Raw genomic sequence first — 57,671 nt, 5'->3', positions numbered from 1 at the left:
ACTCTTCTTTGCCGCTGTCTATGGTCAGGAACAGACACCGCTTCAGATCAGCTCAGACCATATTTCAGCTGACTCTCATAAAAACTCCATTAATATTACCAAGGTCCCATCGACAAATGCTTCCGGTCCAGCATATCAGCGTATGTCTGTCAGTCAGAAACTGATTCAGCAAAGAGCGTTTTTGCAGGCACAGCAGCGAATGCATCGAATCAGCGCCCGTAAAGCAATGGGAATCACACCTGGCAGACCAACTGTATATGTGAATGTCAGTCCGTTGCCAAATTACTATCAAATCATGCAACAGTCAGGATGGTTCTCTTACAATCCGTATTACTACGATGGCTACTGGTACGGCCCCATGTACTGATATTTGATCGATTGAGTTCGGATCAGTCCTTAGGCGGAAGCGACTGTGCAAACTTCACTGCCTGATTGATCCAGTATTTGAGATCTTCCGTACTTTCATAACCAGCCTGCTCCACATAGATCATGCTTTTGAGCGGCTTGCCTGTGAAATCCATTTCTTTTGTATCTGGTTCTTGCAGTGCTTTCTGAGCATTTTTCTCTCCCAGTCTCAACATCAGTCTGTCCCGGGTTACGCCGCAGCACATATTACCGTGCAGCATAAAGCAAATTCCGCCAAACATTTTCCGTTCAGAAAAGCCTTTGCGGCGTTTCATCAGCAGGCGAACTCTTTGTGCCAGATCTTCATTGAATGCCATTCGAATCTCCAAACCGAATTTTTCTCTCAGCGACTTTCTTTTTTGTAATAAACTGAACAAACTGGAAGTGGTCAGGATTCTGATATATGAAAGTGTATCTGTTTCTGCAGAGAAAGTGAAAGTAAGGGGACGGGAATGTTATTATTTCGATTTCTGGTATTGGTCTGTCTGGTGGGTACTGGATTTCTCATTGAATCAGTTGTTGCGCAGCAGGAGAGTGTTAAAACGGTAGAAACACAGCAGTCAACCAAACCGACTCCGTTTCATTCCCTGAGCCGCCCCGGTCTGGAAAATGTTTTTCAGCTAGATCAACAGTTTTATTCAGGTAGCGGGCCCCATGGGGAATTGAGTTTCAAGACTCTCAAAAAGATGGGGATCAAAACCATCGTCAGTGTAGATGGAACGGCACCCGATCTGGAACATGCCAGAAAAGCTGGTATGAAATATATTCATATCCCAATTGGCTATGATGGTGTTTCCGAAGACGCTGGTCTGGCATTTGCGCGTGTCGCGCGGGATCTGAAGGGGCCGGTTTATATCCACTGTCATCATGGAAAACATCGCGGGCCCACCGCAGCAGCTGTTGTCGGAATTTGTCGAGGCAGTCTGGATCAGAAAAGTGCCCAGCAGTTTCTAGCACAGGCAGGGACGAGCAAAGATTATTCCGGGCTCTGGAGAGATGTGAAAAACTTTAAGGTACCGGGTTCGAATGTCATTCTACCCGAACTGGTGGAATCAGCAAAAGTCCCCCCGATGGTATCCGCGATGGTTCACATCAGCCAGGAGTTCGAATTGTCAGATCAGTTACAGCAGAACAAGCCCGGGGATCGTAAGGAGAGACTACGGGTATTAGTCCTGCTCCGCGAGGAGTTACACGAAACAGCACGCAAGTATTCTAATGATTATGATGAGATGTTTAAACAATGGCTGACAGAATCGGAGCAACAGGTGAAGAAACTGGAAGTGGCAGTTCAACAGGGAGATCAACGGGCATTCACAACGGGCATGAAAAACTTAAAGACTCAATGCAAACGCTGCCACAAAACTTATCGAGACTGACCTTGCTTTCCCTGCCGGTCAATCGATTTCTTTCCAGATGAGCTCTACTTTCAGGCCTTTGTTGTTTCCTGCAGGTTCAGTCGAAAGCTTCATTTCAAAGTCATTTTCGTCTTGACCCACATGTGCCAAAGCACGGGGAGCAAACTGAAAACGTAGTTCTGTATCTATCTGTTTTGTGAGAGTAGCCGGGTCGGTCTGGTTCGGACTTTCCAGTCTTATGTAGTAGTGGTAGACAGCCGTTGGTTGCTTCCGAATCCATTCATTCAGGGAGATACGCATTCGGTTCTTTTTGACCTCGCCCTGCAGTGGAGTCCAGGACTGCTGGTTATACGAAATGGAAATGCGTGGCAGTATCTCTGTCGAAGTTAATTCGAGGTCGATCTCCCCTGCCAGTAACACGTAAGGCCAGTTCAACAGCCATTCTCGCTGGTTGGTTGCAGTCTGTTTGAGTTCACGCAGGTCCCGAATCTTTCGCTTGAGAACACCATGCCCTGCCCGGGGAGGTTGACGGGAGATGGATTTGGCTTTCTGATGGACACGGTCGGGGTTTGAGTAGCGGAATTCAACATAATCCAGTGGTTCCAGTATCGGTAAAGCGCTGGTATCTTTAATCCGCGGTTGTCGTTCATTTACCCGGTTATCTGAAGTGGAAGTATACAATTTCGCAACCAGTTCAGAAGGGCTGCCTAGCGGGTCCGTGGGCGTTTTGGTGATGATCTGAGGCTGTTCTGCCAGTTCTTCGACCCCCGCGATTTCGCCCCGTCGATTACGATAAAAGACCTGGTGATCCGGGTCGAACATATGCCAGCGACCGTCATAAAATGTTTCAGCAACAACATGCCCTGACAGGCCCCAGACGCGACTCTGCAAACCGGCTTTTCTGGCGAGAACCATGAAGTTGGTCGCACAATCATCACAAAATCCATAGCCATATACATTCAGGAATTTGACGGGATCATGCAGTTCATCTCCCTGCTCTGCCGGATCGAAATGATAGCGCCAGTCGACGAGGAACTTCCAGATGGCGATCGATTTCTCTTCTGCGTTCATCTCAGGCTTAAGAATACTGGCCAGCATTGCTGACTGACTGGAAAGGTCAGGAGCTCCTTTACGTTTCCAGGCAGGCGTGATTCGGGATTTTGAATCAAGGTTCTGCCAGATCATTTTGAGTGGTTGAGATTCTTTGTGAGGATTGACCGGGACCGTGATTTCCGAGATTGATTCTGTCAAAACGAATGAGGTTGATTTTTGCAGATATGATTCGGTACTGACCAGTTCATATTTTCTTCCGTTGGTTCTGGGGTCAGATGAATCGCTGGTTGAGAAATAGAGTGTACCGGGAGTCCAATGGCTATAGTGCCCTCCGCCCTGCTCTCTGATCCGGCTGTGAAGGGCATGAGGGAATGGAAGAGGTTTTCCGTTTTCCAGAAGTACACAACGGGATTCAGAATTTTTGTCAGCGTCTCTAGGGATCGATAGGCGTGTACTATAGGCGACTCCCTGTTCATGCGTGATGTCGTTCGGGTGGATCAGTTCTGTAACCACATTTGATTTCTGCTCTGACTCGGCCTGGAGGATGCGCTGCTCAGCCTGTATCTGTACAGGCTGGATAACAGTTCCACACAAGAGTAAAAGGTAATTCAACCTCAACGAAAACTTTAAACTTTGCATGATGATACCAGGTCAGAAGTCTAAAAGAATTAAGCAGAGAAAATCAGCAGAAAAAGGTATTAAGTTGTTGAGAATCATAGCAGGGCTGGGTGATAATGCACTCTCATTATCACTTAATTTCAGGTAGGTCTATGCGAATTATTTCCACATCATTATGGCTCTGTCTTATGATGGCAGTCTGCCCTGTCTGCAGAATCCAGGCGGAAGACGATGTCACTCGAAAGCGTTCAGAGCCAGCGAGTATTAACTCTTCCTGGGACGATCTGCTTGACGGGATTGACACTCCCGAGGATTGGGTTGAACATAAAAAGGTGCTCAAAAAACGTTATCTGAACCTGATTCGTGATCAGTTCAAGCCCGAAAAACCAGATCTGCAAATTCAGTTTCATGATACGGTGATCGTGGATGGTGTCTATCGCCGACAATTGATCAGCTATCAGGTGGAAGAGGATGAACGGGCTCATGCCTACCTGGGGGTCCCTTTGTACTTAAGAGGTCCTGCTCCGGCGATCGTTGCTTTGCATGGGACTTATAAACAGGGAAAAGCACGGGCGGCGGGCCTGATCGAGAATCCGGATAAAGCTTATCTGGATCATTTATGTCGACGCGGGTATGTGGTGATTGCTCCTGATCATTTTGTCGCCGGCCACCGCATTCCTGAAGCGGGACCTTACGACACCGAAGCATTTTACAAAAAGCATCCCGAGTGGACTGCTGTGGGGAAATTTACCTACGAGCATTCAATTGCCATCGATGTACTACAGACGCTAAAAGAAGTGAAACCCGATAAAATTGGTGTATTGGGACATTCTCTGGGCGGGCATGGATCGATGTTTCTCGCTGCTTATGATGATCGTGTTCAGGCCGCAGCTGGAAACTGCAGTGCTTCTTTTTTCCGCCAGAATGCCAGAGTGGAGGCCTGGTCCCGCGATCACTGGTATATTTATTTTAAACACATTCGTCCTGACCTGTTGAAGGGTGATCTACCTCCGATAGACTTCCATGAGATCATGGCTTTGACTGCACCAAGAGCTTTTCTGGACCTGTCCGGACTGAATGATGGAGATCCTCTGACCCAACGCCAGCGGGTGCTGATGTTACTCAAGGTAATGGATGTGTATGAGTTGGAAAAAGCTCCGCAGAACTTCGCTTTTTATGTGCATGGAAAAGGTCACTCTGTCGCGCATGAATCGCGGGAGCTGATGTATGGCTGGATGGATACGCATCTGAAGCCACCCGCAACGACAAAAACAAAACTGGTGACCCCCTGAAAGAGATGGAAAGCGGAATTAGATGGAGCTGATTATTATCAGGCATGGAAAAGCGGAGCATGCTGGCGTTGTACCCGGAGGTGATTCTGCCAGACGGTTGACCGAACATGGCAGTTATCAGTTTCGAAAGGTGGCGCAATGGATGGTCGAGCATCAGAGTTGCCCTGACTTGATTCTGCACAGTCCGCTGGTAAGAACCACTCAAACCGCACAGATCCTGCAGGAAGTCGCGGAGTTGGATGACGACTTCTGCCATCCTCAGGACTGGCTTGGTTTCGGATTGAATCTGGAGAAACTGATTTCGTTCGTCAGTAAAAAAACGTATGAACGGGTCGCCGTCGTTGCGCACATGCCTGATGTCGCGCGGTGTACTTCGGAACTGATAGGTGGTGGCTACATCACATTCAAGCCTGGTAACACTGCGTGCATACAATTTGATTCAGTCATCAGATCAGGCCAGGGAAGTTTGAAATGGCATCTGAGTGCGCCCCTGTTTTAAAACTTCACTTAATTCGAATCTTGCTTGCCTGATCATACGGAAGCAAGAGTTGTTCGATTCACGGCTAAACAAATAAAGAATTTTACTGTGAGAACAGTTCCAGCACCCGTGCATCAGTCAGACTGTCAGCTATGATCTGAGCCGAACTGAAATCACCGTAGTTACTGTATTCGTGTGGAATCGAGACCACATACGCGCCTGCCCCGACTCCCGACTTTGTACCTGTTTCACTGTCCTCAAGAACGAGCATCCGCTCTGGAGTGACCCCCATTTTTTGGGCGGCTGTCAGATAGATTTCCGGATGAGGCTTGCCGTGTGTCACATCTTCCGCGGTCAGGCTGATAGGAAATCGATGAGTGAGGTCGAACTGGACAAGCAGAGTTTCCAGATAAGGCCGGGGAGAAGACGTCGCGACACACTTGGGGATGTCCAGCTCTTCCAGATAATCCAGCAGTTCAAATAAGCCTTTCATGGGCTTTAGATGTTCCTGGAGTAACGAACGGAAGATTTCCTGACTTTCCAGCCAGAGTTCATGTGGATCTTCTGGTTTTTCCAGATGGCTGGAGAGATGTTCGAAACCCTCCAGAGCCCGGCGGCCCATCATGCCCCGCAGTATATCAGGAGTCATGGTTTTTCCACGTCGTTGCAGGAGGGCGTCACCGGATAGAAAAAACACGTGCTCGGTGTTAAACATTAGTCCATCCAGGTCAAAGGCGACCGCCTGAATGGGAAGGTTATCTGACATGAGTAAACTCTTTATCATAAAACTGTAACTGGTTAAGCGACTCTGTGGTGTAGGTTAGTCGTTCTGCCCAGTGGGTTCAATCGAACGGCTCAGACTGTGTCCCGTTTTACTGTAGCATCTGCAAGGCTGTTTAGCCCGAGTATATTAGATTGAGAGACGCGATACTTAAATGTGATGCGTTCTAGAATGCCGGTTTCTGCCCGCGATAGCTGAGGTCCAGCAGTTCCATGGGATGCGCGACCCAGAGTGGTTGATGGGACTGACGGAGTTTGGAATCAATCTGCAGTGTGCAGCCGACATTTCCGCTGATGACAATTTCTGCTCCTGTCTCCAGAATGTTGTTCAGCTTGCGTTTGCCCAGTTGGTCTGCCATTTCCGGTTGTGTCAGGTTATAGCTGCCTGCAGCGCCACAGCAAATGGTGGATTCTTTGAGGGGGATCAGATTGAGTCCCGGAATCAATTCGAGGAGTTTCCGAGGCTGATTTTGAACTTTCTGAGCATGAACCAGATGGCAGGCATCATGGTAAGTCGCGCGAAAGGGGATTTCTCCCTGGGGGGCAATCGGACCCAGTTCAAACAGAAACTCGGAGACATCCTTGAATTTTGATGCCAGTTGTTTCAACTGTTCTTTGTGTTCAGCGGAAACTCCTTCAATTTCTTCTGCGATATGGCCGTAATCTTTCAGCATGGCACCACAGCCGGCGACATTGACGATAATGGCGTCGATGTCATCCAGTTCAAATGCAGACAGATTTTGAAATGCGAACTCCAAAGCAGCCTGATCTGCTCCACTGTGATAGTGGATCGCTCCGCAGCAGGCCTGTGTTTTGGGGATCACAACTTCGCAGCCATTGGCCTGCAGGACGCGAACCGTGGCCCGATTCACATGGCTGTACATCGCTTCTGAGACACAGCCAGTAAAAAATGCAACCCGGGCCCGCTGGGTTCCCTGGGCTGGCAGAACTTCCGGCAGATCCGGTTCAGCCGGCTTAAGGCGTGGCAGCAGATCATTCATGCGCTTCAGTTTGTCCGGAAGTAGGCTGGTGAGTTTCAGCGCATTCATCAGTTTGTCGATTCGTAGAGCCTGCATGACGCGTGCCGGCAATAACGTCATACGAATCCGATTGGGGTAAGGAAACAGCCGATAGAGAATCCAGCGGTGGAACCAGTCGTGTTGAGCCCCTTTACCCTTTCGAGCATCCATTTTCTGAATGTCGACGCGAAAGGGCTCGATCAGGCGACCGTACTGCACTCCGGACGGGCAGGCAGTTTCACAACTGCGACAGTCCAGGCAGAGATCCAGGTGACCGCGCACTGCGTCAGACAGTTCAACCCGCTGGTCGACAACCGCCCGCATCAGGTAAATACGTCCACGCGGGCTGTCGTTCTCATTTCCCGTTTCCAGGTAGGTGGGACAGGCTGCGGTACACAAACCACAGTGAATACAGTCCAGAAATTTCTCGTAAGGGATTTCAGAACCGGGAATTTCTGTCGGATCTTGAGGGGCGTCGACGGGTTGAGAAAAAGAACTTCCAGGTTTCATATGTTAACTCGTATGCGAGATGCTGTTAGTCAAAGTAGATTACGTATTATTCAATTCTAATTTTCAACCAGTTCATAAAACCGTTGAGAATTCAGCACATGTTCGGGATCTAAGGCGTTTTTAAATTGTTGCATCAGATCCCAGCCTGCGGGAGGGGAACAGAACAGGGGCAGTGACTGGGACCATTCTGACTCACACTGGTAGATATTCAAATAACCTGTTTTCGGATCAATGGTTGTTTTCAACTGATTGAATATCTGCTGGACGTCATCCAGGGAACTGGCGGAGTCGGGTAAATGCCCGAAGACGATTCCATCTGCAGCATGCGCCTGTACCGCAATATTCAGTTGAGTCGCCATTTCAATAAATTTCATCATCTGCGAAGGCAGCAGAATTGCTTTAAGGGTCACAGGATCATCAGACGACGTCTGATATTCAGTGAATGCATTATAGAGCCGTGTGGCTTCTTCGGCCTCCACGGTCTGGACACCGAGCGGGGAGTACTGATTCCATTCAGAGACAATGTGGTTTGCTTGCCAGGTAACCTCATTTTCAGGCCCTTCATAACAGACACACAAAATATGATGATCTGCTGGCAGTTCCAGGCGGGCTTCCGCCGCAATTTGCCTCGCTGCTTTGGCGTTACAATATTCCACGGCGATCGGACGTGTGCCCGATGTCACGATTGCTTCCAGCGCCTGATCAACCGTCTGACAGGAATCAAACTGAAACCAGACCATGGACATCGTCTGTGGCTTGGGTCTCAGGTTGAGTGAAACCTGGCTGATGACAGCGAGTGTGCCCAGTGATCCGACCAGCATTTTTCCCAGATCGTATCCAGCGACGTTTTTCACCACGCGACCCCCCGATTTGAACAGGTTTCCCCTGCCATCTATTGCAGAAATCCCGATGACATAATCTCGAATCGTTCCATAAGAAAACCGTTTGGGACCACTGGTGTTTGTGGCAATCACTCCACCGATTGTCGCCCGGTTGGACTGCGGGATATCGAGGGGAAGTCGTTGCCCTTCCGCTGAAATTATTTTATTCAGATCATCAACTCGCATTCCAGCTTCGACAGTAATCGTTAAATCTTTAACAGGATAATCGACCACTCGATTGAGCTGTGAGGTACAGAGCTGGATACCAGTCTGGCTGGCGGGACAGCAGACAGCCAGCGAAGTTCGTCCACCGACAGGAAACAGCTGCCTGTGGTTGACAGCAGCATTTTCAGTCATGAAACGGCTTAATTCCGTTTGAGAAGCGGGAACAAATTCTTCCTGCGAGCCGGCTTGGAGCGGAGACATAGTTTTACTTTCAGGAGCCTTATTGAATAAAGATGGATTGCAGATGAGTCATGTGATCGGTCTGTGATGCATCAGTGTGGTGCGCGTCTGGCCGGATGCGCCTGGGCCACTTTTGGTGAATTATCTGAAGCGTGTGGAGGGAGCACCTTATCTCGACTGCAGATCTGTCGCGGGTTAAAAATATTTCTGACTTTTTCCATTGTGGCCAGATCGACTTCGTTGAAAATGCGGCTCATGAAATTAATTTTTTCCACACCAATGCCATGTTCGCCGGTGACGCTACCACCCAGTTCAAGACACTTTTCCAGAATTTCTTCGCTGGCTTCAAGCACCAGTTGGATCTGTTTCTGATCGCGTTCATCAAACAGCAGGATCGGATGCACGTTTCCATCTCCGGCGTGAAAGACATTGACAATTCTTAAACCATATTTTTCACTGGTCTGTTCTATAAATTCCAGGATTTCCGGGAGACGTGTCCGGGGGACAACACCATCCTGGGTACAGTAGCTCGGGCTGAGTCGACCGATGGCTCCAAAGGCCTGTTTGCGGCTTTTCCAGATCAGCATGCGTTCTTCCGGAGTGTCAGCACGCTGAATCTCGCGGACGTTATTCTTATTGCAGATTTCCAGGATTTTTGAGACTTCTGCATCTAAAGCGACTTCCAGCCCATCGACTTCTATCAGTAACACTGCGCCCGCATCCAGTGGGAAACCGAAATGAAAGGCTTCTTCCACCGCCTGAATAATGCCGTGGTCCATCATTTCCAGAGCGGAGGGAATAATTCCATCTGCGATCATTTCAGAGATCGCCCGGGTGGCATCTCCGATCGTCTGAAAGACAGCCAGCATCGTACGATGGGCTTCCGGGTCGCGTGTCAGTCGGACAATCGCTTTGGTACAAATTCCGAAGGTACCTTCGTTGCCGACATACACACCATGCAAGTCATAACCGGGAACCTCCGCGGTGGGACCGCCCAGTTCGACAATGGATCCATCAGGCAGGACTGCTTCCAGTCCCAGTACATGATTGGTGGTGACACCGTACTTTAGGGTGTGAGGACCTCCCGAGTTGGTAGCAATGTTTCCGCCAATGGTACAGGAACCCTGGCTGGAAGGGTCAGGCGCATAGTGATAACCGGTTCCCTTCAGGGCATTGGTCAGATGCAGGTTGACCATACCTGGTTCCACGATGGCATATCGGTCTCTGAGGTTCAGTTCCAGGATCTGTTTCATGCGGGTCAGCACGATCATAACGCCTCCCCCGATAGGCAAACAACCGCCTGAGAGGCTGGTTCCGGCACCACGGGCCAGGAAAGGGACGTTGAACTCGTTACAAAGCTTGACGGTTGCTGAAACCTGTTCGGTCGTGGTGGGAAAGACGACAATATCCGGTGCAGATTTATCCACGATGTACCCGTCACATTCGTAAACAAGTAGTTCATCTGCATTATACAGGATACCGTTTTTTCCTACGATTCCGGTTAATTTTTGAATCAGAATTGAGAACGGTCGGCTTCCTGCCTCCAGCTTCTCTAATGCAGGAGCTGACAGGTTGATGGTCTGGCTGGTGTCGTCAACCATTGTCGGGGGTAGCTTTCAATAAGGTTGAAAGGAAATAGTTAAGGTATTTAATAGATCTATTTTAAATCAAAGTCAGCTCAGGAATCAATTCTCTGCCTGCTGCTTCATTCAATTCAAGAGGTTTAAATGCTGTATTCGCGGCCGAAAAAACAAAATCCGTCGATTCCGCAGAAAAAGTCATTTCTGATTGACCCAGATGGGGCTGGACCAGGCCATCTCGCCATTCGACTGAATCACGCGGACATAGTACCAGTCATCCTGGTTGCCATCACTCTGATCTGTGAATTTGAATTCCGTATTCCATTGATTATGGAATACAAGCCGATGCAGCATGGCTGATTCCCAGGGAAATGGTCGGGTAAACAGCATTTCATTGCTCACCACCAGGTCAGAGAATTTCTGCGTCAGCTGACATTTGCTGGGCTGCTCACAGGAAACCGAAATCTGCGTGTCCGCATTTCCCTGAATCCGCATGACGATTGCCTTCTGGGACCAGTCATCGACTTGTTGTTTGAGCGCGGTGAACGACTGGACTTTCAATTGGTGGGCTGTCTGCTCCAGGATGCGATCTCGGCGGAATTCATCCAGTGGTCCGGTGGTAAAACAGGTCTGAATCTGCTGGATCTCACCTCCTTCAACATCGACATTGAAATTCCAGTCAGCCGTGCCCCCCCAACCCAATGCCGGCCAGGGACCCCAGCCATATTCGAAACGCAGGACAATCGGTTTCTTCCAGGGATTGGCTCCATTAGATTGATCAACAGGGAAATCGCGATGAATGACTCGTCCGTTTTTCAGGACTTCCACGCGATCAATTTCATCCCAGCCCTGCACTTTAACTTTCAGTTCCCGTTCATCGGTAAAGGGAAGTTCCTGTCCCATTATCTGGTCATTGAGATAGAAGTCGAGTTCGATACGATCTCCGGATACCGCATAGGTGCGGCGATTGCGTAAACCGTCGAATAACGCATCGCGGGACAGCTCTGTTGCTTTGATGGCAGCAAGACCTTCGCGGTAACCGCCCGGGTATCCCAGGTGATCGTCTGTGCTGGCAACCACACCCAGTCGATAACCTTGATTCAGATAATACTGAAACGTGTGTTTGGTCCAACGTCCACCTTCCGTGTGTCTTTTGTAGGGAAAGGGAGCCCGGTCATGCTCGGCGCAACCCCATTCGGAATGGATTTCCAGGACAGGTGAAACATCGGCTGCCAGTTTGGTTGCGTCAAATCCACGGTGGCCCAGACGATTGGCAGGATGGTGGGGAATCATCAGGCAGCCCCGCTGTCGGGCAAATGCCTGGAGTTCGACGAGGTCTTCGATCAGTTCGTAGTCGCCCTGCAGATCCGGAAACAGAATATGGTAATCCCCTTCTGCGGTGCCGTGTCGTTCATAGCCAAGAATGGTGACGAATTCCCCTGGTGAATCGAAGTCCTTTGCCAGTTGAACCACTTCCGGCCAGCGGGCGCGGGCAATATGAAATCCGTTTTTCCATTTGTGCGTAATTTTACCATCGTAATCGACGATATCCGGCCAGTAGGAATGGGGGGTAAAAGCATAGAAATCGAGATGGTTCCGCGCTATATCGAAAGAGCGGTCGAGTGATCCCAGTGCGTAACCTACGTGGTTGTGATTATGCAAATCGCCGAAGTAATTTTGATAGTCGGTTGTCATTGGATTCTGGCAGTTCTGAAAGAGAGGATTTCTTTGTGGAGCTGCTGTCTTGCCCCTGTGTGTTATCTCTGAACAGACTTTAGATTATCTCAAGCGTTCCTGCCCCTTTCCAGGTAACACCAGAAGTTCGTATTGCGTTCAATTCATTCATTCAGGTCAGCGACTCCAGGAGAGCCATTTATTGAAAATACTTTTAATCAATGGACTGAGCCGCGTGCGATTGTATTGATCGCCAATTTTTCGGATGGCATCTGCCTGCGTGGGATAGGGGTGAATCACGCTGGCCAGTTGCTTTAATCCCATGCCGGATTTCATAGCGACCGAGATTTCTGAAATCAGGTCGCCTGCATGACTGGCCACAATAGTGGCACCCAATATTTTATCAGTTCCCTGTTTTACATGAATTTTCACAAAGCCAGCTGTTTCACCATCCAGAAGGGCGCGGTCGACGTCTTTCAATTCCTGAACGAAAGTTTGTATGCGAATGTTTTTTTTGCCCGCGTCATGTTCATACAGCCCGACGTGTGCAATTTCAGGATCCGTGTACGTACACCAGGGAATCAGTAACTGACTGGCTTTGCTTCGGCCTTTGAACAAGGCATTTCCAATCACAATGCGCGCCTGGAAATCGGCTGTATGTGTAAACTGATAACGCGAACAGATATCACCGGCTGCATAAATGGCAGGGTTAGAAGTTTGCAGGAAATCATTAACCGTAATGCCATACCGTTCGTTATATTTCACGCCTGCCTGTTCCAGGTTTAAGCCATTTACATTGGGAGCACGACCTGTGGAGACGAGGATTTCATCGACGATGATTTCCGTCAGAGTTCCTTGCGTGTCGATCTGAATCTGCTTGCCGGTTTCGGTTCGGGAGACTTGTGTCGTGGATGCGTTAAGCAGAATCTTAACGCCATCCTGTTCCAGTTGATGCTGAATAATCTGCGCAGCATCACGGTCTTCCCTAGGGAGAATCTGCGATTGAGATTGAATCAGAGTTACTTCTGATCCGAAGCGGGCGAATGTTTGCGCTAATTCACATCCGATGGGCCCTGCTCCCAAAACGGCGAGTCTGTTCGGCAGTTTGGTTAATGAAAATATGGTTTCATTGGTGAGGAAGCCGGTTTCTTTGAGACCTATGATTTCCGGAACCGCCGCCCGGGCACCTGTAGTAATCACTGCTTTTTTGAAATGAAGTTGCCGTTGATCTACCTCGATGGTTGTTTCGTTGAGGAATTGCGCAGCGCCAATAAATACATCCACACCCAGTTCTTTGAAACGTTGTGCTGAGTCGTGTTGGCTGATATCAGCCCGCAGTTTCCGCATGCGTTCCATTACCTGGGGAAAGTGGACTGTTACTGAATGGGGATCGACTTGAATGCCCAGCTCGTTTGATTTCGTGACAGCATGCATTGCCCGGGCAGATTTGATAATTGCTTTGGAAGGAACACAGCCTGTGTTCAAGCAGTCGCCTCCCATCAGGTGTCGTTCGATTAACGCGACTTTTGCACCGAGCCCTGCTGCACCGGCTGCGGTGACCAGACCAGCCGTACCAGCGCCAATCACGACCAGATTATATCTACCGTCCGGTTGTGGATTGATCCAGTCTGGCGGGTGGACTCGATTCACCAGTTGTTGATTATATTCATCGGGGGGATCAATCTGAATCGTTTTGGTCATGTTGATCTCTTGCGATTGTGTGCTGCTCAGGGCTGTGTCTGAAGGTGTGTTACTATTTTCTTTACGAGCAGAGGAAAGGTTCCCAACAAAATAAATGCGATAATCAGCTGCGGGGATAAAATTCCGCTGGCACCCTGTTTAGACAGTTCCTGTAATGTGGGAACACTTGTGCCAGCGTAGACATAAACGGCGGTCCCGGCAAGCATTCCCAGCTGGCTTACCCACCAGAAAGTCCAGACACGAATGGTCGTGAGTCCCATTAACAGGTTGAGCAGAAAAAAAGGAACCGCTACGACCAGTCGTAACGTAAAGAGATAGAAGGCCCCCTCTTTTTCAAACTGTCGATTGAAGCTTGCAAAGCGATCGCTGTAGCGACTTTGAATGGCCGAGCGAAAAAGATAGCGACTGGTTAAGAATGCCAGGGTGGCGCCGGCCGTGGATGCGAAACTGACGAGCAGCAGACCTTTCCAGAACCCAAAAAACCAACCGTAGGATAAGGTTAACGGGACTGCCCCCGGGAGGGAGAGCCCGGTGATTCCGGTATAAATCAGAAACGCGATCAGGTAAATCGCAAGGGGATATCGTTCGGCAAAATTCTGCCATTGATGTTCTCGGGTCGCCAGGTATTCGAGCGTCAAGACATCGCGATACTGGAAATAGACGAGACTGATGATTCCAACCAGAACGATCAAAAGGGTGACACGCAGGTAAGTTGCAGTCTGTCGCTGGTCGGGTTTGATCGTAGTCTGAGGTGGCTGTGAGTCACCAGCATTATTAACGTGTGACTGCGAATCGGAATTGGCACGGTCCACCAGTGATATCCTGTTCTAGAATGCATCACATTTTAGCATAGCGTCGTTTGTACGATTTTATTCGGTGCTAATACTCCTGCTGACCTTATAGCAAAAAGGACGCACTTCCTAAAGGTGCTCGCAGTTTAATGATTTGCTGTCTTGGCGGACCAGACTCTAGCGGTTTTAGAGGATGGCGCGGATCTTTTCCAGAAATTCGCTGTTGCTCGGGAATTTTTTGAGGGTACTGCTGAGTTGTTCCATGGCTTCAACCGGATTCAGGGAAATCAGGCTGCGACGGAGCAATGTGACGCCTTCCAGAACTTCGGGAGCAAGGATTTTTTCCTCACGACGAGTTCCGGAGAGCGTGATATCAATCGCAGGAAAGATACGGCGGTCGGACAGTTCCCTGCTGAGAACCATTTCCATGTTGCCGGTTCCTTTGAACTCCTGAAAGATCACTTCATCCATACGGCTACCCGTATCAATCAAAGCGGTTCCCAGTACGGTCAAAGATCCACCCTCATCAAATCGACGGGCGGTTCCGAACATCTTTTTGGGAATATCCATGGCTTTCACATCCAGGCCACCACTCATGGTACGTCCGGTGTTACCCACCCACTTGTTGAAGGCACGTGCTGTTCGTGTGATGCTGTCCAGAAGAATGAAGGCGTCTTCGCCTGCTTCAGCCAGTCGCTTACCTCGTTCGAAAATCAACTGGCTGGTACGAACATGGCTTTCGACATCACGGTCCATCGAAGAAGAAATAACTTCTCCTTTAATCGAGCGTTGCATTTCGGTTACTTCTTCGGGACGCTCGTCGATCAGCAGTACCATCAGACGGATTTCAGGATGATTCGTACTGACTGCTTCAGCGATATCCTGCAGCAGCATTGTTTTACCGGTTCGAGGCGGAGCCACAACCAGTGCACGCTGGCCTTTGCCGATGGGGGTCAGCATATCCATGATTCGCATTGTGATGGGCATCGGGCCTGTTTCCAGTTTGATCTGTTCAAACGGATTAATCGGAGTCAGCTCATCGAAAGATTTGATTTGCATGTATTCTTCGATAGTTCGGCCATCAATCGTCTCGATGGATTTGAGCCGTGGGCCCTGGCCGCGAGTGCCGGGACCTACTTCACCGCGAATCAGAATGCCTTCGCGCAGGTTATGTTTTTCGATCAGAGAACTGGAAACAAAGGCGTCTGAATCCTGTGCCTTGTAGTTGGATTTTGGATCTCTGATAAAGCCATAGGCTTTGGGGTGCAATTCCAGTACCCCTTCAATGGTTCCTGAAATGTTTTCATCGACAGGCGTATTGGAGCGTGGTCTGCGGTTTTGCGTTCTGTTGCCTCCCGCATTACCGCCTGATCGCGAACGGTTTCCGCCGCGGTTGTTGGAGTTGGCACGTCCTCGGTTGCCTCCCCCCTGGTTTTGGCCACCTTGCCCCTGTCGTCCTGGTCCCTGGCTGGTCGTGCCGTCTGATTTTCTTCTGCGTCTTCTTCTGCGACGATTGCCTCCGGTTTTGTCGGATGACTGCTCTCCGTCTGATCGGTTTGTGTTATTGTCGCCTGTGGATTCAGAAGAGGTGTCAGACATGCTTGCGGGTTCTCTTTCAGGTTCTGCATCGCTCGGGGATGAATGAGATTTTTCGAACATCTCGAGGTTTTCTTCGGCCTTACGATGGTACTCATCCTGCAGGGCGTCGGTCTCACTTTTCTCAGAAGTGTCCTCCGTCGCGCGTTCTACTTTTTTTCGTGGTTTTGTCGTTTTACGACGTGCAGGTTTGGGTTTGTCTGAAGTTTCAGAACTTTTAGCGGCCATACAGAAGCACCAGATGTTTATAAAATTGTTACGAAATAATTAGAGACACAACTACGGCATGAACGATTAACGAAGTGACAGGCAAATACTTCAAGCCTGAATCATTGGCAGCAGAGAGACTGCAATGATACTTGAATGCTGCTGGCATACTTCTGAACGTGCCGACTCTTAATCCAGAGAAAAGCAGATCAATGCCAGTTGAATAATACTGGCGTAATCCTGATCTCTTGAAGAAGACTCACACAGTGGAATAACTCGCCCGTCTATGGACTCGACCATCTTGGCCTGAATATTCCAACTCTTAGGACAATCGCTTTTGAAACAGTAAAGAGATTTAGCCCAGGCATTGAGAACAGATTGCTTTGACAAGCTTGTTGACGAATGCCTCTTACAGGGTGATCGTCTTGCCGATATCCTTTCAGGCAAAAAATATAATGGTCAAAAACTGTTACTAGAATTCAATCGTTTCTATGAGGTTCCGTCAACCGATAAATGGTTGCTAATAAGGAACTTTTAAATGTTTTACTAACTCGTCCTGGAATCAGTTTTCACTCAGTTGTCGGCGCTGAATAGCGATGAAACGGCGAAAAGATATCGTTGGCTTTCTGGTGTCATTTCAACAAAACAGAAACAACAGACAGAGTCCCTTCCGAGGATAATGTTTTTAGCCAGTGAACTGGTCTGGTAGTTTTGCAACTGGTTCAGATACGTTAATAATATCCTTCAGCGCGAATATGAAAGAACAATTACTTTCAAGAAACAGGCGACCGCCCAGAAATAATCAGGGGTGGTGCCGATGAAGACTAAAGCCCCGCCGGAAACGACTCACATACTTAAAAAGCCAATTGGGTAATCAGTGATTTCTTTATACTGATTGGTGGGTTATTGATCTCAAAAAGCGGGGGGAGATCTTCATTGAAAAACGGCTTTCCTGAGATGTCTTAGTTATTAGTGTTTATCAAAACTATCTCATAGCGTCAATACTAATCGCATCGCCAGCTCGTTCTAGTCCTAATCTTAACTTATACTCAGGCAAAGTCAATTCACTATCCTGTTTCTATCGGATGTTTTGTTCAGGAGCACTTTAAGGACTTGTCATTTAACAAGATATTTCCGGAATTTCTTCTGTTTCAAGAACGGATTTGAGTTCCCATTCAGGGTTCAAGATCAGGGGGCAAACCGGACGGATAGGCTTGCTGTATGAAATCTTCGATACGTTGGACACGGTTTCCGGGATCAGGATGGGTACTGAATATTTCCGGCTGCCTGCCGGGCCCCGCAGCGCGTTTCAGGATATCCATGACTGCAATCATTGCGTAGGGATCGTACCCGGCCAGGACCATGAGTTTGATGCCCCAGCGGTCAGATTCGAGTTCATCATCGCGGCCATATTTCATATTCACCATCGAACCAATCATTGCCGCCATCCGGGCACTGCTGACGTCTCCTCCCGCGACTCCCGCTGCGCCTGCCAAGCCTTGTGTGAGTTCCTGTTTTGCCATCTGTTGTGCGCCATGTCGAGACAGGACATGTCCAATTTCGTGTCCGAGTACGCCAGCCAGTTGTCCTTCTGTTTCCAGTTGATTGTACAAGGCAGCGGTGATAAAGATTTGCCCTCCCGGCAAGGCAAACGCATTGATCACCTGATTATCTTTCAGCAGATGGAAATTAAAGCGATAGGGGTTATGACGCCCCTCTTTTTTCAAAGCGTTATTAAAACTTTCAAGCAGGCGGCGACCAACACGTTCCACATATTCCTGGGCCTGTTGGTCCGGGTGTTCTCCGTGATGTTGTTGCAGAATAGCAGGCAGCGCCTGCAGCCCCAGCGCGATTTCCTGCTGTTCTGTTAAGGCAACCCGCTGATTTTCACCCGTGATTTCGTTGACATCTGACTTCATCAGATAAGAAATGAAACTGAACAGCGCGATGCCGACCGCGATGATGAGTCGCATTTTAAACGAAGAGTTCTGAGAACCGTGTGAGGTTCTGATATACCGTGTCATCTTTTCTAATTATCCTGAAAGCTTCCGATCAGAACAGCGGTTTCAGTTGTTTCTGAAGGAACGGGGGTGATCATCAAGGCTCTGAATGTAACGCCAAATAGCCTTGAACTGCAGGTCAGCATTCCCATCCAGTATATCGGTAATTTTAGTCGTTTTCCCGTCTGCGGAAAGGCGGGGCATTTTTGTCGAGATATCATATCGAGGTGGATCGAGGACAAACCGTCGATAGTAGTCATCGTCGAGTCGTTCTCTGATGTGCACGAAATTGATTCCCGGCGCAATTTTCGTTTTTTCATCGCCGGTTGGCAAGTTGTCTCCGATGCCATGGCACTGGCGGCAGTCGAGGGCCTTTTTCGAAGTCAACTGGTTGCCCAGCTGAATTTGCATTTCTGACTGGGAGTGGTCAGACTTTGAGCTCGCGGTTGATTCTGGGGCGGACATTCCATGCTCGGCTGCCATGCCTCGAGCCAGTAGTGCTGCATGCGCAGGAAAGGCGGGCATCCGGGATTTCAGCCAGGGACGGGGCCGCCAGGCGAGCTGTCCGCCAATAAACATTTTGGACCAGTAGGGTTTCAGTTTTTCACCCGCCCATGTCAGGCTCGGCAAGGGCTCCGGAGGTAATCCCGACTCCCCTTCTTCGACTACAATCAAAGCACGAGGACTGGAAGCGGAATCTCGGGTGTGACACGCGGAACAGTTTAACTGCTGAAACCACCGGGCAGAAGTTTCAGTATCGTTTCGCCTGAACAGGGAGTCTGATTCGGTTTTTAAAACAACCTGAATAGCAGATCGTTGTTCTGGACTCAATGTGAAGTCTGGAACAGAAGCAGGCCGCTGATCTGTTTCGGCCAGACATCCCGTTGAGAGTGAATGTGAGCTAATGGGAACTGTCTGGAATTCAGTAGCAAGCATTGGTGATTCCTGAGGTGAATAGTGACATTGAACACATCTCAACGTTTCATACAGTATCTTACCCCGGTTGGCCGAACCAGCGGGTGGAATCATTGCGTTCTGAATTTTTCCTTTGGAATTTTCGATCAAATAAGTTGAGAGGCCCGCTGCTTCCCCGTGGGACAATTTGAAATCAGGCATGCGGCTCCACTGGTGATGCTCATGGGGTGATTTCAGGAAACGTACCAACTGAGAAGCGGTGAATTTACGTTTGATGAATGCGAGTGAGTGCCGTTGATATTCATCTGGTTCCTCGGCGACAGAAAAGTGATGGCAGTTAATGCACCCCAGAACTTCGTACGACTTTGCTCCTGCAGCCAGTAACTTCGCAGAATTGGATTCTGATGCATCATATTGTGTATTTAGATAGTCGGTTTCGGGTTTCTGAGCCTGGGACACAAACCAGGCAGTTAAATCAGCTGCTTTCTGTATGGTCATCTTCTCAGTGGGATCACCCAGGATGGATGGCATACTGGAATGTGCTCGTAAAGTTTGTGGATTTAGCAGCCAGTGAAATAACCAGCGCTTGGTCACTCGCGTCCCGATATTTTTCAAATCTGGCGCAGACTGCGATAATTCAGGCATCACGGAACTCTCTGAAAGCAACTTCTCTGCCTGCAACCGGGAAAGCGAAAATGAAACGTCTTCCCCTGGCGTTGTATGGCAGGCCAGGCATTGAAACCGTGCAAGCAGTTCACGTCCATGGCGGAACTGCTGTCGTTCCAGTAACTGGCTGTCATTACCTGCATGGCTCAGAAGTTGAGGCATGATTGGTTCGGTTGCAAAATTCTCCCCTTTCCAGAGTAATCGTAACCGGGCACGTCCGTCAGTCTGGCTCTGATAGACCAGTTGCAACTGATTATATCCTTTTTTTAAATGTACGGTCACAGGATCAGACTGTTTGAAGTCAGCACCGGTTACCTGAATCAACTGTTTTTGATTGACCTTTAAACGGGCAGATCCCGATCCCTCCAGGCTCAACTCGTATTCACCGGGAATGGGGACGCGCAGATAGCTTTCGGCAGTGGCAGAAAAGCGGCCCGGTTTCAGAAAGGGTGTGGCTGGTTCAGCAGGGGCTACAGACAATGTCAGCAGGCGACCGCTACGTGCATCAGTCACGCTGGAATCGGCTGACTGATTCTGTTGAAACCGCCAGAGAACCCCCGGTTTTAACTGTTGTACCTGTGTTGGCGTCAGGAGCTCATTTTTTTGACGACGTGTCAAAGTGGATTCTTCCATTTTGCGGGAGGAAACCGAATTGATCGTATGGTAATAAGTCTGTTTTAATTTTTCGCCAGATTGACTGGTCAACTGCCAGGTGATTCCCATCTGCATTACGGGAATGACTTGTCGCATTTCAAGGAAGACCGTGCGTTGGTCCGGCAGGAGTGTCGCTGAAAGTACTTCAACTTCGTCTCGTCCTTCCGTCCGGGGGGCGGTGATACGATATTCGGGCGAACCATAGTTTTGCGACCAGAGGTAGTTCCATTGTTCAATGGCGTAGTTGTCCGGGTTTTCGGCAGTTCTGCGATCCAGTGGATTGGTAAAGGTCAGTGCAATTCCATTCTGCATCGTTCTGACAGCGACAGGCAGGTGAACCGGTTTTCCAGTATAACGCACGCGTTGCAGGCAACCGTCGTGGACCGCATTCGTCACCCAGCCTCTTAGTCCACTGACATAAAGCTGGCCGTCGTCGGAGCTGAATCGCCCCCGCATGATCCCTGATTCAAACTCCAGCGGCAACGTAAGCGTTCCTCCCTGTGACTGGCCCTTGATGACTTCCCGGAGCGTCAGCAGTAGTTTACTTTGACCGTAAGACAGGTGAAGTAACTGATTTTTCAGGGGCCCCCATTCCTGACTGGTGACCCAGACCTGTCCGCCGCTGGAGTTATCCTGCAGTCGGGGGATCCAGCACAACGGGGGATCATATCCCAACGGTCTGTCCGGCGTGATCTGTGGACCACCAAAGCCGTAGTAGGCTCCCTGCTTCACTTCCGTGATATTGGAAGCCGGGGTCCAGTTCCCTTCCTGCGGGGATGCGGTGATAATATTGCCAGGACCCATCCCCATGCCATTGGGATTGCGGAAGCCGGTTGCGATTTGACTCAGGCGTCTGCCATTCCGGCTGATTCGCATGACCCCTTGCTGCGCATGCATGAAATAAAAGTTCCCGAAAGTGTCGGTTTCAAGACAAGTCACATAGTCATGTCCTCCTACTGATGTTGGGATCTGATTGTTGAAGCACTCATAGAAATCGGCTTCTCCGTCCAGGTTCTGGTCATGCAGGATTGTGATTTGATCGCGACCCAGAACGTGAATCTTGTTATTCACCACTTTCAATCCCAATGGCTGAAACAGCCCTGTGGCGAAGCGCTTCCACTTCAATTCGCTGAGGTCAGCGTCGACGCCGCTGACCAGCCAGACATCGCCGTGCACGGTTGAAACCGCCAGGTCGCCATTTTCCAGAAAGTCATGACCGCTGATAAAGAAGAGCGCGCGGTATGGGTTTTCGTGGGGAATTGTCAGAGTGTCTATCACATAAGGGGCCTCCTGCTGGCTAAGAACACCTTTCGTGGTGAGTGTTTCGGTCCAGCGTGGCGGTCCTGGAATCAGTTGAGTCTGCAGTGATTCTGGTACTGAGAGATTGGGAGCGTCGTAGGCCGTATTTGTTTTACCGTCCGGGCTGATCTGGTAATAGATGAGAAATCTCTGTGTGGTGTTACGGGGGGGAATCACAAAACTGGCGGTCCCCTGCTCTTTGTCAGCGCTGATGTGGGAATGGATTCCTTTCCCGCCGATGCAGCCAATCAAAACCGGTTTGTCCGAGTTTGTCGTGATCATTCGATGGGGATGATTTTCTACAGATTCCACCTCACTGGCAGCAGCAACAATCAGATTTAGTTCTTCTTGTCCAGCACCGATTTCAAAGGCACGTGTAAAACAGGACTTTTCTGGAGAAGACTCAAACCCGGGAGATTCAAATACAGTTGTTTCACCAATACGGTATTCCAGAGTACCCCGATTTCGATTCACATGAGAACCAACGAACTGACAGGGTTGTTTCCAGCCGGGCCCCTCGATAGAGGAAAAATGTATCTGTCCGACTGGTGATGGTGCGCGGATCAAACCAAAGCGTTCCGGGGAAGGTTTGAGAAATCCGTTAGACCAGATGCCCCGCACTTTGCCGTGTGCAGTGTCATAACAGATTGTTGATTCCTGGTTTTTTCCAACGCGGATCGAGAGCCCTTTTTTGACAGGGCCTGTTGGCAGAGGAACGGTGCAGGCCAGCCAGGTGCCAATTTCCGTCTGTTGCCAGCGATTATCGTTAGTATCTTCCATCGGCTGATTGAACCCGACCGATTCCTTACCCCAATGGTCTCGCGTTTTTTCAGGGGCAGCAGTTTCAACGCGAACTGAATTTTGTGGAGTAGATCGATCGGAGATTTTTATTTTATCAGGTAATTCAAAGGAGAGCAGGAAGAGTGTGTTGTCATCTCGTTTCAATGGAGCTGTGGGAATGGCTGTGAAATCGCGCGTGCCTTTGGAGACGCGAAAGTCATCCAGCAAGCCGTCACAGCCAAGCTTTTTTTCCACGAGCCGACCGAATGCGAGATTTCGTTCTGCTGGTTTAGATGCTTTACGCTGCGGAAGTTTGGAATCAAGTGCCTGTTTGCCGTCGACGTATAGTCGCAAGCGATCATCTTCCAGAATCATGGCAACATAATGCCATTTTTGATCGCAAATATTCATATTTGTTTTAAATTCCCCACCCTGCCCGGGCAGATAAACGCTGAAAAATCCACTCTTGGCGTAAGAATACATTTCCCAATGTGCTGCCGAGTTTTTGGGGTCACAGGCGAGCAGGATATTGAATCCTGTTTGACTGTTTAGCTTAACCCAACCCTCTGCATTTAAGGGGCGGTGGTTTAACATACCAGCGGGCGTTTTTGTCAGAACGGCTCCGACTTTTGCATTGAGCGCCTTTCCCCATTTTCCCGGAACGAGTGTGTCTTGCTGCGCGGGCTTTCTCTCTGCCGCTGGTGGAGCTTCCATTTCGTGAATGGGCCGCTGGGCGGCCCAGGCGGTGGCGCGGCGCAGGATTTCAGTGGCGGCAAAGGAGTCATAGGTTTTTTCGCTATGCCCGAGCAGCGTCTGGAAAATACGACCTTTACCATAGTGATAGGTCCAGGCCAGTGGTTCATTATTTTTCGTCACTTTGGATCTGGCTGTGATGAGAGGCTCAACAGGTTCTGTGCCGTCCTGACGAAAATAGAGTTCGTCGGTGACCGGAAAATTCTGCAGATTTCGGGTGAGTGGATGTGTGTCGTCTGTAATCTGGACGGTGAATTCTCCGAAGGCGTCATGGCCGCTTTTCTTATTCCCCGTGCCTTGATGATTCCAGACACGGCGGACAATTTTACGATACTCGGGCCAGTCAGACTCTCCTGCCTGGGGGAGTGAGAAATGAAAGGCACCATTGGCGAAATGGATTAAGATTAGTCCTCCGCCCTCTTGCAGATAATTCATGAACGCGGTGCGGGATGTCTGACTCAGCGGTGTGCCATCGTGCCAGTTGGTATAGTTCTGAATGATGACCTGGTAGTCCTGTAGATTTTTCTTCGACAGATCTTCGATGTCATTGGTGACTTCTACTTTAACCCGCGGGTCTCGCTCCAGTTGTTGCTTAAGCACGGGAGTAGTTTTTTTCCAGTTATGCCAGGCGTGCGCCTCGTTGCCCGAGAATAGTAATACTCGAATGGGTTGAGTATCGATTAACGCGGGCTCGGTTCCCTGTACGCCAGCCAGGGCAGTACTGATTTCTTGATGAGTGTAGTAGCGGGTTTCCACGCCGTTTTGGGGGATTTCGATCCCTGCGGTCCAGGCAATCGCATTCAGGATGAATTTTCGAAAGGCAGGGTTTTGCCAGTTATCATAAAAGTGCCCGCAGGTCGTGCCAAAGCCGCGTCCCCCCTGGCTGCGTTCTTTAGCCCAGGCAACAATATTTCCGTTTTCAGGGCGTCCTTTGAGATCAGAGACTTCCAGTAACGTGGTCAGTTGCTGATCTGCGGGCTGGAAGCGGATGTTGTAATAAAACTCCTCGCGAAGCTCAAACGGTTCGATCCCCCGGCAGATCGGGTGTTCGGGCTTAGGGAGTGTTACCGGAGCTTTGAGTGTTTTGATCGCTGAATACCACTTGCGTTTTCCATTCTCTTCCCAGTCGAAATAGCCGCCGGACCAGTTCTGAATCTGTTTGGCATACTGGTCGGGGGCGAATGTGGAGAAATGAAATGTCAGAAAGCCACAGCCCCGGTCAATCTGCTGCTGGATCTGTTTCAGATGTGCTGCATTGGCAAAGTGAGGCGCTTCCGCAAATTTCTCGCCGTCTCTGCCATCCGAGATAACCATGATGGTGTCGGCGTCATTCAGCGTCTCCGGATTTTCCGGCCAGCCATCCAGATGATATTCGACCTGGACTTTGTTTCGAATATTGGAATTATCGAGCATGACCTTGAGCAGTTTGACCGACCAGGGATAATCATGAATCCCGTTTCCCACCGGTCCATGACTTTTAGGACCTGCAATCAGGACAATTTTATGCCGCTCAACAGGTTGTTTTCGGGAAGACTCTGCTGACTGAAGCGTATTCGCCGACAAACAGAGACAGAACAGGAGACCGATTAAATATCGCAAAATCATGTGACCTCTGGATCTCAATTATTCAGGGAACGAATGAGGTTCTTCTGACATGAACACTTTCGTCAAGTGAAATTCTCAATAAGATATCTTACCGATGCGAGTGAGAAAATACTTCCAGCCGATTGGAAAAAATGAAATTCCTGCAGGTTGAATTCTTTTCCGGACTGGCTGCTACAATCATTGGATTCGCAATTGCGACGAGTCCCTCCATCGTTCATGATGGATAAATTGTATCAACCGACTACCATCTTATAAATCCTCACCATTCATCTGGAAGTTGACATGTATCTCAAAAGTGCGCTCGCCCTGCTGTTGGCAATTGTCCTGTTACTTACTTTGCCTGACTTGCAGGCTGTCGAAAAACAACAGGCTGCCAAACCAAATATTCTAGTGATTCTTTGTGATGATCTGGGTTATGGGGATCTGGCCTGTTATGGTCATCCCGTGATCAAAACGCCTCATCTGGATCAGTTGGCTTCCGAGGGGATGCGTCTGACAGACTGTTACGCCAGTGCCCCCGTCTGTTCCCCGTCGCGGGCCGGTTTGTTGACAGGCCGGACTCCCAATCGTCTGGGCGTGTATGACTGGATCCCTGAAGGTCATCCGATGCATCTGAAGCGGGATGAAGTTACAGTGGCGCAATTGCTGCAGCAGGCAGGTTATGATACGGCTCATGTGGGAAAGTGGCATTGCAATGGCCTGTTTAATTCCAAAGAGCAACCCCAGCCGGGCGATCATGGTTTTCGTCACTGGTTCAGCACCCAGAATAATGCCCTGCCTACACATGAGAACCCCAATAATTTTGTGCGGAACGGGAAGCCCCTGGGAGAAATTGAAGGGTTTTCCTGTCAGATTGTTGCCGATGAAGGAATCCGCTGGTTAAATGACTGGCGTGACAATGAAAAGCCGTTCTTTCTGCATGTCTGCTTTCATGAGCCACACGAACGGGTGGCCTCTCCCCCTGAACTGGTAGAAAAATATCTAGACAAAAGTTTGTATGAAGATCAGGCTCAGTACTTTGCGAATGTCGCGAACATGGACCGCGCCGTCGGAAAGCTGTTGAAAAAACTAGATGAAATGAATGTCGCCGACAATACGCTGGTATTCTTCACATCCGATAATGGACCCGAGACATTAAATCGCTATGGGAAAGGCTCACGACGCTCCTGGGGATCGCCGGGTGTGCTACGTGGTATGAAACTGCATATTTATGAAGGAGGGATTCGCGTGCCGGGGATTGTCCGCTGGCCAGGGAAAATCAAGGCAGGTCAGGACGTCGCAACACCTGTCAGCAGTGTTGATCTGCTGCCGACCTTCTGCGAAATCGCAGGTGTCGCAGTGCCTGATCAGCGACCGCTGGATGGTGCCAGTCTGCTACCCCTGTTTGCCGGGAACAAGATTGAGCGAACGACGCCTCTGTTCTGGAATTACTATCGTGCTTACAGTACGCCGCGTGTGGCGATGCGCGAGGGAGACTGGAAAGTCGTGGCTCACTGGAGCGGTCCGGAAGGCATCATCCCCCTGGGAGGGAACGTCAATTCGGTCTCTCAGGAGTTCATCAAGAATGCGAAGCTGACAAAGTTTGAGTTGTATAACCTCAAAGACGATATCGGTGAGCAGCATAACCTGGCCTGGCAGGAGCAGAAGCAACTGGTTGCGCTCAAGAAAAAGCTGGTGAAGAAGTATGCGGCTGTTCAGAAAGAAGGACCCGTGTGGGATACCAGCGAATACGATCAGCGGCGGAAAAAAACGTTGATAAAAAAATCTGCAAAATAAACGTTCTCTCTTTCAGGTTCATACTCAGTCCTGCTCAATTGGAGGGAAATCGATTTCCCGGTCGAATCCCTATTCTCAACAGTCAGGGCGACTGTTAAAGTGAAACCCCGCAGTCAAATTGTCCTACCTGTTTTCATTGAAATTGATCTGGTATCGCCATGTCTTATTTACGTGTTTTCTGCCTGTTGTCTGTTTTCTGCCTGCAGGCTCTGCCCCAAACTGTTGAAGCACAAGCTGTTCGCAATGTTGGTTTTGAGCCGACCGCATTTGCGCTGACAGGGGCTCGTGTGGTCACTCAGCCGGGAACTGCCCTGGAGAATGGGACGGTTTTGATACGCGATGGATTAATTGAAGCTGTCGGGGTGGATCTGAAGATTCCAGTGGATGCAGAGGTGATCGACTGCACGGGGTTCGTGATTTACCCGGGTTTTATTGATGCTGCTTCCAGCGAGTTACTCAATAAAGAGATCAAAGCCCCCCAGCCGAGTGAGCGAAAAGTCGATTTTGGACGCTATGCCCTGGCGGCGACGCGCCCTGATAATCGAAATTATCTCAGCCCGGAATTTCTGGCGAATGAAGCCGTCGTTCGCAAAAAGAACAGTTTCGAAAAATACCAGAAGGCCGGTTTCACAACGGTGCATCTGCTTCCCCAGGGAAAAATCGCCAGTGGCCAGGGGACGCTGCTTTCAACCAGTGAGCTACCGGTCAGGGAAGCGACGCTTGACAAATCGACGATGAGTGCTTTTCGCCTGTATGCGCCACACGGTAATGTTTATCCCACCACGCTGATGGGGGCACTCGCGCATTTACGTCAGACCTTTTTAGATACACAGCATTACGAACAGCATTGGAATCTGTACGAGGAACAAAGTGCCTTCGTCAAACGTCCTCCGACCGATCCTGCTTACGCAGAGTTGAAGAAGGTCCTGCATGGCAATAAAACTCCCGTGTTTACCGCTGACTCACGGGACGAAATTTTCAGGACGCTCGATTTCTGTGCTGAATTTGATCTAAAGCCGGTGATCTATGGGGGCGAAGAAGCATACCTGTGTCTGGATCGCCTGAAAAAGGAATCGAGTGGCTTGATCATCCGCTTGAACATCTCCGAAAAGCCCGAAGTAAAAGAACCGCAGGATGGTAAGAAGCTGACGACCAAGTTTGCTGATCCGGTGCGCGTCCAGCAGGAAAAACTCCGCATCTGGAAAGAAAAGATCCAGGGACTGAGTCGGCTGGCAGAAAGTGGTTTACCGATCGCTGTCTCTTCTGAATCGATGAAAAAACATGTGGAAGATCTTCTGCCCCAATTGCGGATCGCGGTAAAAGAAGGTCTGTCAGCAGATCAGGCTTTGCGTTTTCTGACCTTGGATGCGGCGGCTCTACTGGACATGAAGTCTCGCCTGGGAACAATTGAAGCGGGTAAGCTGGCACATGTGACGGTGATGTCCGGCCCCTGGGAAGAGGGGGAAACCAAAGTACGCTATCTGTTTGTGGATGGTCTCAAGCTGGATTTCGAAGAAAAGAAAAAAGATGACGAAGAGGACAAGCCGGAATCCAAGGCAAAAGATAAAACCAGACCTGTGACTGTTGATTTAGCCGGTGAATGGGGCGTCGAAATTCAGTCGGCTCAGGGCAAGGTCATTGGTCAGCTGCAACTCGCGCAGGAAAAGACTTCGTTGCGGGGTACGTTTTCGAGTGAAAAAGGCGACGGAAAAGTCACTTCCGGGAAAGTTGAAAAAGCACAGTTCGAATTCACTGTGGCTATTGGTGCCGGAGAACATTCCATTGAGTTACAGTTTAAAGGTGAATTGGGGAAAGAGTTGAAGCCGGAATCGCTTTCCGGAAAACTGAAATCGGCTTTCGGGACGGAAACAAAGTGGTCGGCGGTTCGCAAAGTGAAAACGAGCGAACCGGTCGTTGAGAATCCCATTCAGCTCTCCCTGGAGGGAATGGACGACGGTGATGATTTGCTGGCCGATTCCGACAACGAAATTCTGGTGGCAGAAAAACCGGTTTTGAAAAGCGAAGACCGACCGAGCCTGCATCAGTTCAACACGGAGTTGAAGGCAGATCGTATTAGCCAGGCTGCGCGCACAGGCGGAAACCTGCTGCTGGGAAATGGAACGGTAATCACTGTCACCGGCGAAACGCTGCCGCAGACCTCGGTTCTGGTGAAAAAGGGCAAGATTGTTGCCATTGGAAGCGACCTGAAAGTACCTGAGCAGACAACGGTCATTGATGTCACCGGTCTGTATGTGATGCCGGGCATCATTGACACCCACAGTCATATCATGATCACAGAAGGGATCAACGAGTATTCGCAGTCGATTGTCCCTGAAGTCCGCGTACGCGATGTCGTGAATACGGCGGATGTGTCTGAGTATCGGGCATTAGCGGGGGGGGTGACTGCCGCGCGGTTGTTTCATGGTTCAGCCAATGTAATTGGTGGTCAGGATGCGGTTGTGAAACTCAAACACGGTATGTCAGCCCGGGAGCATATTCTGCACGACGCTCCTCAAGGGGTGAAATTTGCTCTGGGAGAAAACGTCAAATATCGCACTTCGCGTTTTCCCAATACCCGCATGGGGGTCGAAGCGACACTGCAACGGGCGTTTCTGGAAGCCATCGATTACCGTCGACAGTGGCAGGAGTATGAGAAATTACAGAAAAACGAACCGGATATCAAACGGCTGCCTCCGCGACGGGACCTGCGGCTGGAAGCGCTGGCGGACATTGTAAACCACGAAAAGTTTATCCATTCGCACTGTTATCGCGCGGATGAAATTCTGATGCTGTTGCGGGTGGCGTCCAATATGGGCATTCGCGTCTGGTCGCTGCAGCATGTCCTGGAAGGCTATAAGATCGCTCCCGAGATTCTGGCCCACGGTGCCAGTTGCAGTACGTTTTCAGACTGGTGGGCTTATAAAATTGAAGCCTTTGATGCAGTGCCCTATAACGCAGCGCTGCTGAATGAAGCTGGTATCAATACAGTCATCAAAAGTGATGACTGGGAATTGATCCGGCATCTCTATCTGGAAGCAGCCAAGACGGTCCGCTATGGGAATATGTCATTCAATGAAGCGTTGCGTACCATCACAATCAATCCGGCGAAGGAACTGGGTCTCGATCAGCAGATGGGCTCCATAGAGATCGGTAAAGATGGTGACTTCGCTGTGTTCAGCGGACATCCCCTGAATGCCTACTCTCGCTGTGAGATGACCATCATCGAGGGAGAAGTCTATTTTGATCGCAAGCAGCAGCCCACTGCAATGACAGAATCGGCTGAGCGGCGTTCCACGACACCTCATGTCTCTATCGCCGCACAGACTGATGCAAAGCTGGCATTGCCCACAACGGAAGTGACGGAGTATGCGATTACCGGAGCGACTCTGCATCCGGTCGATCGAGGAGATATTGTCAAGGGGACACTCATTGTCAAAGATAACAAGATAACTTATGCAGGGCCTGCAAAAACACTGCCCGCCGAGATGACGGTAATTGATGCAGCAGGACTGCATATTTATCCCGGCATGATCGATTCCGGTTCCACATTAGGATTAACAGAAATCGACAAGGTCCGCGAAACACGCGACTATGCAGAAAGTGGTGACCTGCAGCCCGATTTGCGAACGGGCGTAGCGATCAATCCCGATTCCGAGTTGTTTCCCGTGGCTCGCGCGGGAGGAATTACGACAGTGTTAGTCAGTCCGCAGTCCGGTTTGATCTCCGGTCAGGCTTCCCTGGTGCAGACGGCAGGCTGGACCGCGCCGGAAATGGTGATGGAACTGGAAGCTGGCTTGCAAATCGACTGGAGTACGAAACAGGAACGCCAGGACGAATTGAAAGACTTTGTGAAGCAGGCGCGCCTGTATCAGAAACTCAAACAGCAGACCAGGGAGAAAGGAACGCGGGAGCCGGTTACCGATCCACGGTATGAAGCGTTGATTCCCTACCTGCAGCAAAAGAAGCCGGTCTTCATCGAAGCGAATTCTCGTGAAGCGATTGCCGGTGCCCTGCTGTTTGCAGAAGAGGAAAAACTGCGGATTGTGATTACCGGTGGTGCGGATGCCTGGAAACTGGCAGAGGAGTTGAAGCAGCGGAAGGTTTCTGTGATCCTCGGTCCGGTGATGCAGAAGCCACAGGACGACAACGATCCTTTCGATGCACCTTATGCGAATCCGGGGCATCTATATGACGCGGGAGTTCCATTTTGTATTCGTTCTCACAGTGCCTGGAATTCGCGGAATACACCGTTTGAAGCCGCGATGGCGGTCGCTTATGGACTGCCCGAGCAGGCTGCTTTACGATCTGTCACACTCTCTGCCGCTGAAATTCTGGGGATCGACAATCAGGTCGGTTCACTGACTGCGGGCAAACTGGCTAATCTGGTAATTGCCGACGGTTCCCCGCTGCAACATACTTCACATATCAAAGCGGTTTGTGTCGGTGGGAAAATACTGCCACCAGAAAGTAAACAGACGCGACTGTATGAACGGTATCGCGGTCGATTGCTGAAGCTGAGAGAATCACGGGGAGATAATCAGCCAACACCGATTCCCCTGGAAACTCAGAAAGCGGAACCGGCGAAGAAACCTGCCAATACCAAATAGCAGTTTTGTTTAACGGACGACTCTGCCTTCCATCGATTTGATTTTTAATACGTGCATCGTTCGACTGAAACGGTCCGGATTCTTTTTGAATTCTTCCCGGGATTCCAGGTCAACGAACAGGTACAGGTTGTGATCGTAGTAGGCACCGTATTTTGTATCGCCGGGAATGGCGCGGTCCTGCTTATTCAGAATCACAGGATCGCAGCCCAATAGTTGCGGGGCATAGCGTCCGGGATCAATCTTGAAAATTTCGAGTTCAGTACGACTGGAAAGCAGATAGGTGATGCCCTGGTAAGGCCAGCTGAATTCCTCTTTGCCTTTCGTCCATTTCCGATCCCGGGTCAAGGCGATCGGGCTGTACCCTTCCAGGCCGATCCTGGCAGGGTCCGTCGCGACATAGTCTTTTTCTTCTACTTCAATCTCAACCGATTCTTCTTCAACTGATTCATTTTCCTGTTGCTTGCGCGCCATTAGTTCCTGTTTACTTTTTCGTGCCAGATAGACTCTGCGATCATTTTCATAGCGGGAAGCACCCCGCCCGAGAAAACTTAAATAGGTGTTTTTCTGTTGCATACCGTCGGTGCGCGTAATGATGGTTCCCGTGGGTGTCAGCAGGATATCACTGGGGAGCGAACGCACATTAAAACGATCGACGAGCTGTGGATACTGATCGCTGTCGATTTTGACACCAATGATGCGTTTTCCGAGCACGCCTTTTATGGTCTGCGTACTTAGCACAGACTGTTCCATCTGATGACAGGGGCCACACCAGGAAGCATGGAAATGCACGAGCAGTGGCACGTCTTTGTCCTGCGCGATTTTTTGCGCAGCCTGAAAGTCATGCAACCATTCACCAGCGAAAGCAGAGCTGATTGATATCGCAAGCAGAGTGAACGTGACTGTTATGATTGATACAAATTGATGTCTAATGGATTCGGTGATGAATCGCATGAATATATCCCCGCAAATCTTCTGAATACATGAACGAGCTCGCGTTCAGTAAATGCGACAGCAGAGTTGTGAGTACTCTGATATCTTCGTTGTTATCGGTTCGTTGTGGGGAGGTTGTTGTGAAGTATTACACTGGATTCGAAACGTGCTGTGAGGAATTAAAAAAAAGACAGGGTCGTAACGGATTGCGCTGGAAGTTAAAAAGTAAACTTATACCAGTTTAACTAACCGGACCGGAGAAACTCACTGGAGAGTCTCTTGAGTTTGAGGTGTCGAGTCCGTAATGAACTTGAGAAAGTTTTCCAGGAGTTGCAGTCCACATTTGGTGAGAATCGATTCCGGGTGAAACTGTACACCGAATAACGGGGCACTCTGGTGTTCGATTGCCATTGGTATGCCCTCTTCTGTACGAGCCGTAATCTGCAATTCGGCTGGCAGAGTTGCTTCATCGATGATCAGCGAGTGATAGCGTGTAGCGGGGAACGGGACAGGCAGACTGGATAACAGGCGTGAATTATGATGAAAGATCAGAGACGTCTGGCCGTGTACGGGATGTGGTGCTCTGATAATTTTTCCCCCCAGACTGGCGGCGATCGACTGATGCCCGAGGCAGACGCCAAGAATCGGGATCTGCCCGGTAAAGTGACGGACCAGTTCCTGGCTGAGGCCTGCTTCTTCTGGAGTACAGGGGCCCGGTGAGAGGACCAGGGCAGACGGCTTCAGTTCCGTTGCCTGTGTGAGCGTGATCTGATCGTTGCGGATGACGTGTGTTTCCTGACCGAGCTCCTCAAAATAGCGAGCCAGGTTAAACACGAAGCTGTCATAGTTATCAATAATCAGGATCATCAAATTAATTCTGAATCAGTAGTTTAACTGTGAAGTGCGGCAATCATGCCCGCCGCCTTGTGCAGGGTTTCCTCGTATTCCAGTCGTGGTTGACTCTGGGCGATAATCCCGCCTCCGACCGGGAACTGAATCCAGCCCTTGCGCACGGTGAAGGTCCGAATCAGAATGTTGCTGTCGAATTCCCCATTCAGGCCGGCGTAAAACAGACAGCCGCAGTAGGGGCCGCGCACGGTGGGTTCAAGTTCCGCGATGATTTCCATTGAACGCACTTTAGGGGCCCCCGTAATGGAACCGCCGGGAAAGGAGGCAGCGAGCAGGTCCCAGACAGTCGTTTCGGGTTTGAGTTGCCCGCGAACTTCTGAGACCAGGTGTTGAACCGTTTCGTATGTTTCCACTGAGCAGAGGTGGGGCACTCGGATGCTCCCGGGCAGGCAGACGCGCGACAGGTCATTGCGGAGCAGGTCGACGATCATCACATTTTCAGCCTGATCCTTTTCGCTTTCCCGCAGTTCATCACGCGTGAGCAGGTCGGCTTCCGGGACATATTTTCGACGGCGAGTTCCCTTGATGGGTCGTGTTTCCACTTCGTTGTGGGATACATTCAGAAAACGTTCGGGCGAGGCACTGAGGACTGCCCAGTCATCCCAGCCAAAATACCCGGCAAACGGAGCGGGATTCTTAGATCGTAAATTCAGATAGAGTTCCGCAGGATGACTCAGCGTTCGACTGAGCAGGCGATGTGAAAAGTTCGTCTGAAATATATCACCCGCGTAAATATATTCAATGATTCGTGCAATACGATCCTGAAACTGCTGTTTACTGAAATTGCTGAAGATATGGGGATAACCTTCCAGCGGAACTGCAGAAGAAAGCGCTTCCAGAGGCAGCGGAGGCTCCGTATTCCACTGCGGCAGCGGATCGCTCCTGCTGCTACGATCAAAGAGGACTGAATCAATGCGTGCTTTGACAGACTGACAGCGTTGGGCCGCTCGTTCGTAACTCTGTGAATTCAGACTCTCGTCGAAGCCCTGCACGATCAACCAGGCACGCTGTTGTTGATGATCCCAGGCGACGACCCAGTCGTAAAAACCGACGGCGAAATCGGGGAGCTGGAATTCATCCTGTGGTGCACGGGGGAAATCTTCCCAGCAGCGTCCCAGCTCGTACGAGAGTAACCCGGCGAACCCCCCCTGAAAAGGAGGTAGTCCCGGAACCGATTCGACCCGATGGCGTGCCTGTACTTCGCGCATCAGCACAAAAGGATCTGTTCCCAACTCAGCGGTCTGAATTTGAGTCCGCGTGAGAGGATTGCACATCAAGTATGAATAGTGTCCCTGTGAGGACGACTGGCGGGCACTGTCCAGAACCAGCAGGTTGTCCTCGCCGGCAAACTCGAGCAGCAGTTGTTCCAGGTCCGGACAAGGGATCAGTTCTTCCACAAGCGGGAGCTGATTTGCGCTGAGGCTCCCCTGCTCTTGAGACAGATCCTGAGATAGTTTTCCAGACATGATACATCAATTTTTAACTAAAGCGTGCTGCGAGCACCCGACATTCAAAGGCCACTGAGACCTCAGTATAACAGGACCCGGATCGAGAAGGAATCATCAGCGAGGTCCACATTGCGGGTCTTCACCCTGCTCGCGGCGGCGGTCTAGTGCGCTGATCTCAGCCTGCGTTAAAAAGCCCCAGTTTAAGGGCTGATCCTGCTGATACTGTTTTCCCAAGGTCAGCGCCGTCATTGCTTTACACATTTCGTAACCCAGATAAAACGCATGCGAGGCCTCCAGATCTTTCGAATTGGCTGCCTGGAACTGATCAAAGAGTTCAAAGGGATCGGTGCCTTTCCAGTAGCCATCGCGGTTCATGACGTGTAAAGCATTTTCTTCTGCAAAGATACGATAATTCGGGTCCCGGATCTGAGCCGCCAGATTATCCAGCGCTTCTGTCCCCAGTTCTTTGAGCTTGGGATCTCGAAGCATGACCAGTTGGTAATCGACGTGCTTGGGTAGGGTCTGGTTATCGATGGCATACTTGACCAGACGTCGGGCGTGATCGAATTCGCCGATGGCACTGCGAGCCCAGTTGATAACTTCGGTTGCCAGAACACTGTGGATTTTCAACTCCTGGCAGATGGCGGCCAGAAGCACGTTCATACCGGCGGTGTCAACTTCCGTCAGTTCGGTCAGATTACCAATGCCCATCATAATTTCAACATCCGGAAATTCCCTGCGTGCCCGGTAATAACGTTCCAGGGATGCGGTAAAGCCGTAGCCGATCGGCTCGAGAATGGGGTCGATGCGAAAGGGCGTGCCCTGTTTTGTGAGTTGATCCACGATAGCGTGCAGCGACTCAAAATCGCTGGGGACATCGGGGATGGCGACGACTTCGACTCCCAGTTTGGAAACCCAGTCGAGGTTGGTGTGGTTACAGCTCAGAATGAGTTCGGCTCCATTTGCGACAGCCGCTTCTACTTCGGATCGCTCGAAACTGTCGATGGAAATGCGATGACCTGCTTCGATGAGCATCTTCACGATTTCTCCCGTGCGAGCCCAGCTTTCTCCGGGAACGCAGCCAACGTCGATCAGGTCTGCCCCATTTTCGCGATAGTGGTCTGCCTGTCGCAATATTTCCTCATCCGTCAGAAAGGGGGCATGGTTGATTTCTGCCAGAATTTCGATGTCATATTGGGAAAGGTCTTTGGGAGGACGATTGGCCTGCCCAAAATATTCGGGCAGGTCGAAATGATCTTTGGGACCCCGCTTGAAGGGAACGCCGAAATGATCGGTCAGCGTCTGCAGATCTCCTTTGCAGAGTCCGGGCAGCATGACCCAGTCGATGTCTGTGGGAACGGTGAGCCTGCGCTGGATCAGCGGGACATGTAGTAAGGCGGCGACCTGGACATTCAATACAACAACTTCAAACTCAAAGCCGACCTGGGGAGCCAGCTTGTCTAATACGCCGCGTAATGAAAATTCAGCCAGCCTGCCGGTTACGAACAGGATGCGTTCCTGTTTCATCGTTGATCTTTCTTCAAAGCTGCATCCTGTTCTCGGTAGTGAACCGGGCTCATTCACACACGGTAGAATAGATATGAATCAGTGGACCCATTTTTTAGGGAATCCATCCAGTGCGGAGTCTGCTTCCGGTTGCCAGAGTACGGTCTCTTCGATTTTTTTCGCGAGACTGATGTCTTTTCCTGTAATGGCGTGCACTTTATGGGTCTGAAGTTTCACTGTGACCGCTGCATAGCCAACGCTCAGGTCCGGGTGATGATTACCGGCTTCCGCCAGGTAACCGATGGTGTTGACCAGCATCAAAGTATGTGACCAGCCGGGCGTGCCATATTTTCTGCGAATCCAGCCATCCCGCAGTTCCCAGTGAGAGTAAGTGTTCAGGAATTCCTGGACTTCCGCTTCTGTTAATGCTTGATCTTCTGTCATGATTTCCCCTTTTATTCTGATCCCATAGGATGGCGATTCAATTAAACCAATCGGAATTTCAGCCGATATTACTAATAGCCTGTTTCAAAAGGCTGATGCAGTAACCGGGCTTTCGTCTAATGGACAAGCTCAGTCGCTACATGCAGTTATCCCGGGAAACAGGATAGCTTGAAAGCTACTGTACTGCATTTCGGCTCTTATTTAAATGGGGCCCAAGTCGGGATTTTCACAACATTGTTAAGAATACGGATGAAAGTGAATCGAACTAAACCTAAGCTTGGTAAGGTTTAAGTGCGAAAAACAGACTACACTTTGCGTCTCTGGCAGTGTAAAATAGAGACACAGGAGTTTGTCGACTTAAAATCTGATATTCTCCTTCCCTCCCAATTTTTCCCACCACGGTTTAACTGAGAAAGAGTGAAATATGAAGCGGCTTTGGATTCTGTTTCATCCATCTGAAACCCCCGGCCTGTTATCAGGCCTTTGCTGGTTAACCGTTTTAGTATTTTCCGTGATTAACGCACCTGGTTTGAGCAAGGCTGCTAATAATCAGAAAATTCCGGCAGAGCAGATTGAATTTTTCGAAAAAGAGATTCGTCCGGTTCTCGTAAAGCGTTGTCATGCCTGTCATGGGGCTAAGAAACAGGAAGCGAGCCTGCGTCTCGATACACATGCCTGGATGATGAAAGGCAGTGATACCGGCGCAGCCGTTGTACCGGGAGATCCTCTGAAGAGCCGCATCATACAAGTCATCCAATATCATGATGACGACAGCCAGATGCCTCCGGAGAAAAAAATGCCGGACAACGAAATCGCTGCGTTGACGCGCTGGGTGAAAATGGGGACGCCCTGGCCATTTTCTGAGAAGGATGCCAAACTGGCTCCCACCAATGGTGCTTATGATTATGAAACCCTGGCAGAAAGCCACTGGTCGTTTCAACCGGTAACCAAATCGGAAATTCCCCAGGTAAAATCTTCACAGCGAGTCTCATCGCCGGTCGATCCATTCGTCATCAAACGTCTGGAAGAGAAAGGCCTCGAACTATCGCCTGCAGTGGATCGTCGCAAGCTGATTCGTCGTGCGACCGTGGATTTACTTGGACTGCCTCCCACCTTTCAGGAGGTGGAAGCATTCGTGAATGACAAATCGCCGGATGCTTATGAGAAGCTGCTTGATCGTCTGCTGGCTTCTCCGCATTATGGAGAACGCTGGGGGCGGCATTGGCTGGACGTGGCCCGCTATGCGGATACCAAGGGGTATGTGTTTACCTCAGAGCGCCGCTACCCTTATTCTTATACCTATCGCGATTATGTAATACGTGCGTTCAATGAAGATCTTCCCTTCGATCAGTTTATTCGAGAGCAACTGGCGGCCGATCAGCTTGATCGTAAAGGTGATGACCGTTCGCTGGCAGCGCTGGGTTTTCTGACTGTGGGGCGTCGTTATCGGGGAAATATTCATGATATCACCGACGACCGGATTGACCTCGTTTCGCGCGGTCTGTTGGGGCTGACGGCATCGTGTGCCCGCTGTCACGATCATAAGTTTGACCCGGTTCCCACTAAAGATTACTACGGGTTGTATAGTGTGTTCATCAGCAGTTATGAACCGGAAGAGAAAGACCTGCCGCTGATCGGGAAACCGAAATCAGAAAAAGACTATAAAGCCTATCAGGCAGAGCGGGCTAAACGACAAAAGAACGTCGATGACTACATTCATGGTGAAGCAGATAAGTTCAGAACGACCGCCCGGCTGACAGTGGGTGATGTTCTACAGGGAGTCGCTGAAAAACAGAAACTGGCAGCAGGCGATCAAAAGCCTCAATACGAAAACAAGGAAGCGCCTCATCGGCGGTACGTCGATCTCTGGCGTTCTTATCTGGCGCGGAATGCCAAATCAAAACGGGCAGTGCTCTCTCCCTGGAACCAGTTTGCTGCGTTGAAAATGAAGCCCGAAGAATTCCCCGCGCGGGCTGCGGAAATCGTTCAGAAGCTGTCTCAACAGGAAGCAGAAACACAAGCCGATAAGCGGGTAAACCGTCTGGTTGTGCACGCTTTGAAAAACAATCCGCCAGAAAATATCTACGATGTCTGTCGTGCTTATGGAACTGCGTTCAAAGCAGTCGAACAGGCATGGGTGAAAGTACTCGCGGAAGCGGAAAAAGCCAAGAAGCCTCTGCCTGAAAAACTGGAAGATCCTGCGGCAGAAGAATTGCGGCAGATTCTATATGACGCGGATTGTCCTGCTGCCAGCAATGATGAAGTGGCAGCATCGATGTTTAACCGGGCGCAACGTAACAAAATTCGAGCATTGGAAAAACAGCTGGAAACGCTGGATGTGACGTCACCGGGTGCACCACCGCGGGCGATGGTGATGTTGGATAAAGACAAACCGGTAACTTCTCATGTGCATTTAAGGGGGAACCCGGGCCGTCGGGGTGACCAGGCACCACGGCAGTTCTTTCGAATTCTGGCCGGCGAAGACCGCAAGCCATTTGAGAAAGGGAGCGGCCGCCTGGAACTGGCAGAAGCCATCGCTTCCCAAGAAAATCCCTTGACAGCTCGAGTCTTTGTGAATCGGGTCTGGATGCATCATTTTGGTGAAGGGCTCGTCAAAACCCCCAGTGATTTTGGAGTCAGAAGCGATCCCCCATCTCATCCGGAACTGCTGGACTATCTGGCTTCGCGTTTTATGGAAGAAGGCTGGTCGGTCAAATCGCTGCATAAAATTATTATGCTGTCTGCCACTTATCAACAGGGGACGCAGGAGAGTCAGCAGGCACGCCTGATTGATTCCGATAACCGTCTACTCTGGAAACGATCACCCACGCGACTCGACTTTGAAGCGATGCGTGATTCCCTGTTAGCTGTATCGGGACAACTCAGTGAGGAATCCGAAGGCAGAGGGTTTCTGATTGATCAGATGCCAACAGTCTCAAAACGGACCGTCTATAGTTTTGTGGACCGAAACAATCTGCCTAATGTGTTCCGGACGTTTGACTTTGCGAATGTCGAATCCAGTACGGCCCAGAGGCCTTACACAACAGTGCCTCAGCAGGCATTGTTTGCCATGAACAGCCCGCTGTTAATTGAACAGTCACGTTTACTGGTTAAGGATCTGGATCTGGAAAAAGTAGCGAAAGAGCAAGGCGTTGATGCTGCGATAACAAAGCTTTATCAGCGGGTTTTATTAAGAAACCCTGCCGCAGAAGAGCTGGAACTGGGCAAGCATTTCCTCGCGCATCACCACGACCAGATTGAAACGCCAATACGCATGACCGGTTGGGAGAAATACGCACAGGTACTATGCACTTCTAACGAATTCATGTTTGTTGACTAACTAAAAAAGCTATCAAAAATTTTAATATTGCAGGAGCCTGTTATTATGGCTGATCAAATTCCACATTTTAATTGTGATCCTATTGTTACCCGTCGGCAGATGCTGCAGCGTTGCGGGACCGGCCTGGGATCTCTGGGACTGGCATCCCTGATGGCATCGGAAGGGATGTTGAATCGGGCGGCGGGCGCGTCTGCAGGCAATCCTACCTCGCCGATGGCGCCGAAGAAGGCGCACTTTCCAGGTAAAGCCAAACATGTAATTCATATCTTTCTGAATGGTGGTGCCTCGCAGGTTGATACTTTTGATCCTAAGCCTGCACTGGCTAAATATGCCGGCAAAAAATTACCAATGGAAAATCTGCGTACAGAACGCAAAACAGGTGCCTCCCTGCCCTCGCCTTTCAAATTTAAGAAATATGGCGAAAGTGGTCTGGAAGTCAGCGAACTGTTTTCCGAACTGGGAGAGTGTGTGGATGACATTGCATTTGTCCGCTCCATGTATACCAATGTGCCGAACCATGAACCTTCATTAATGATGATGAACTGTGGCGACCTGATTCAGCCGCGACCAAGTATGGGAGCATGGGTGACCTATGGACTGGGAACAGAGAATCAGAATCTGCCAGGGTTTGTGGTGATGTGTCCCGGCGGTTATCCGATTACGGAATCAGCCAACTGGCGTTCTGCCTTTTTGCCCGGAGCGTTTCAGGGAACACATATTGATACAAAATATACTGATATCGAAAAGTTGATTTCGAATATCAAAAACAAACAGCTGGTTTTGCCCGAGCAGCGTCGTCAACTGGATCTGCTACAGGCTTTGAACCGTCGTCATCAGGCAGTACGGTCTCAGGAGTCAGCACTGGAATCGCGGATTCAGTCGTTCGAACTGGCTTATCGCATGCAGATGCAGGCGTCTGATGTGTTTGATGTAAATAATGAACCAAAGCACATTCACGAAATGTATGGTAAAGGTGTGCATGCCCGCCAGATGATGATTGCCCGCAGACTGGTTGAGCGGGGAGTTCGCTATGTGCAACTCTGGCATGGAGCCGGTCAGCCTTGGGATAATCATGATGAAATCGAAAAGAACCATCGCCGTTTAGCCGGGGATTGTTCGCAGGCGATCGCGGCTCTGCTGAAAGATCTCAAGCAGCGCGGTCTGTTGCAGGATACGATTGTAATATGTGGTGGCGAATTCGGTCGTACTCCCGTGGTCGAATTACCGACTCCCGGTGCCAATGCCGGCAAAATGAATGGGCGTGACCATAATAACCATGGTTTTACGGTCTGGCTGGCTGGTGGTGGTGTCAAAGGGGGACAAGCTTATGGTGCCACCGATGAATTCGGATTTGCTGCGGTCGAAAATAAAGTACACGTCCACGATCTGCACGCGACCGTTCTGAAATTGCTGGGATTTGACCATGAGCAATTGACCTATCGTTTCTCAGGTCGCGATTTCAGGTTGACTGATGTTCACGGCAAGGTAGTGGAAGATCTGATTGCCTGATGCCAAAAGTGAACGGATCAGGTTCACTACAACCGTTTCTGCTTATCCATGAACAAATAAATCCCCTGCTTTGCATGGTTTATGTCATATCGGTCCTTGACCTGCTGATGATAACAGGGAATGATTGTTCATGTGATTCAGGAATAGGGGGATTGGGGTCGCATCCTTCGTATCGCAATTCTGAATCAGTGGCATCTTGTGGGGGAAATGTGTGGCCGGAGATAATGAACGTATCAAACGGACTCTGGATTTACTTGGGATCGGGCTCTATCCAATCATTGAGGAGGAAATGAAGGCCGTCTACAAGGATGACTGGATTGACCGTGCTAAAGAAAGCTTTCGAAATTCTACCCTGACCTCTCAACCGGAGGGCGATGCGATCCGGTGGGATGCCCATTCGACTCTGCTGATTTTGTGGGATCACTGGAACAGTGTTTTCCGCAATCGCCTGTCTCCCCTGGAGCGAAGTTTTGTTGGTGAGTTAAGGGAATATCGTAACCGGTGGGCACATCAGAGTCAGATCAGTACCGATGATACACTGCGGATTCTGGATACCGCTGCCCGCCTGTTGCAGGCGACCGGCGCGACTCAGGAGGCCCGGCAGTTACAACGCGAACGGGATCAGCTATTGCATCAGATTATGCAATACCAGGAGCAGATCATCGTTGACTCTGAAGATCATCGCCGTGAACGGATGCGTGATGCCTTCATTTTTCTGATCTGTGGGATTGCCATTGATCTGGGAATTTTCTTTTCTTATGGGACCGGTGGGCTGGCCATTCTATTTGCTGTCTTCGTCGCAGCGGTCTTTGCATTCCTGGCTTATCAGCGGTGGGTCACCCCCGACCGCCCGGCGTATGGAGCCCATGAATGTACCAATTGCGGCAAGATCATCTACGGTGAAAACTGTCCGTACTGCACAGAAACACCGCCACCAACGCAGCCGGCTTGAGCGTAGTAATAACGGATTCTGTTCTTGAGATTATGCGAATTCGGAGTACGTGGTTTCAGTCGACCCATTCGTCTGCAGGATCAAATTTGGGGAAGACGATGTTGATGATCTTCATTGATCCGAGCGCACGGTGGCGTACTCCGGGGGGAATCACAATTGCCATCCCGGCATGAACGGGAATGATTTCATCATCCAGTTGCATTTGCGCATCACTGCCACATTCGAGAAAGTAGTAGGTTTCCGTCAGCTTTTTATGATAATGCAATTCTGCATCTTCTGATATTTCGGTGACGTGCAGAGTGCCAGGGAATTCTGGGACGTCAGCAAAAGCCCGCCGTGCGGTACCGCAGGGACAGGCTGTACCTGCGATCTCAGCAAAATCGGCAAGATGATATTTTTTCTGGGTCGATTCTGTCATTTCATGTTCCCGGACAAGATCTCTGGTTTGCTTTCTGAATTCAATAATGTGCTCCGTAACTTAACCTGATTATAGCGGGTTGTAGGAGAAAGCAAAACGTTCATTCCGTTTTATGGATTTCATGCAGCAGAACCCGTAAGAACGGTTCGACGTCGGTGACGAGTCCGACAGTCTGAAATGTGCCTCGATCGGCGAGTTTGGTGACGGTGGCCGGATTAATGTCAACACAGACAACTTTGACACTGGCTGGCAGCAGATTTCCCACAGCGATGGAATGTAGTGTGGTCGCGATCATCAGACAAAAGGAAACCCCCTCTACCAGTTCACGCATTTGACGCTGAGCTTCCACTGTGTCAGTGATGACATCGGGTAGCGGCCCATCATCACGAATACTGCCGGCCAGCAGAAAGGGAACCTGATTCTTGACGCACTCATACATAATGCCGGAATTCAGTACCTTCTGATCGACGGCATTTTGAATGCTTCCCAGGCGGCGGATCCGGTTGATGGATCGCAAGTGATGTTCGTGCCCTTCTTCACTGGAGCCGCCATGCTCCATGGAAATGCCCAGGCTCGTGCCAAAAAACGATTCTTCAATATCATGAGTGGCTAGTGCATTACCGGCAAACAGCAGATTCACATAACCTTCCCGAATCAGCTGGCTGAAGTAATCTCTGCTCCCGGTATGAACCACAGCGGGGCCGGCTACTACCAGGATTTTTCCATTTCCATTTCGTGCCCGCCTCATTTCAGCGGCAATTTCTCTGACAGTCACACCTTTGGGTTTTTCGCTGGAGACCGTGCTGTTCATGAAGGAGAACCCGGAGACTTCCGGTGCACTTCGCTCCGTCGGAATAACACGCGTGCCTCGATTCCCAATCACCACAAGTTCCCCCTGTTTTACATCGGCCATAGGCAGGCAGTGGGCTGATTTTCTATCCGGGCTGACGACGACACCGCAATCCATTTCCTGTAATTCAACGGGGATCCACTCTCCCGCAATACGGATTTCCGTTTTCTGATTGGTACTGCAGTAAAAACCTTCGGGATAGGCACCGTTCATGTCTGCTGGTTCCAGGATACTGTCATGTTGCTCGACAGGAACGGCACCATGCTGGGCAATTTGAGTCAGGATTTTCTGTAGAGTCTCTTCATCGGGAGCGGAGACTTTAATCTGCGCCCGACTGCTGTCTGTGCGTAGTTGGCCGATCGAAATTTCATCAATGGCAAAGTCCCCACCCATTACGGTGATCTCATCCAGAATTTTCGGCAGCAGCAGACTGTCGATAATGTGCCCCTCTAATTCGATCTCTTCACTGAATGGGGCTAATTCCTCGGGTTGTTCTTCAGAAGAATGGGTAGATCGATTGTCCATGCGTGCTCATCCCTGCCAGGTGGTTCAATAAAATATGATTTGAAGCGATGTGATTCTGTCAGGAATCGCTGATCGCTATCTACTATTTTACGTTTTCCGGATTAAAAACATACACTCAAAATATTGTTTTAAGTCATCACTATCATATTCATAGCTGACTTTTTACTATTTTGCAGACAGATCAAATCATAAATCCCGAAAACCGTATTGGAGCAGGAGTTTGCCCTTTATGTATCTGGCTGTGGAGCCGCTCGAATTTTGGCGAATATTTATCGGACTGGATGCCCCTGCATCAATTCTGTTTTGCAGTTTCTTAATTCTCCTGGGGATGCTCAGTATTACCAAGGGAGGGGATCTGTTTACAGACAGCTCTGTTGAGATAGCGAGGTTGACACGCATCCCCCCTGTGATTATCGGCGCCACGATTGTTAGCATGTCGACCACGTTTCCAGAACTGATGGTGTCCCTCACGGGAACTCTGGCGGGCAAAGGTGATCTGGCAGTGGGGAACGCGCTGGGGTCCTGTTTATGCAATATCGGCCTGATCATTGGTACCTGTGCATTATTGAAAGGTTATCTCTCCCGGAAAAGAAATACCGAGAGTGGGATTCCGGTTTCACGACTCACCATTGTGGGCCCCGGTTTTTTCATGCTATTCTCCGGAGTTCTGGTCTGGTTATTGAGTCTGTTTTCAACAGGGGGAGCTGTCACAGAGTCCGGTGCGCCTGCCGAATTTGCCATAGCCCGCTGGCAGGCAGCGATCCTGTTGTGTGTTCTGGCGGCTTATATTTTATTTTCGCTCAGACTGGCGATGGCTTCACGGCATGACTTTGGAGAAGATCAGGAATTGCCGCCTCTCATTGAAAACCAGATCAGATACTGTTTCAAACTGGCGTTGATGTTTTTTTGTGGTGCCTGTCTGGTGGTGCTGGGAAGCCGATTGCTGGTTACCAATGCCGTGCAGGTGGCCCGGTATTTTGAAGTATCTGAACTGTTGATTGGCCTGACGATTCTGGCAATCGGGACATCGCTGCCCGAATTTACAATTTCCGTTTTGTCGATTATCAAAGGCCATGGTGCGCTCGGAACCGGGAATATCATCGGGGCGAACGTGCTGAATATCACGATGGTTATCGCCATTTGTGCCCTGATCCACCCCTTACCCATTCAACGGCAGACAATTATGCTGGATGGGCCTGTCGTCATACTGTTGATGGTGGCTATGTTGGGACTGGCCTGGAGGAAAAAGGCGATTTCTACTGCCAGTGGTGCGGTATTGCTTGCGATTTATGTCGGGTATCTGATGCTGGCAACATTCTGCTTTACCAGTAGTTAGTGTCTTATCTAACCTGGTATGGCATGTTGGCCGATATATAGACCGCACGCTCGTTGGCGTGCTTGCCTGAAATTGATCTGCTGTCAATTCCGGATTGACGGACCACCCCTCTTTTGACTTCCATAGAGTATAGGCTTGATTCACGGACCAAATTAAGAATATGATGTCTGGACTGCTTTTGTTTCTTTTTAGTGAGTTCGCTTCAGACCGAGATGGTCATCCTCTTGAGCTCGCTGGATATTCTCGTTAATCAATTATTCCCAGATTCAGTAATGTTCCCGATATGGTCAGAATTGGAATTATAGGGCTAGGCCCATACTGGGAACAGCGCTATGAGCCTGCTTTACGAATGATGGATCAGCGTATCCAGATCAAAGCAGTTTATGATCCGGTTCGCAGTCGTGCAGAACAGGTTGCCACACAATGGGGGGCGGCTGTTGTCTCGGGAATTGGCTGTCTGGCAACGCGGTATCCGCTGGATGCGTTTTTGCTGTTGCATTCAGATTGGATGAATCATTACCCGCTCACCATTCTCAGCCAGCAGCACCGCCCTGTCTATATTGCCGGCAGCCTGGGGGAAGACCTGGAATTGCTGGAAATGATTCACAGCCGGGCCTCAGAACAACTGGTCACTCTGATGCCTGAGTTCAGCCGCCGGTACTGTCAGGCGACCAGCCGCCTGTTTGAACTGGTTGTCACGCAACTGGGAAATCCTGTTTCGATTCAGCTGGAAACCTGCTGTCCTGCCGATGATCAACAGGTAGAAGTTCCCGGCCAGAAAAATGAGACCGATTTTCTGGTCGGTTTAATGGACTGGTGCTGTTATGTGATGCGCACCAGGCCGGTTCGCGTGGAGACAACACTGCATTCAGATTCGAGTGACCGATCAGAAGATTATCGACAGATTAAAATTGAATTTTTGCCTGATCCGGTCACCGCAGCAGAGCGGGTCGCTTTGATTAAAATCAAGACGCAGCAGAGGCAGGCGGAACCGCTTTTCCCCCGGCATCAGATCGAGTGTCGCAACGGGAAAGCCGAGTTCCATTCTCCTGATGAAATTCACTGGGAGAATGCAGCGAAAGCTGTCACAGAGTCGTTAAAAAGTGATCGGCGAGAGCTGGAAGTAATGCTGGATCATTTTTGTCGTCGCGCCGTTGGCGGGATTATCCCTGTGGCGAACATCAAAGATGTCTGCCAGGCGATTCAACTGGTACGTTTGTCGCGAGCCAGTCTGGATGCGGGGAAACCGCTCGGTTTTACTGCCACGAAATAAAATCGCTCTGAAAATCTGGCTGACAAATTCGACTTATTTTTTGGGACGCTGCGCATGTGGATGGGCTTTTTCATAAGTTTCAAGCAGACGCTTCGTACTGACGTGGGTATAAATTTGAGTGGTCGTCAGGCTCTTGTGTCCCAGCAGTTCCTGTACGCTGCGTAAGTCTGCTCCACCATCGAGCAGATGAGTGGCAAAGGTGTGTCTCAATGTGTGGGGACTGGTTTTTTTATCCAGCCCTGTCTGCAGGAGATACTTTTCCAGCATCCGCCCGACACTTCGTGAAGTGAGTCTGGTTTTCAGGCGATTGAGAAACAGGGCGTCTGAATCGGGATGCGCACCTGGTTTGGCTTCGCGTTCATTAATCCAGTGTGTCAGGGCTTTGGCTGCGAAACTTCCAATAGGGGCAATGCGTTCTTTGCGGCCTTTACCGAGGACGCGAATAATATTGGCATCCTGGTCCCAGTCACTCAGGTTCAACGCCACCAGTTCAGAGACACGCAGTCCAGCGGAATAAAGTGTTTCCAGAATTGCCCTGTCACGCAAACCCATTTTCTGATTTGCCGGCGGCGCTTCGAGTAACGTTCCAATCTGATCGGTCGTTAAAAAGTGTGGTAATTTTCTACCGGTTCGCGGCGTGCGGAGCGGTTTGGCGGGGTTGGTTTTTGAGTACCCTTCCCGGCAGCAATAACGAAAAAAACTGCGGAGACAGGCCAGACGTCTGGCGATCGTGGTTTTCTCGTACTGGCATTCATGAAGATAGGCGACGTACCGCCTGAGTTCACTGATTCCGATTTGATCAGGGGGAAGCAGCGACCCCTCGTATTCGGTAAGATATTCCACCAGACTTTCCAGATCTTCCGCGTAAGACTTCAGGGTCAGATCTGAAGAATTTCTTTCGATTTGCAGATATCGCAGAAAGTGGTCAATCGCATCGTGAAGGTCAATCGACCTGACTGTTTGCGAAGTGATCATGTTACATTCAAAATCGTCTGGTGGTGATAGTAGAGCGAATTTATGTGAGTGGACTTCGCTGAAGTCGTATCAGGCCGTTTTACGCAGGCGGCCTGACTGTTCTTCCAGCTCTGCTTCCCGTCTGAGCTTACGTACCTTCTGACTCATGACAGCCGCATCATACCAGGTGAAGCTCAAGTCTTTGTCAGCCGCATATTGACCGAGTGTCTGCAACATTTGTGAGGAACTGACATCATCGTAGAGAAACACATAACGTTCAGAATCTTTGACTAACGCGACGACATTCATTTGTTGTTTCACTGTAGCAGTCCTTTGTTTATCGTCAGAGCACTGGAATCTAAGACTGGATAGGTTGGGGGTGCTCATAAAACCGCAATATTAAATATCGGCTTCTGAGCGGTGGGATTATCGGTATTTTCTTACTTTGAAGATGATCTGATGCTTAGCTTGTCCGCCATGCAGTGTTAACATCTCTAGAATCATTAAATGTGATGTAAACCGTATAAAGTCCTCACTCCGGTGCAGATAGGCTTCCCAGCCACCACTGCGGCGGTCTCCGCTGACTTCGAGATAATCACGTAAGTGTGCTACCAGAGCCGCATCCGAGCCGTCGAAGAGACGTGTGTACGACATGAAAGGCTGGTGGGGATCAAACGTTCCTACCTGAGTCGGAGGACAGTAATCTTCGAATTGCTTCACAACCGAAGTATTATTTTGGGGGGGGACGGGAGAAGTGGAGAGTGCAGGTTTCGGAGCGACAAGGGTCTGTTGCCCTGCACTGGCCTTTGTCTGTGCTTCTGTTGGCAAGGGAGCGTGCAGCGGTGAGTTGAGTGTTAGAGAACCCTGATTGGCTTGTGCGGCAGCTTGAATGATGGCTGACTGGTTTTGTGTATAAGGCCAGGAGTCAAGTGAATCTGTTGACTGACCACGAATCACCGTCTCCACAGCAGCAGGTGGTTCAGAGAGATCGACAGGACAGCCTTGCGGACAGTCCTGCATACCCGCTTTATGGATCGCTTTTTCTGTTTTTCGCGTTTCTTTTTTCTCGATGTGAGCAGCATGCCTGACTTCTTTATTCAGTTGATGCTCTTCATGTCTCGCTTCTCTGGCTGCGACTCGGTCCATTTTGAACAGCTGGTTCCACATCGATTTTTCAGCGTGACGCTCTTCCACCATCAGTGGCATACCCGGAATGAATTCCTGAGAATGAGGAGAATACCAGGAAACCTGCATACCAATGCGGGGCGGATAATAGGGTGAGTAATCTGTAATCGCACCGATGACAACCGCATCCACGTTCAGAATTTTGGCCAGTTTCAGCACATCATCCGGATTATTCATCTGCAGCTGATTTTCCACCATCGCAACTTCAGCGACTCCCAGTGGTAAAACCTGAAATCCCGGTACTTTCTGTAGTTCTGAAAAATAGGCGAGCGCAAAACGGCGACCATCCACATCCGGTTCCTGGCTCAGATTGAAAAATGGAACCACCGCTACGGTTTTAAGTTTCGGATTGGGATTGGTGACGGAGGTATGCATAATCACACACCCAGACAGGCTGCCAAAGCAGATCAGCATTAAAAATATGCGTGTCAGCACCAGAAAGTTCCCAGGGGATGAAGTAAGAAAGAATCGATATCAACGTTATCGGCATAACCGGTAGAGTAACTTCAATAAGAAATGTCTAATCAGATCCCCTATATTAACTTTTGCCTCAATTTCTCTGTTTTCAGGTCGTTCGAACCTGGGAGAATCTCAAATGGGGGCATTTGCAGGGACTGGTTCGACTGATAAAATGCGTTGAATTATTGAATTGCAGCCCCTTTAAGTTGATGAATGAACCGATGAAACCAGCTTGTCCGCCGAAACCCGATTCCCGTCCACCAATCTGTTATGGTGCGCTGCAGCTGGAATCACGCTACTTGCTGTCTCCGCTGGCAGGATATACGAATTTACCGTTTCGTCGTATCGTGCGAGAATTGGGAGGCGTGGGACTGGCGACGACTGATCTGGTCAATGCCCGGGGGCTGCTGGAAGGGAGTGAGAAAACACTCCAGCTCACCCAGACCTGCCCTGAAGATTCCCCGTTCGCCGTACAGATTTTTGGAAGTGAGCAGCAGCAGATGAAAGAGGCAGCGCAGTTACTGGAGTCGAGGGGCGTGGATTCGATCGATATCAACATGGGTTGCCCGGTGAATCGGATCGTCAAAGGGGGCGCCGGGGCCAGTATGATGTGCCGTCCGAGTGATACCGTTTCACTTGTGCAATCTGTGGTTGAAGCGGTCAAGATTCCTGTCTCTGTGAAGATGCGACTGGGCTGGGATGATAGTGAGCTGTCTGCGCCGTTCTTTGCGCGGGAATTTGAAAAGGTGGGGGTGGTCGCGGTTGCCATCCACGGCCGGACCCGGGAACAGGGATTTCGAGGTGTTGTGAATCACGATGGAATTCGGCGTGTGGTAGAAGCCGTTGAGTCGATTCCGGTGATAGGGAACGGCGACGTCACGAATGTCGCTGAAGCGGACTTCATGCTGAAGTCGACCGGCTGCGCGGGGGTTTCGATCGGCCGTGGGGCACTGGCAAATCCGTGGATCTTCAGGCAACTGGTGCAGTGGGAGCAGACCGGGGCGTACGAACCGCCCGGGAACTTTGACAATCGCCTGGAACTGCTGTTACGACAGTTTCGTTATCTGCTGGAGATGACAACCGAAAAGCGGGCCATTTCCATGTTCCGGAAAATGGGGCACTGGTATTTAAAGTCGATGCGCGTGAAACCCGCCTTGCGCCATGAATTTCAACTGGCCTCGAACCTGGATGAGTTTGACCAGGCCGTGCAGAATATTGCCACGGAGGGGCCTGCAGTCGGTTCCCGCAGTGGTGTTCTGCCAGATATGCATATTCCCGTTCCCGGCGGACCGGTGGAACGCTGGTAAGCAGCGAACGGGCCTGTGTCAGTTGTCTGTGTCGAGTTCTTCGACCAGCGAAGGGTCCAGTTCAATGCGGAGCTTGTTGACCCTGCGTTCGTCGGATTCGAGTACTTCGATTCTCAACTGCTGCCAGATAAGCGTTTCTCCCGGTTGGGGCACCTTCCCGATCTGCGTAATCACGAACCCGCCGATCGTGTCGAAATCTTTGCCTTCGGGCAGATCGTAATTGTATTGTTCATTCAGATCATCAATGTGAACGCGGGCATCTACTTCGAGAGTATTTTGCCCGGTTTCAAAAATCATCTGCTCTTCTTCTTCATCGAATTCATCGACGATATCGCCGACAATTTCTTCCAAAACGTCTTCCATCGTGACCAGGCCAGCGACGCCCCCGTATTCGTCAATCACAATTGCCATGTGGACATGCTCTTTCTGCATGGTCTCCAGCAGGGAGTCGATGCCCGTCGTTTCGGGAATATAAAAGGGAGAAAACATCAGTTTCTGGATGGTTAACTCATCGGGAGAATCGGAATTCTGATTCTCTTTTGAAAAATGTTTCAGCAGTTCCCGCGCGTACAAAATTCCCACGATGTCATCTGTGGACTCTCCGATGACGGGGATACGGGAATGCCCGACATCTATGAACTTCAGCAAGGCTTCGTCCAGAGTCGCATTTACAGAGATATATTCCATATCCATACGCTGGGTCATGATGGCTCCGACATCTTCGTCCTGGAGTTCCATCACGCGCTGAATCATTTTTCCTGCTTCCGACTCGAGGATCCCTCCGCGGGCGCCTTCTTCCACAACCGAGAGAATCTCTTCGCTGATATTGGCTTCCCGGCCGTTTTTATTTTCTTCCTTGCCAGCCAGTCGATGGGAAAACTCATCAATTTTCCAGCAAAGCCATGTGACCGGGCTCAGAAAAACCGGCAGGAACTTAATTACAGGCCAGAATGCCTGCAGGAAGCGTTCGCCGGCGATCCGAGAGATCGTCCAGGGAATTGCCATCAACAGCAGAATTCCTGTGAGCAGGATCAGCAGAATATGAACTGTAAACTGGATGGTGACTGCCGGGGTACTGAAGTCGCGCGGGACATCGAGGTATTTATGGGTAAAAATGATTGAGATCAGAATTACGCCCGTCAGCCAGAAGAGGTCGGCGGCCAGCTGCACGGTGGGATGGGAGCGTAAAATTTCGCTGAATCGATCAGGGACCTCAGCTTCGTTACATAGCGTTTCCAGGCGACTTCGTGAGAAATCGCGCAGAGAAAATCCCAACAGGGCTGCTGACAGAGTCAGAAGTAACAAAGCAGAAAAAATCAGCGGAATCATAAGTCTTGTAAACGTTCAGATAAAATGTTTCGAAAGAGATTCTGATTCAGTGACAGAATCGCATAATAGTTATACTGGTAAATATTCCAGGTGTCATTCTCAATCATCTGTTTTCACTCTTCGCGCCTGGGGATTGTGATCTGCCAGTGGTCGAAGATCTGTTGCTCACGTTGACGCATGATCCGCAGTTCTTCTTCCGTGAGATCATCATAACCACATAAATGCAGTAATCCATGGATTATATATAGCAGGAGTTCCTGTTCTGCGGGCCACTGGTATTCTGTGGACATCGCCACCGCCATCTCCGCGGATACGATAATTTCACCTTCAATCTGTTTACCAGCTCCGCGGAGTTCCTTTTGGGGCGACTCTACTAGGGTATCACAATCCAGCAGAAAACTGAGGACATCGGTGTCGTAATCATGTTGCAGATATTGTTGGTTCAACTGGCGGATGGTTGGATTATCGACGATGGCCAGACTGATTTCCGCCTGGCTGACCTGTTCGGACTGCAGCAGAAAACTGATTGCAGTATTCAGCTGTTGTTCGTCGATTGTGAGGTGCGTTTGTGAGTTCTGGATCTCGATCTGGAACTGGTCTATTGTATTCATTCCGTTTTCAATTTGTGATTACGCGGAGCGCTCTTCCGGATATTTAATACGTCCGTGGTAAATACCGATCAGGGATTTTACCAGCGATTCTTCGACAATATTGATTTCACTTAAAGTAAGAGAACATTCATTAAACTGTCCGTCGAGCAGTCGCTTCATAACGAGTGAATGTACCAGCGACTTGATGCGTTTTGGTGTTGGATCACTCAGTGTGCGGCTGGCACTTTCGACGGCGTCGGAGAGCATCATCACCCCCACTTCCCTGCTCTGGGGTTTGGGGCCTGGATACCGGAAGGAAGATTCTTCGGCGTCGGTTTTGTGGTCCGGGCTGAGATCCGCCTGCTTTTCTGCTTCGCGGAAGAAGTATTCCACCAGCGTTGTCCCATGATGCTGCTCAATAAAATCGATAATCGGTTGCGGCAGATTATGCTGGCGTGCCAGATCCACTCCATCTTTCACATGACCAATGATGATCAATGTACTCATCGCCGGAGCGAGATTGTCATGCAGACTTTCACTGCCGAGAACCATGTTTTCAATGAAATACTGAGGCTTCAGCATTTTTCCGATGTCATGGTAATAAGCGGCAACGCGTACCAGGAGTCCATTCGCGCCAATTTTGTCTGCAGCAGCCTCTCCGATCGTGGCGACCGAAATGGAATGGTTATAAGTACCGGGTGCACGGCGCACCAGTTCCTGCAGGAGGGGATGGGAGACATTGCTCATTTCCAGCAGGCTGATATCGGTGACTACACCAAACAGGGATTCAATGAAAGGCAGGCTGCCGGCGACCAGATATCCAGCGGCCAGACACCACCCTGCCCCTTGTAAACTTTCCCAGACGACCTGCTGGTCAAAGAATCCGTTTGAGAGTTCCTGGTTATTGATCAGGTTGATACCCCAGTAGACCAGGAAGTAAGTCAGTCCCATACCGAAGCCCAGTTTGATCAGGGTGGAGCGGGAGGAGACGTTCGCCAGAGATGTTACCGCCACGGCAGAAACACTCATCAACACGACGAAATGCCCCAGCGAGCCTCCAGTGGACAGGCAAATCACGAGCGACAGAGATAAAGCAGTGAGAATGGCCATCATCTGGTCGTAGACAATCGCAAACACCATGACCGTCACAACCAGGGGCAGTACTTCTGCACGCCAGGGGTCATAGGAAAGCAGTCGGGCCAGGAAAATGGTCAGAATGATCACGCTTAAATAAATACTTAATTGACTGACTGTTCTGGCAACCGCTTTTTTATTCCGCAGCAGATGGTATCCGTTCAAGACCGCGAGGACGACCAGCATCAAAAAGATGATGGTAACGCGAATGCCCCGTTCATAAGTCGGGACTTTCTTTTCCTTGGCTTCGTATTCTGCACGCAGTAATGCCAGCTGATTGTTATCTATTAACTGCCCTGGTTCCACAAGAATCGTGCCACGCTGAAACGTGTCAAAGATTTCTTCCACCTGGTTCCTGGCTTGATTCCGTTCCTTGAGAGTCCTCTGGGGATCGTAAACAAGAGTGGTGGGGGCCTGAAAATGAATCCAGTGGGAAAGTACTGCTTTCAGAGGGACCAGGCGCTTAAAAGTATTGTTTTCCAACGGTTGGCCGATGACCCCGCTTGCTGACAGTTGATTTGGCAGACGAATGTCAAAGGTCGTAACTTTGTGCTCCTTGCCTGTGACATCGTTGACGATGGTTATTTTATCGTCGGCCCTGATCTGGTGTTGGGTCAGATCATTCTCATTCACAATCCCATAGATTGACAGCGGCGCGATCAGTTTTTTGAAATCGTCAATCAGGTCTTTAATTTTTTGCGTATCCTTGGAATCAGGACTGCTGACCAGTGATTTCAGTTCGGCAAAAGTCTGCTCTGGTTCTTCTGAAAACTGGTCCACAAACTGGTCCAGTCGGCGGGACGGAGTGAGCCCCAGTTCGGCCCGGGTGTCAGCATTCAGCTCATCCAGGGATTTGGCGTTGGCAATCGCGACCAGGTCATCCTGCAGCAGTCCAGGCAGCTTGTCGATCAGTTCCGGATGCTGTTTGAAATAATAGGGAACTTCCGTTTCTTTCTGGGTCCGTTCCCGATCCGTTTCAATGGGATTGGCGACTTTGAACGTGGAGTTAGCCACGATTCCATGCTCGGAAAACATGCCCAGGCGATACGGGAACGGAGCTTTCCAGCTTTCCACTGCCACCATCAGAATCAGGAGCGTCAACAGGCAGACACTCAAACGTGAGAGTGTCCCCCGGTTGCTCAATAATTCGCGCAATCTTGAACTCAATTTAGAAGAATCGCGCAAACTGGCAGCAAGTGCAGTTCGGGATTTCTTTGAGCCAAAAAAAGCCATGAAATTAACCTGAGATGATCTGGATGAAAAACGAGGGAATGCGGATGAGATTTAGTGTACGAGAGTGTCTTCGTTCTGGTAGGCCTTCACGATTTCACCGACCAGTCTGTGTCTCACAATATCTTCGTTTTTTAATTGAGTGACTCCCACACCTTTAATGTTTCGCAGGCGATTGATAGCGTCTGTCATGCCGCAGGAAACGTCAGGTGGTAAGTCAATTTGTGAAATATCTCCGGTCACCACAATTTTTGAGCCCATGCCCATCCGGGTCAGAAACATTTTCATCTGGGTGACCGTCGAGTTTTGTGCTTCATCCATGATGATGAATGTATTATCCAGAGTTCGCCCGCGCATGAACGCCAGGGGGACAACCTCGACGATATCATTTTCCATATAGCGCGTGACCTGTTCGTAGTCGAGCAGACTGCCGAGCGCATCCAGCAGGGGACGTAAAAACGGGTTCACTTTTGCCAGCATGTCTCCCGGGAGAAAACCCAGTTTCTCACCCGCTTCAACGGCAGGACGCACGAGTACAATCTTGCGTACCTGTTCGGTCCGCAGTGCATTGATCGCCATGGCGACAGCCAGAAATGTTTTACCACAGCCGGCAGGTCCTGTACAAAATACAAGATCGTGTTCGGCAATATTCTTGATGTAGTCTGACTGTCCTGGTGTTCTGGGATGTACTTTTTTGGTTTTCTCGAAGAGGTCAATCGAGGAAGGCGTGGCGATGGGGGCCTGCTTGGACTGCTTTCCGGTAGAATTGCCGTTGGAGAGCGCGGTTTGTACCTGCTCACTTTTCAGTTGTTTCGTATTTTCGACGATCGCCTTCAGTTCAGAGAAAATGCGGAGTGACTTCTGGATTTGGGCATCATCCCCGATGATTCGCAGTTCATCTCCTCGATGAACCACGTCTATACCCAGTGCATCCTGAATGAGTCGTATATGACAGTCGTGCGTACCCAGTAATATGGGGATCTGATCAGGATCAGAAAAGGAAAGAGTGGCTTCTGACATCAGAATTTCTACGTGCGCCTCCTGGGACCTAAGGAAAACATTTCAGAGCTTGAAAATAATGACAGGAATATTTGTATTTCGCCACACTGAAATCAATGAAAACTTCAATAAAATCAAGACGGAAATCAACCGATAGAACTGGCCTGCTTCCGCTGAGATATAAAGTCTACTCCAGCAATCCGGTAAGAGAAAGGAGAGAGTTGCTGCTAAACTAATGGAATTTCGTAAATAAAGAAAAATAAAAGAGTTGTGTGATGTATAAAATCTTCTGGATCTCTCCGGTTTTGTCTGGAATCCGTTGGTTTTGTGGATCGCTGTCACCAGATTCTGTTCGTTTTGCCGACAGGTTACCCATTCTATTTAAACGGTAATGTTTTGTTTCAGACAGGCTTGTGGATGTGAAGATCTATGGTTTGGGTAATGCGCCTCAGGGACCCTGATCAGATACTGTCGATTGTATTGGTAATACTCAAGAAGAGCCCCTAACCTGTTCGATGAATTGTTCATACAGAATGCGATCGATCATGATGAGAGATGCGCTGCATGTTCTGTTCTTTCGTTCAGAATCAAAACATCCAGTCTCCCGCGGGAACTGATGCCATAAATACGTGAAAAGGTTATTGGAAATGTACGAAACAAATTTTGGGTTCACGGATCGACCCTTCACCGTTTCACCTTCACCTTCCTGTTTTTTCGAGGCAGCAGAACACCAGGACGTTCTCGATGAATTACTGGTTACGATTTCAAGCCTGAATGGGATCACAATTTTGACGGGGGATGCCGGCACAGGAAAAACGGCAATCTGTCGCCAGTTGATTGTGCGGCTGGAAGATCAGTTTCAGGTTCAGTTTGTTGAACATTGTAATTTTCCCACCGTCAGAGCACTGCTGCAGACCCTGTTGTATAACCTGACCGACTGTTATGAAAAAGTCAGCGAGCAGGAATTGCGACTGGCTTTGACTGCGGAAATTCGTTCCTCATTTTTAAACCACGGACAACCTCTGCTGGTACTCGTCGATGAAGCACATCTCCTGAGTACTTCGTTTCTGGAAGAATTACGGGTCCTGTCTGACATTGCCTTTGATGGCAAACCGGCGTTGCAGTTATTGCTCTGCGGACAGACCTCACTGGAAGAAACGTTGATTCAACCTGGTCTCTCCTCTCTCAATCAGCGGATCGGCTGCCAGGTTTATCTCGACCGGATGACGCGTCAGGAGTCTGAATCCTACATCGCCTATCGAATTCAGCGCGTTTCCACAGACAAACGATCCTGCTTTACAGACGAAGCCATCAAATTTATTACGCATGTCAGTGATGGTCTGCCACGCTGCCTGAACCAGATCTGTGACCATAGCCTGATGTTGGCATATTTACAGGACGCTCCCATTGTTGATGAGCCGATAGCGCGAGAAGCCTTTACGGATCTGCAACAGTTGCCGTTACACTGGAATGATCCTTTGCCCGCTTCTTCTCCGTTGGATGAGTTACGCAAAGGCCAGACCGGTGCGCGATCAGAACAAAAAACGAGCGACTCCTCCCTGGTGGAATATGAGTCAGACTATGAGATCGATACTGTTCTGGAAGATCAACTGAATCAACTGGTGGGAACTTCAGAAGAGGATT

At 49.9% G+C, this 57,671-nt stretch carries 39 protein-coding genes (2 of these 39 cut by a window edge); 13 read left to right on the top strand and 26 right to left on the bottom strand.

The genetic code is table 11. The features are described from left to right. On the top strand, positions 1–367 hold the 3' portion of the coding sequence (locus tag ACN0YH_RS06080) for a hypothetical protein (RefSeq protein WP_417378670.1). The gene continues 35 nt to the left of window position 1, outside the view; 367 of the gene's 402 nt are visible here — the last part of the coding sequence; its start codon lies beyond the left edge, outside the window; it ends in the stop codon at positions 365–367. A gap of 22 nt (positions 368–389) precedes the next feature. Here the strand turns inward: ACN0YH_RS06080 and ACN0YH_RS06075 are convergent, their stop codons facing one another. Beyond that, entirely contained in the window at positions 390–722 is a 333-nt protein-coding gene (locus tag ACN0YH_RS06075; protein WP_417378669.1) for a TfoX/Sxy family protein, read from the bottom strand. A gap of 135 nt (positions 723–857) precedes the next feature. Between ACN0YH_RS06075 and ACN0YH_RS06070 the strand changes: the two genes are divergently transcribed. Next, the gene (locus tag ACN0YH_RS06070) at positions 858–1,781 is read left to right on the top strand and encodes a cytochrome c (RefSeq protein ID WP_417378668.1); all 924 of its coding nucleotides are present in this window, start codon (positions 858–860) and stop codon (positions 1,779–1,781) included. A gap of 18 nt (positions 1,782–1,799) precedes the next feature. Here the strand turns inward: ACN0YH_RS06070 and ACN0YH_RS06065 are convergent, their stop codons facing one another. Beyond that, on the bottom strand, positions 1,800–3,326 hold the full coding sequence (locus ACN0YH_RS06065) for a transglutaminase domain-containing protein (RefSeq protein WP_417378667.1): 1,527 nt from the start codon (positions 3,324–3,326) through the stop codon (positions 1,800–1,802). Positions 3,327–3,583: 257 nt separating this feature from the next. Between ACN0YH_RS06065 and ACN0YH_RS06060 the strand changes: the two genes are divergently transcribed. Both ACN0YH_RS06060 and sixA read left to right on the top strand, forming a co-directional pair. Beyond that, complete coding sequence (locus tag ACN0YH_RS06060; protein WP_417378666.1) at positions 3,584–4,723, top strand: dienelactone hydrolase family protein; 1,140 nt, start codon at positions 3,584–3,586, stop codon at positions 4,721–4,723. Positions 4,724–4,745: 22 nt separating this feature from the next. Further along, positions 4,746–5,222 (top strand): phosphohistidine phosphatase SixA, encoded by a 477-nt coding sequence (sixA, locus tag ACN0YH_RS06055; RefSeq protein WP_417378665.1) that lies wholly within the window; start codon positions 4,746–4,748, stop codon positions 5,220–5,222. Positions 5,223–5,304: 82 nt separating this feature from the next. Here sixA and ACN0YH_RS06050 read toward each other — a convergent pair whose 3' ends face one another. The 10 genes from ACN0YH_RS06050 to ACN0YH_RS06005 form a co-directional block, all read right to left on the bottom strand. Next, positions 5,305–5,967, bottom strand: a complete 663-nt coding sequence (locus ACN0YH_RS06050; RefSeq protein WP_417378664.1) for an HAD family hydrolase — start codon at positions 5,965–5,967, stop codon at positions 5,305–5,307. Positions 5,968–6,148: 181 nt separating this feature from the next. Next, positions 6,149–7,510 (bottom strand): (Fe-S)-binding protein, encoded by a 1,362-nt coding sequence (locus ACN0YH_RS06045; protein ID WP_417378663.1) that lies wholly within the window; start codon positions 7,508–7,510, stop codon positions 6,149–6,151. Positions 7,511–7,566: 56 nt separating this feature from the next. Further along, the gene (locus ACN0YH_RS06040; RefSeq protein ID WP_417378662.1) at positions 7,567–8,817 is read right to left on the bottom strand and encodes an FAD-binding oxidoreductase; all 1,251 of its coding nucleotides are present in this window, start codon (positions 8,815–8,817) and stop codon (positions 7,567–7,569) included. A gap of 71 nt (positions 8,818–8,888) precedes the next feature. After that, positions 8,889–10,397, bottom strand: coding sequence for an FAD-binding oxidoreductase (locus ACN0YH_RS06035; RefSeq protein WP_417378661.1), 1,509 nt, complete (start codon positions 10,395–10,397; stop codon positions 8,889–8,891). 177 nt (positions 10,398–10,574) lie between these two features. Continuing rightward, the gene (locus tag ACN0YH_RS06030; RefSeq protein WP_417378660.1) at positions 10,575–12,071 is read right to left on the bottom strand and encodes a DUF3604 domain-containing protein; all 1,497 of its coding nucleotides are present in this window, start codon (positions 12,069–12,071) and stop codon (positions 10,575–10,577) included. A gap of 156 nt (positions 12,072–12,227) precedes the next feature. After that, positions 12,228–13,751, bottom strand: a complete 1,524-nt coding sequence (locus tag ACN0YH_RS06025; RefSeq protein WP_417378659.1) for a mercuric reductase — start codon at positions 13,749–13,751, stop codon at positions 12,228–12,230. Positions 13,752–13,777: 26 nt separating this feature from the next. Continuing rightward, complete coding sequence (locus ACN0YH_RS06020; RefSeq protein WP_417378658.1) at positions 13,778–14,563, bottom strand: TVP38/TMEM64 family protein; 786 nt, start codon at positions 14,561–14,563, stop codon at positions 13,778–13,780. Positions 14,564–14,728: 165 nt separating this feature from the next. Further along, positions 14,729–16,366, bottom strand: a complete 1,638-nt coding sequence (gene rho / locus ACN0YH_RS06015; RefSeq protein WP_417378657.1) for a transcription termination factor Rho — start codon at positions 16,364–16,366, stop codon at positions 14,729–14,731. A 1,154-nt stretch (positions 16,367–17,520) separates the two neighbouring features. Further along, positions 17,521–18,369, bottom strand: coding sequence for a M48 family metalloprotease (locus ACN0YH_RS06010; RefSeq protein WP_417378655.1), 849 nt, complete (start codon positions 18,367–18,369; stop codon positions 17,521–17,523). A gap of 42 nt (positions 18,370–18,411) precedes the next feature. Further along, entirely contained in the window at positions 18,412–25,017 is a 6,606-nt protein-coding gene (locus tag ACN0YH_RS06005) for a ThuA domain-containing protein (protein ID WP_417378654.1), read from the bottom strand. Positions 25,018–25,299: 282 nt separating this feature from the next. On the opposite strand from ACN0YH_RS06005, the gene ACN0YH_RS06000 reads away from it, so the two are divergent. Both ACN0YH_RS06000 and ACN0YH_RS05995 read left to right on the top strand, forming a co-directional pair. After that, positions 25,300–26,793 carry a sulfatase-like hydrolase/transferase gene (locus ACN0YH_RS06000; protein WP_417378653.1) on the top strand — a complete coding sequence of 498 codons (1,494 nt, stop codon included), beginning with the start codon at positions 25,300–25,302 and terminating at the stop codon, positions 26,791–26,793. Positions 26,794–26,951: 158 nt separating this feature from the next. Continuing rightward, on the top strand, positions 26,952–31,400 hold the full coding sequence (locus ACN0YH_RS05995) for an amidohydrolase family protein (RefSeq protein ID WP_417378652.1): 4,449 nt from the start codon (positions 26,952–26,954) through the stop codon (positions 31,398–31,400). A gap of 9 nt (positions 31,401–31,409) precedes the next feature. On the opposite strand, the gene ACN0YH_RS05990 is transcribed toward ACN0YH_RS05995, so the two are convergent. The 5 genes from ACN0YH_RS05990 to ACN0YH_RS05970 all read right to left on the bottom strand — a co-directional run bounded on the left by ACN0YH_RS05990 (position 31,410) and on the right by ACN0YH_RS05970 (position 36,637). Then, complete coding sequence (locus ACN0YH_RS05990; protein ID WP_417378651.1) at positions 31,410–32,351, bottom strand: thioredoxin domain-containing protein; 942 nt, start codon at positions 32,349–32,351, stop codon at positions 31,410–31,412. A 243-nt stretch (positions 32,352–32,594) separates the two neighbouring features. Beyond that, positions 32,595–33,197 (bottom strand): anthranilate synthase component II, encoded by a 603-nt coding sequence (locus ACN0YH_RS05985; protein WP_417378650.1) that lies wholly within the window; start codon positions 33,195–33,197, stop codon positions 32,595–32,597. A 23-nt stretch (positions 33,198–33,220) separates the two neighbouring features. After that, entirely contained in the window at positions 33,221–34,705 is a 1,485-nt protein-coding gene (gene pabB / locus ACN0YH_RS05980; RefSeq protein ID WP_417378649.1) for an aminodeoxychorismate synthase component I, read from the bottom strand. Between the two features lie 96 nt (positions 34,706–34,801). Next, on the bottom strand, positions 34,802–36,214 hold the full coding sequence (locus ACN0YH_RS05975; protein WP_417378648.1) for a DUF6513 domain-containing protein: 1,413 nt from the start codon (positions 36,212–36,214) through the stop codon (positions 34,802–34,804). Positions 36,215–36,292: 78 nt separating this feature from the next. Then, a complete protein-coding gene (locus ACN0YH_RS05970) occupies positions 36,293–36,637 on the bottom strand; it encodes a 4a-hydroxytetrahydrobiopterin dehydratase (protein WP_417378647.1) in 345 nt (114 codons plus the stop codon). Between the two features lie 424 nt (positions 36,638–37,061). On the opposite strand from ACN0YH_RS05970, the gene ACN0YH_RS05965 reads away from it, so the two are divergent. The 3 genes from ACN0YH_RS05965 (at position 37,062) to ACN0YH_RS05955 (ending at position 42,438) form a co-directional block, all read left to right on the top strand. After that, entirely contained in the window at positions 37,062–39,977 is a 2,916-nt protein-coding gene (locus tag ACN0YH_RS05965; protein ID WP_417378646.1) for a DUF1553 domain-containing protein, read from the top strand. A 45-nt stretch (positions 39,978–40,022) separates the two neighbouring features. Further along, on the top strand, positions 40,023–41,486 hold the full coding sequence (locus tag ACN0YH_RS05960) for a DUF1501 domain-containing protein (protein WP_417378645.1): 1,464 nt from the start codon (positions 40,023–40,025) through the stop codon (positions 41,484–41,486). 211 nt (positions 41,487–41,697) lie between these two features. Continuing rightward, positions 41,698–42,438, top strand: a complete 741-nt coding sequence (locus ACN0YH_RS05955) for a Swt1 family HEPN domain-containing protein (protein ID WP_417378644.1) — start codon at positions 41,698–41,700, stop codon at positions 42,436–42,438. A 55-nt stretch (positions 42,439–42,493) separates the two neighbouring features. On the opposite strand, the gene ACN0YH_RS05950 is transcribed toward ACN0YH_RS05955, so the two are convergent. Together ACN0YH_RS05950 and ACN0YH_RS05945 are read right to left on the bottom strand one after the other, a co-directional pair. Further along, a complete protein-coding gene (locus tag ACN0YH_RS05950; protein ID WP_417378643.1) occupies positions 42,494–42,856 on the bottom strand; it encodes a cupin domain-containing protein in 363 nt (120 codons plus the stop codon). A 100-nt stretch (positions 42,857–42,956) separates the two neighbouring features. Further along, positions 42,957–44,231 (bottom strand): TIGR00300 family protein, encoded by a 1,275-nt coding sequence (locus tag ACN0YH_RS05945; protein ID WP_417378642.1) that lies wholly within the window; start codon positions 44,229–44,231, stop codon positions 42,957–42,959. Between the two features lie 229 nt (positions 44,232–44,460). Between ACN0YH_RS05945 and ACN0YH_RS05940 the strand changes: the two genes are divergently transcribed. Both ACN0YH_RS05940 and ACN0YH_RS05935 read left to right on the top strand, forming a co-directional pair. Then, complete coding sequence (locus ACN0YH_RS05940) at positions 44,461–45,567, top strand: calcium/sodium antiporter (RefSeq protein ID WP_417378641.1); 1,107 nt, start codon at positions 44,461–44,463, stop codon at positions 45,565–45,567. A gap of 349 nt (positions 45,568–45,916) precedes the next feature. After that, a complete protein-coding gene (locus ACN0YH_RS05935) occupies positions 45,917–46,840 on the top strand; it encodes a hypothetical protein (protein WP_417378640.1) in 924 nt (307 codons plus the stop codon). A gap of 33 nt (positions 46,841–46,873) precedes the next feature. Here the strand turns inward: ACN0YH_RS05935 and xerC are convergent, their stop codons facing one another. From xerC to ACN0YH_RS05920, 3 genes are all read right to left on the bottom strand, one after another. After that, positions 46,874–47,815: a tyrosine recombinase XerC gene (gene xerC, locus ACN0YH_RS05930; protein WP_417378639.1), complete on the bottom strand. Its 942-nt coding sequence runs from the start codon at positions 47,813–47,815 to the stop codon at positions 46,874–46,876. Positions 47,816–47,884: 69 nt separating this feature from the next. Continuing rightward, on the bottom strand, positions 47,885–48,115 hold the full coding sequence (locus ACN0YH_RS05925; protein WP_417378638.1) for a hypothetical protein: 231 nt from the start codon (positions 48,113–48,115) through the stop codon (positions 47,885–47,887). Positions 48,116–48,220: 105 nt separating this feature from the next. Continuing rightward, entirely contained in the window at positions 48,221–49,414 is a 1,194-nt protein-coding gene (locus ACN0YH_RS05920; protein ID WP_417378637.1) for a hypothetical protein, read from the bottom strand. Between the two features lie 245 nt (positions 49,415–49,659). Here ACN0YH_RS05920 and dusB point away from each other — a divergent pair, with 245 nt between their 5' ends. Continuing rightward, positions 49,660–50,745, top strand: coding sequence for a tRNA dihydrouridine synthase DusB (dusB, locus tag ACN0YH_RS05915; protein ID WP_417378636.1), 1,086 nt, complete (start codon positions 49,660–49,662; stop codon positions 50,743–50,745). Positions 50,746–50,763: 18 nt separating this feature from the next. On the opposite strand, the gene ACN0YH_RS05910 is transcribed toward dusB, so the two are convergent. The 4 genes from ACN0YH_RS05910 to ACN0YH_RS05895 form a co-directional block, all read right to left on the bottom strand. Continuing rightward, positions 50,764–52,074 (bottom strand): hemolysin family protein, encoded by a 1,311-nt coding sequence (locus ACN0YH_RS05910; protein ID WP_417378635.1) that lies wholly within the window; start codon positions 52,072–52,074, stop codon positions 50,764–50,766. 113 nt (positions 52,075–52,187) lie between these two features. Then, positions 52,188–52,685, bottom strand: a complete 498-nt coding sequence (gene ybeY, locus ACN0YH_RS05905) for an rRNA maturation RNase YbeY (RefSeq protein ID WP_417378634.1) — start codon at positions 52,683–52,685, stop codon at positions 52,188–52,190. Between the two features lie 18 nt (positions 52,686–52,703). Further along, positions 52,704–55,031: an HD family phosphohydrolase gene (locus ACN0YH_RS05900; protein WP_417378633.1), complete on the bottom strand. Its 2,328-nt coding sequence runs from the start codon at positions 55,029–55,031 to the stop codon at positions 52,704–52,706. Positions 55,032–55,082: 51 nt separating this feature from the next. Further along, positions 55,083–56,048: a PhoH family protein gene (locus ACN0YH_RS05895; RefSeq protein WP_417378632.1), complete on the bottom strand. Its 966-nt coding sequence runs from the start codon at positions 56,046–56,048 to the stop codon at positions 55,083–55,085. 626 nt (positions 56,049–56,674) lie between these two features. Here ACN0YH_RS05895 and ACN0YH_RS05890 point away from each other — a divergent pair. Further along, positions 56,675–57,671: the 5' portion of an ExeA family protein gene (locus ACN0YH_RS05890; RefSeq protein ID WP_417378631.1), read on the top strand. It continues 947 nt past the right edge of the window; the window shows 997 of its 1,944 coding nt (coding positions 1–997); the start codon lies at positions 56,675–56,677; its stop codon lies off the right edge, out of view.

Source organism: Gimesia sp. (genome assembly GCF_048262075.1).
GTDB lineage: Bacteria > Planctomycetota > Planctomycetia > Planctomycetales > Planctomycetaceae > Gimesia.
The sequence above is the reverse complement of the archived record's forward strand: the minus strand, read 5'-3'. Positions and strand labels throughout refer to the sequence as shown.

Excerpts from the sequence above, each read along its gene's own strand:
- pabB (WP_417378649.1), bottom strand. The coding sequence starts at position 34,705 with ATGTCTGGAAAACTATCTCAGGATCTGTCTCAAGAGCAGGGGAGCCTC.
- ACN0YH_RS06060 (WP_417378666.1), top strand. The coding sequence starts at position 3,584 with ATGCGAATTATTTCCACATCATTATGGCTCTGTCTTATGATGGCAGTC.
- ACN0YH_RS06070 (WP_417378668.1), top strand. The coding sequence starts at position 858 with ATGTTATTATTTCGATTTCTGGTATTGGTCTGTCTGGTGGGTACTGGA.
- ACN0YH_RS05975 (WP_417378648.1), bottom strand. The coding sequence starts at position 36,214 with ATGAAACAGGAACGCATCCTGTTCGTAACCGGCAGGCTGGCTGAATTT.
- ACN0YH_RS06005 (WP_417378654.1), bottom strand. The coding sequence starts at position 25,017 with ATGATTTTGCGATATTTAATCGGTCTCCTGTTCTGTCTCTGTTTGTCG.
- rho (WP_417378657.1), bottom strand. The coding sequence starts at position 16,366 with ATGGCCGCTAAAAGTTCTGAAACTTCAGACAAACCCAAACCTGCACGT.
- ACN0YH_RS05950 (WP_417378643.1), bottom strand. The coding sequence starts at position 42,856 with ATGACAGAATCGACCCAGAAAAAATATCATCTTGCCGATTTTGCTGAG.
- ACN0YH_RS06030 (WP_417378660.1), bottom strand. The coding sequence starts at position 12,071 with ATGACAACCGACTATCAAAATTACTTCGGCGATTTGCATAATCACAAC.
- ybeY (WP_417378634.1), bottom strand. The coding sequence starts at position 52,685 with ATGAATACAATAGACCAGTTCCAGATCGAGATCCAGAACTCACAAACG.
- ACN0YH_RS05970 (WP_417378647.1), bottom strand. The coding sequence starts at position 36,637 with ATGACAGAAGATCAAGCATTAACAGAAGCGGAAGTCCAGGAATTCCTG.
- ACN0YH_RS06045 (WP_417378663.1), bottom strand. The coding sequence starts at position 7,510 with ATGAAACCTGGAAGTTCTTTTTCTCAACCCGTCGACGCCCCTCAAGAT.
- ACN0YH_RS06025 (WP_417378659.1), bottom strand. The coding sequence starts at position 13,751 with ATGACCAAAACGATTCAGATTGATCCCCCCGATGAATATAATCAACAA.
- ACN0YH_RS06075 (WP_417378669.1), bottom strand. The coding sequence starts at position 722 with ATGGCATTCAATGAAGATCTGGCACAAAGAGTTCGCCTGCTGATGAAA.
- ACN0YH_RS06035 (WP_417378661.1), bottom strand. The coding sequence starts at position 10,397 with ATGGTTGACGACACCAGCCAGACCATCAACCTGTCAGCTCCTGCATTA.
- dusB (WP_417378636.1), top strand. The coding sequence starts at position 49,660 with ATGAAACCAGCTTGTCCGCCGAAACCCGATTCCCGTCCACCAATCTGT.
- ACN0YH_RS05910 (WP_417378635.1), bottom strand. The coding sequence starts at position 52,074 with ATGATTCCGCTGATTTTTTCTGCTTTGTTACTTCTGACTCTGTCAGCA.
- ACN0YH_RS06040 (WP_417378662.1), bottom strand. The coding sequence starts at position 8,817 with ATGTCTCCGCTCCAAGCCGGCTCGCAGGAAGAATTTGTTCCCGCTTCT.
- ACN0YH_RS05960 (WP_417378645.1), top strand. The coding sequence starts at position 40,023 with ATGGCTGATCAAATTCCACATTTTAATTGTGATCCTATTGTTACCCGT.
- xerC (WP_417378639.1), bottom strand. The coding sequence starts at position 47,815 with ATGATCACTTCGCAAACAGTCAGGTCGATTGACCTTCACGATGCGATT.
- ACN0YH_RS05985 (WP_417378650.1), bottom strand. The coding sequence starts at position 33,197 with ATGATCCTGATTATTGATAACTATGACAGCTTCGTGTTTAACCTGGCT.
- ACN0YH_RS05945 (WP_417378642.1), bottom strand. The coding sequence starts at position 44,231 with ATGGACAATCGATCTACCCATTCTTCTGAAGAACAACCCGAGGAATTA.
- ACN0YH_RS05900 (WP_417378633.1), bottom strand. The coding sequence starts at position 55,031 with ATGGCTTTTTTTGGCTCAAAGAAATCCCGAACTGCACTTGCTGCCAGT.
- ACN0YH_RS05995 (WP_417378652.1), top strand. The coding sequence starts at position 26,952 with ATGTCTTATTTACGTGTTTTCTGCCTGTTGTCTGTTTTCTGCCTGCAG.
- ACN0YH_RS05990 (WP_417378651.1), bottom strand. The coding sequence starts at position 32,351 with ATGCGATTCATCACCGAATCCATTAGACATCAATTTGTATCAATCATA.
- ACN0YH_RS05895 (WP_417378632.1), bottom strand. The coding sequence starts at position 56,048 with ATGTCAGAAGCCACTCTTTCCTTTTCTGATCCTGATCAGATCCCCATA.
- ACN0YH_RS05935 (WP_417378640.1), top strand. The coding sequence starts at position 45,917 with ATGATGGATCAGCGTATCCAGATCAAAGCAGTTTATGATCCGGTTCGC.
- sixA (WP_417378665.1), top strand. The coding sequence starts at position 4,746 with ATGGAGCTGATTATTATCAGGCATGGAAAAGCGGAGCATGCTGGCGTT.
- ACN0YH_RS06000 (WP_417378653.1), top strand. The coding sequence starts at position 25,300 with ATGTATCTCAAAAGTGCGCTCGCCCTGCTGTTGGCAATTGTCCTGTTA.
- ACN0YH_RS06050 (WP_417378664.1), bottom strand. The coding sequence starts at position 5,967 with ATGTCAGATAACCTTCCCATTCAGGCGGTCGCCTTTGACCTGGATGGA.
- ACN0YH_RS06010 (WP_417378655.1), bottom strand. The coding sequence starts at position 18,369 with ATGACACGGTATATCAGAACCTCACACGGTTCTCAGAACTCTTCGTTT.
- ACN0YH_RS05940 (WP_417378641.1), top strand. The coding sequence starts at position 44,461 with ATGTATCTGGCTGTGGAGCCGCTCGAATTTTGGCGAATATTTATCGGA.
- ACN0YH_RS05965 (WP_417378646.1), top strand. The coding sequence starts at position 37,062 with ATGAAGCGGCTTTGGATTCTGTTTCATCCATCTGAAACCCCCGGCCTG.